This window comes from Ensifer sp. Root558, assembly GCF_001427045.1.
GTDB lineage: Bacteria > Pseudomonadota > Alphaproteobacteria > Rhizobiales > Rhizobiaceae > Ensifer > Ensifer adhaerens.
The window spans coordinates 1-52,246 of the sequence record NZ_LMGC01000035.1; the positions used below are offsets into that span (position 1 = coordinate 1).

The window sequence follows — 52,246 nt, forward strand, 5'->3', positions numbered from 1 at the left end:
GTTCCGATCGCGATGGAAGAAAAGCTGCGCTTCGCAATCCGCGAAGGCGGCCGTACCGTCGGCGCAGGCATCGTTGCCTCGATCGTCGAGTAATCGACGAGACTGAGGGCGGGAAGACACAAGGCGCATGTGCTATGCGCCTTGGACATACCCGCCCCGAAAGATTTAGTTGGTCGCACGGCTTGCCGAAGACGACGAAATAGTGCAAATGGCGCCCACGCGTGATTTGCACGGTGCTTCGACGTTGTGCGCTCACAGAAAGACAGGCCGGCCACGGCCGCTCAAATAGGAAGGGGCAGGGGAAACCCTGTCCCTCCGATCTTTGAAAAGTTAGCGGACTGGCCGAAATTAAACGAAGTTCACTGCGTGTTTTTCCACGGAAACCGCAAGTAACCTGAACAAGGATAAGTCGTATGAACGGCCAGAACATCCGCATCCGCCTCAAGGCGTTTGATCACCGGATCCTCGACGCCTCGACGCGCGAAATCGTGTCGACTGCAAAGCGTACCGGTGCAAGCGTGCGCGGTCCCGTACCGCTGCCGACGCGCATTGAAAAGTTTACGGTCAACCGCTCGCCGCACGTCGACAAGAAGAGCCGTGAACAGTTCGAAATGCGCACCCACAAGCGCCTTCTCGATATCGTAGACCCGACCCCGCAGACCGTTGACGCGCTGATGAAGCTCGACCTGGCTGCCGGCGTCGACGTGGAAATCAAGCTTTAATAAACAAGGAAGGTACGTGGACCTCGGTCCAACGGCTTCCAAAAACGGGCGACCTCAAGATCGGATGATCTCAAGGAAACCTTAAACCAGAGATGTGAAGGGGCTCGCTCCGTCACTAACTCTCAAGAGGAATGAACCAATGCGTTCAGGTGTGATTGCACAGAAAGTGGGAATGACCCGCGTCTATAACGACGCCGGTGAGCATATCCCGGTTACAGTTTTGAAGCTGGAAAGCTGCCAGGTGGTAGCCCAGCGTACGGAAGAAAAGAACGGCTACGTTGCTGTCCAGCTCGGTGCTGGCCGCTCCAAGGTCAAGAACACGCCGAAGGCGATGCGCGGCCACTTTGCTGCTGCCAACGTCGAGCCGAAGGCGAAGCTCGTCGAGTTCCGCGTTTCCGCGGACAACCTGATCGACATCGGTGCAGAACTGACGGCGAACCATTTCGTCGCCGGTCAGCTCGTCGACGTCACCGGTACCACGATCGGTAAGGGCTTTGCCGGCGCCATCAAGCGCCACAACTTCGGCGGTCTGCGTGCAACGCACGGCGTTTCCGTATCGCACCGTTCGCATGGTTCTACCGGTTCCAACCAGGACCCGGGCCGCGTTTGGAAGGGCAAGCGCATGGCTGGTCACATGGGCCAGACGCGCGTCACCACTCAGAACCTCGAAGTCGTATCGACCGATGAAGACCGCGGTCTGATCCTGGTCAAGGGCGCTGTCCCCGGCTCCAAGGGTGCCTGGATCGTCGTTCGTGACGCCATCAAGTCGGGCACCCCGGAAGGCGCTCCGCGTCCGGCCGCTGTGCGCGCCGAAGCATCGAAGTAAGGGAGCCGAATAATGGATCTCAACGTCAAAACCCTCGAGGGCAAGGACGCAGGAAAGGTTTCTCTTTCTGACGCCATTTTCGGCCTCGAACCCCGTGAAGACATCATTGCCCGCGTCGTTCGCTGGCAGCTCGCCAAGAAGCAGCAGGGCACGCACAAGGCCAAGGGCCGCGCTGAAGTGTCCCGCACCGGCGCCAAGATGTACAAGCAGAAGGGTACGGGCCGCGCCCGCCACCACTCCGCTCGTGCTCCGCAGTTCCGGGGCGGTGGCAAGGCTCATGGCCCGGTTGTTCGCAGCCACGCCCATGACCTGCCGAAGAAGGTTCGCGCCCTCGGCCTGCGCCATGCACTCTCGGCCAAGCTGAAGGCTGAAGAGATCATCGTCATCGACGATCTCGTTGCCAAGGAAGCCAAGACGAAGGCTCTCGCCGGCGTATTCGCGTCGCTCGGTCTCACCAACGCTCTCATCATCGGCGGCGCCGAGATCGAGAACAACTTCAAGCTCGCAGCCCAGAACATCCCGAACGTGGACGTTCTGCCGGTTCAGGGCATCAACGTTTACGACATTCTGCGCCGTGGCAAGCTCGTGCTTTCCAAGGCTGCCGTGGAAGCTCTGGAGGAGCGGTTCAAATGACGGATCTTCGCCACTACGACGTGATCGTGTCCCCCTCGATCACTGAAAAGTCGACGCTGGTTTCCGAACAGAACCAGGTCGTCTTCAACGTCGCCAAGGACGCTTCGAAGCCTGAAATCAAGGCTGCAGTCGAAGCTCTGTTCGGCGTCAAGGTTACGGCCGTGAACACGCTGGTCCGCAAGGGCAAGACGAAGCGTTTCCGCGGCTTTGCCGGAAAGCAGAAGGACGTGAAGAAGGCGGTCATTACGCTCGCCGACGGTCAGTCCATCGACGTCTCCACCGGTCTCTAACGGATAGGCCCATTAGGGTAAAAACCCAAAAGGGAACAAGAAAATGGCATTGAAAAGTTTCAATCCGACGACCCCGAGCCAGCGCCAGCTGGTCATCGTTGACCGGTCCGGCCTCTACAAGGGCAAGCCGGTAAAGGCGCTGACCGAGGGCCTGTCCTCCAAGGGCGGTCGCAACAACCTCGGTCGCATCACCGTTCGCTTCCAGGGCGGCGGTCACAAGCGCACCTATCGTCTGGTGGACTTCAAGCGTCGCAAGTTCGACGTTGAAGGCACGGTCGAGCGTCTGGAATACGACCCGAACCGCACCGCGTTCATCGCGCTCGTCAACTACGCCGACGGCGAAAAGGCCTACATCCTCGCTCCGCAGCGCCTTGCTGCTGGCGACAAGGTCATCGCTTCGGAAAAGGCCGTTGACGTGAAGCCCGGCAACACGATGCCGCTGCAGTACATCCCGGTCGGCTCCATCATCCACAACGTGGAAATGAAGCCGGGCAAGGGCGGCCAGATGGCCCGCTCCGCCGGTACCTACGCACAGCTCGTTGGCCGCGACCAGGGCATGGCGATCCTTCGCCTGAACTCTGGTGAACAGCGCCTGGTGCATGGTTCCTGCCTCGCCTCGATCGGCGCCGTGTCGAACCCCGACCACGGCAACATCAATGACGGTAAGGCTGGTCGTTCGCGTTGGCGTGGCAAGAAGCCGCACGTTCGCGGTGTCGTCATGAACCCGGTTGACCACCCGCACGGCGGTGGTGAAGGCCGTACCTCGGGTGGTCGTCACCCGGTTACCCCGTGGGGCAAGCCCACGAAGGGTAAGCGTACGCGCTCGAACAAGTCGACCGACAAGTTCATCATGCGCTCGCGCCACCAGAAGAAGAAGTAAGAGAGGAAGTCTCGAATGACTCGTTCAGTATGGAAAGGTCCGTTCGTTGACGGTTATCTTCTCAAGAAGGCTGAGAAGGTCCGCGAAGGCGGTCGCAACGAAGTGATCAAGATCTGGAGCCGTCGCTCCACGATCCTTCCGCAGTTTGTCGGTCTCACCTTCGGCGTCTACAACGGCAGCAAGCACGTCCCGGTCAGCGTCAACGAAGACATGGTCGGCCACAAGTTTGGTGAATTCTCTCCGACCCGGACCTACTACGGTCACGGTGCGGACAAGAAGGCAAAGAGGAAGTAACAATGGGCAAGGCAAAAGCCGAACGCCGGCTGAAGGATAATGAGGCGCAGGCAGTTGCGCGCACGATCCGCGTCAGCCCCCAGAAGCTCAACCTGGTTGCCGCGATGATCCGCGGCAAGAAGGTCGATCGCGCTCTGGCCGAACTGGAATTCTCCCGCAAGCGCATTGCAGAGACGGTCAAGAAGACCCTTGAATCTGCCATCGCAAACGCGGAGAACAACCACGATCTCGACGTCGATTCGCTCGTCGTTGCAGAAGCTTACGTTGGCAAGTCGATTGTCATGAAGCGCTTCCACGCTCGTGGTCGCGGCCGTGCATCGCGTGTCGAAAAGCCGTTCTCGCACTTGACGATCGTCGTCCGTGAAGTGGAAGCCAAAGGGGAGGCCGCATAATGGGTCAGAAGATTAATCCGATCGGCTTCCGTCTCGGTATCAACCGGACCTGGGACAGCCGCTGGTTCGCGGACAACGCCGAGTACGGCCAGCTTCTTCACGAAGACCTGAAGATCCGCGCTTACCTGATGGAAGAACTGAAGGCTGCCGGCATCGCCAAGGTGGTAATCGAGCGTCCGCACAAGAAGTGCCGCGTCACGATCCACTCCGCTCGTCCGGGCCTGATCATCGGCAAGAAGGGCGCTGACATCGAGAAGCTCCGCAAGAAGCTTTCCGAGATGACCAGCTCCGAAACGCACCTCAACATCGTTGAAGTGCGCAAGCCGGAAGTCGACGCGACCCTCGTCGCTCAGTCGATTGCCCAGCAGCTCGAGCGCCGCGTGGCTTTCCGCCGTGCGATGAAGCGCGCTGTTCAGTCGGCCATGCGTCTTGGCGCCGAAGGCATCAAGATCACCTGCGCCGGCCGCCTCGGTGGCGCCGAAATCGCTCGTACCGAATGGTACCGCGAAGGTCGCGTTCCGCTGCACACGCTGCGTGCGGACATCGACTACGGCACGGCTGAAGCGGAAACCGCTTTCGGTATCTGCGGCATCAAGGTCTGGATCTTCAAGGGCGAAATCCTTGAGCATGATCCGATGGCTTCGGAGCGTCGCGCGATCGAAAGTGACAACCAGGGCCCGGCAGGCCGTGATCGCGACCGTGGCGATCGTGACCGCCGTCGTGAAAACGCGTAACATTCGCGTTTGGCAGCCAATATCGGAGAAGTAAAAAAATGTTGCAGCCAAAGCGTACGAAGTATCGCAAGCAGTTCAAGGGCCGCATCAAGGGCGTAGCCAAGGGCGGATCTGATCTCGCTTTCGGCGAATTCGGCCTTAAGGCTCAGGAACCCAACCGCGTGAATGCACGCGAGATCGAAGCGGCCCGCCGCGCGATCACGCGTCACATGAAGCGCGCCGGCCGCGTCTGGATCCGTGTGTTCCCTGACGTTCCGGTCACCGCCAAGCCGACGGAAGTCCGCATGGGTAAGGGTAAGGGTTCGGTCGAATACTGGGCATGCAAGGTCAAGCCCGGCCGAATGATGTTTGAGATCGATGGTGTCAGCGAAGAACTTGCCCGTGAGGCACTTCGTCTTGGCGCTGCCAAGCTCTCTGTCAAGACGCGCTTCGTGCAGCGTATCGCAGAGTAAGGAGTGAACTCATGAAAGCCGTAGATGTTCGCGCCCTGAGCGCCGATCAACTCAACGAAGAGCTCGCCAAGCTGAAGAAGGAGCAGTTCAACCTGCGCTTCCAGAAGGCAACCGGCCAGCTCGAGAAGTCTTCGCGTATCAACGAAGTCCGCAAGGACATCGCACGCGTCAAAACCATTGCCCGCCAGAAGGCGGCAGAAGCCAAGGCCTAAGGACCAGAAAATATGCCGAAACGCATTCTGCAGGGCACTGTTGTCAGCGACAAGAACGACAAGACCGTCGTCGTACGGGTCGAGCGCCGCTTTGCGCATCCGATCCTCCAGAAGACCGTCCGTCGCTCCAAGAAGTACAAGGCGCATGACGAAAACAACCAGTACAAGGTTGGTGACGTCGTTTCCATCGAGGAATGTGCGCCGATCTCGAAGGATAAGCGCTGGACGGTAGTCGCCGCCCACGCTTGATTTCAGCAGGTTTTGACGCCAAGACCCTTGCGTCTTGGGAAAATACCTGTATGAAGCACGCAATTGAAGCAGGGGAACGCTCGATTCCGGGCGTTCTTTTGCTTTGAGATGAGCACTATAAGCCGGGCGAGGGGGTTTCGACCCAACCGGCCTGGTAACAACAAGAAGGCGACCTGACATGATTCAGATGCAAACAAACCTCGACGTGGCGGATAATTCCGGCGCACGTCGTGTCATGTGCATCAAGGTGCTGGGCGGCTCCAAGCGCAAGTATGCGTCGGTCGGCGACATCATTGTCGTTTCGATCAAGGAAGCCATTCCGCGCGGCCGCGTAAAGAAGGGTGATGTCATGAAGGCTGTTGTCGTTCGCACTGCGAAGGACATCCGCCGTCCGGATGGCTCTGTCATCCGCTTTGACACCAACGCAGCCGTTCTTATCGATAACAAGAAAGAGCCGATCGGCACTCGTATCTTCGGACCGGTTCCGCGCGAACTTCGCGCCAAGAACCACATGAAGATCATCTCGCTGGCTCCAGAAGTACTCTAAGGGAGCGTTGAGAGATGCAAAAGATTCGCAAAGGCGACAAAGTCGTCGTTCTCACCGGTAAGGACAAGGGTCGTACCGGCGAAGTCGTACAGGTAATGCCGAAGGAAGACCGGGCTGTCGTGCGTGGCGTAAACATGGTGAAGCGTCACCAGCGCCAGACCCAGAGCCAGGAAGCCGGCATCATCAACAAGGAAGCCTCGATCCATCTTTCGAACATCGCGATTGCCGATCCGAAGGACGGCAAGCCGACCCGCGTCGGTTTCAAGATCGATGGCGACAAGAAGGTCCGCGTGGCCAAGCGTTCGGGAGTAGTGATCGATGGCTAAGTCCGCTTACGAGCCGCGGCTCAAGAAGGAATATGTCGAGCGTATTCGTGCGGCTATGCAGGAGAAGTTCTCCTACGCCAACGAAATGCAGATCCCGCGCCTCGACAAGATCGTCATCAACATGGGCGTTGGCGAATCGACGGGCGACTCCAAGAAGCCGACCGTTGCTGCAGCCGACCTCGCAGCGATTGCTGGTCAGAAGCCGGTCATCACCCGCGCTCGCAACTCCATCGCAGGCTTCAAGCTTCGCGAAGGTATGCCGATCGGTGCCAAGGTTACCCTGCGCGGCGTTCGGATGTTTGAGTTCCTGGATCGCCTCGTGAACATTGCGCTTCCGCGCGTTCGCGACTTCCGTGGCCTCAATCCGAAGTCCTTTGACGGACGTGGCAACTTCGCCATGGGCGTCAAGGAACACATTGTGTTCCCTGAGATCAACTACGACAAGGTTGATCAGATGTGGGGCATGGACATCATCGTTTGCACGACGGCTACTAACGACGACGAAGCTCGCGCTCTGCTCACAGAGTTCAACTTCCCGTTCCGTCAGTAATCCGTAACGACAAGCGTAAAGAAGGATAACTGTAATGGCGAAAACGAGCGCAGTTGAAAAGAACAAGCGCCGCCGCAAACTGGTTGCCTCGCAGGCTGCAAAGCGTGCCGCTCTGAAGGCGACCATCATGAACCAGTCTCTGCCGATTGAAGAGCGGTTCAAGGCAACCATCAAGCTGGCAGGCCTGCCGCGCGATGGATCCAAGACCCGCATCCGCAACCGTTGCGAAGTTACCGGCCGTCCGCGCGCCTTCTATCGTAAACTTCGTATGTCGCGTATTGCGCTTCGCGAACTGGGCAACCTCGGCAAGGTGCCGGGTATTGTCAAGTCGAGCTGGTAAGGAGACGGGCACATGGCAATGACTGATCCGCTGGGCGATATGCTCACCCGTATCCGTAACGGCGCGGCTCGCCGCAAGTCGAGCGTTTCCACGCCGGCTTCGAAGCTCCGTGCACGTGTTCTGGATGTTCTTCAGGCTGAAGGCTACATCCGTGGTTACTCCGAAGTCGTATTCGGCAACGGCAAGGCCGAGCTGAACATCGAACTGAAGTACTACGAAGGCGCTTCCGTGATCCGTGAGATCGGACGCGTCTCCAAGCCGGGCCGCCGAGTTTATGTCTCGGTTAAGTCCATTCCGCAGGTCGCGAACGGCCTCGGCATCACCATCCTTTCGACCCCGAAGGGCGTGATGGCCGATCATCAGGCACGCGAACAGAATGTTGGTGGCGAGATCCTTTGCTCCGTCTTCTAATCGAAGACGGTAGCAAGTTCTCCATAGCGAACAGACAGGTATAAAAATGTCTCGTATCGGTAAGAAGCCCGTTCAGGTTCCGGCAGGCGTCACGGCAAGCGTTGATGGCCAGAAGGTAACGGCGAAGGGCCCGAAGGGCGAACTGTTCTTTGTTGCAAACGACGAAGTATCGGTAAAGCTCGAAGAAAATGCGGTTGTTGTACAGCCGCTCAGCCAGAGCAAGGATGCTCGTTCGAAGTGGGGCATGTCCCGCACGATGATCGAGAACATCTTCAAGGGCGTCAAGGACGGTTACGAGCGCAAGCTCGAAATCAACGGCGTTGGTTATCGTGCGTCGCTGCAGGGCAAGAACCTGCAGCTGGCGCTCGGCTTCAGCCACGACGTCGTCTACCAGACCCCGGAAGGCATCACGATTGCTGTTCCGAAGCCGACCGAAATCATCGTGTCCGGCATCAACAAGCAGCAGGTCGGCCAGGTTGCCGCGGAAATCCGCGAATACCGCGGCCCCGAGCCCTACAAGGGCAAGGGCGTCAAGTATGCCGAAGAGCGGATTGTCCGCAAAGAAGGCAAGAAGAAGTAAGGATCACGCGAAATGGCTAGCAGGAAAGATACTCTTGTGCGTCGCGCCAACCGCGTGCGCCGTCAAATCAAGGCGGTCGCCAATGGCCGTCCGCGCCTGTCGGTTCATCGCTCGTCGAAGAACATCTACGTACAGGTTATCGACGACGTGGCCGGTAAGACGCTTGCGTCTGCCTCCACGCTCGATACCGATCTGCGTTCGTCGTTGAAGACGGGCGCTGACACGGCAGCTGCTGCTGCCGTCGGCAAGCTCATCGCTGAGCGTGCCGCCAAGGCTGGCGTCAAGGACGTTGTCTTTGATCGTGGCGCCTTCATCTATCACGGCCGCATCAAGGCTTTGGCCGATGCTGCCCGTGAAGGTGGTCTGAACTTCTGATCGGTCGCCAGGCGGGCGTTGCGCCTGCCTGGCACTCTCATAGGTTTCCGGTCGCATCCGATCCATCGGACGGGGGCGACTTTTGTCAATCTGCCGATTGCACCCGGAAAAGAAAAAGGAAAAGGACAATGGCACAGGAAAGAAAGGGTTCTCGCGAAGATCGCCAGAACCGCGAAGAGCGCGACAGCGAATTTGTCGATAAGCTCGTAGCAATTAACCGCGTCGCCAAGGTGGTGAAGGGCGGTCGTCGTTTCGGTTTCGCCGCTCTCGTCGTCGTTGGCGACCAGAAGGGCCGCGTTGGCTTCGGTCATGGCAAGGCACGCGAAGTGCCGGAAGCCATCCGCAAGGCAACCGAAGCCGCAAAGCGCGACCTGATTTTCGTCCCGCTGCGTGGTGGTCGTACCCTGCATCACGACGTTCACGGCCGTCATGGCGCCGGCAAGGTGCTGCTGCGTTCGGCCAAGGCCGGTACCGGTATCATCGCTGGTGGCCCGATGCGCGCCGTCTTCGAAACGCTCGGCGTTCATGACGTCGTTGCCAAGTCGACCGGTTCGTCGAACCCCTACAACATGGTTCGCGCAACGTTCGACGCCCTCAAGAACCAGATGCACCCGAAGGACATCGCAGCTCAGCGCGGCATGAAGTACGCCACGCTCCAGGCTCGTCGTGTTTCCTCCGGCGCTGCTTCCGAAGAATAAGGGAGCTGACAGATGGCTAAGAAAGAAGTCGCAGCGAAGACCGTTACCGTCGAGCAGGTCGGTAGCCCCATTCGCCGTCCGGCCGTACAGCGTCAGACGCTGATCGGTCTGGGCCTCAACAAGATGCACCGGGTTCGCACGCTGGAAGACACTCCGTCTGTCCGCGGCATGATCCGGACTGTCCAGCACCTCGTTCGCGTCGTCGACGAGAAGTGAGGGGGATAAGCTCATGAAACTGAATGAAATCAAGGACAACGAAGGCTCGACCCACAGCCGTAAGCGTCTTGGCCGTGGTATCGGCTCGGGCTCCGGCAAGACCGCCGGTCGCGGTGTGAAGGGTCAGAAGGCTCGTTCGGGCGTCGCCATCAACGGCTTCGAAGGCGGCCAGATGCCGATCTACCGTCGTCTGCCGAAGCGCGGCTTCAACAACATCTTCGCTTCGGAGTTTGTTGTCGTGTCGCTCGGCCGTATCCAGACGGCAATCGACGCCAAGAAGCTCGACGCTTCCAAGACCGTTGACGCAGCTGCCCTCAAGGCTGCCGGCGTCATCCGTCGCGAAAAGGACGGCGTCCGCGTTCTGGCCGACGGCGAACTGAAGGCGAAGGTTTCGCTCGAAGTTGCCGGTGCTTCCAAGTCGGCGATCGAGAAGATCGAAAAGGCTGGCGGCTCGATCAAGCTGCTCGCTGCGGCTGCTGAATAATATTATTGATGAACCGCCCGGGGTGCTTCACTCCGGGCGGTTTTGCTCCCATATGTGAGCCTCACGTCCGCAAGCGCGAATCGCTCGCCGCGGCGGACATAGCGGAAACCACGGTGAGGCATCCGATTGCAGACACAATCGCCTCGCGTCCGGTTTTCAAGACGAAAAGTTAGTCCTTCCGGAACGGACCGGGTGTTCCCGCTGATTCCGAGATTTGGTACGCGGAGAATTGCATGGCTTCTGCAGCGGAACAGCTCGCCTCGAACCTGAATTTCTCGACTTTCGCCAAGGCGGAAGATCTGAAGAAACGGCTCTGGTTCACGCTTGGTGCGCTTCTGGTTTACCGTCTTGGCACCTATATCCCGCTGCCCGGTCTTAACCCGGAAGCGTTTGCCCAGGCATTCCGCGGCCAGAGCGGCGGTATCCTCGGCCTCTTCAACATGTTTTCGGGCGGTGCAGTTGAGCGCATGGCGATCTTCGCGCTCGGCATCATGCCCTATATCTCTGCTTCGATTATCGTTCAGCTGATGACCTCTGTCGTTCCGGCACTGGAACAGCTGAAGAAGGAAGGCGAGCAGGGCCGCAAGATCATCAACCAGTACACCCGTTACGGCACGGTGCTTCTTGGCACGGCGCAGGCTTACGCCATCGCCGTCGGCCTCGAGAGCGGCAACGGCCTCGTCAACGATCCGGGTTGGTTCTTCCGTGTTTCGACCGTCATTTCTCTGCTTGGCGGCACCATGTTCCTGATGTGGCTCGGTGAACAGATCACCTCGCGCGGCATCGGCAACGGCATCTCGCTGATCATTTTCGCCGGTATCGTCGCACATCTGCCGACGGCGCTCGCCGGCACGCTCGAACTCGGCCGCACCGGCGCTCTGTCCACCCCGCTGATCCTCGCGATCATCGTCATGGTCGTCGGCGTCATCGCGCTCATCGTGTTCGTCGAACGTGCGCAGCGGCGGCTTCTGATCCAGTATCCGAAGCGCCAGGTCGGCAACCGCATGTTCCAGGGCGACACCTCGCACCTGCCGCTGAAGCTCAACACCGCGGGCGTCATCCCGGCGATCTTCGCCTCGTCGCTGCTGCTTCTGCCGGCAACGCTCGCAGGCTTTGCCAACACGGCGACGCTGCCGGGTTGGGCGACCACCGTGGTTGGTGCACTTGCGCACGGCAAGCCGCTCTACATGGTGCTTTACGGTGCGATGATCGCGTTCTTCGCCTTCTTCTACACCGCGATCGTGTTCAATCCGAAGGACACGGCCGACAATCTGAAGAAGCACGGCGGCTTCATTCCGGGCATTCGTCCGGGCGAGCGTACCGCGGAATATATCGATTATGTCCTGACGCGCATCACCGTGATCGGTGCGGCCTATCTGATCTTCGTCTGCATTCTGCCGGAAGTTCTGATCGCTCAGACCGGCGTGCCGTTCTACCTTGGTGGTACGTCGCTTTTGATTGTTGTCAGCGTCACCCTTGATACGGTAGCACAGATCCAGGGCCACCTCATCGCACAGCAATATGAGGGGCTGATCAAGAAGTCGAAGCTGCGCGGAGGAAAGAGGGGACGATGAGACTGATTTTTTTGGGACCGCCGGGCGCTGGCAAGGGGACACAGGCCAAGCTTCTGACGGAGAGATACGGCATTCCGCAGCTTTCCACAGGAGATATGCTGCGGGCGGCCGTCGCCCAGGCGACCGAGGTCGGCAAGCGTGCGAAGGCGGTCATGGATGCCGGTCAGCTGGTATCCGATGAGATCGTCAACGAAATCGTGTCGGATCGCATCGACCAGCCGGACTGCGCGAAGGGGTTCATCCTCGACGGTTACCCGCGCACGGTTCCGCAGGCGATTGCGCTCGGCAAGATGCTCGAGGGCAAGGGTCTGAAGCTCGATGCCGTAATCGAGCTCAAGGTCGACGAGGCAGCCCTTGTAAAGCGGATGGAGAATCGCGTAGCGGAAACCATCGCAGCCGGCGGCACTGTACGTTCGGACGACAATCCGGAAGCCTTCAAGCGCCGGCTGACCGAGTACCGTGAAAAGACGGCGCCGCTCTCCGAGCACTACGCCGGAACGGGGCAGCTCAGAACGGTTGATGGCATGGCGGAAGTGAACACCGTCACCGCCGAGATCGAGAAGATTCTGGCTTAGACACTGGTCTTTGCCGAAAAGGAACTGCCGGGGAGTTGACTTTTCCGGCCGATTCCGCCAAAGACAGCGCCAACTCGCGACATGAGAGCGGTCGGCGCGGTCTTCAAAGAAAATGAAGTCCGGGTACGGTCGTTTTTGACGTGTCTCGAACCTCAATCAACGTGCGGCTCTTCGAGGTCGCGTAACGAAGCACCTATTGCCGGATGGCAACTGGAACGCAAGGAGAATAGACGTGGCACGTATCGCTGGCGTCAACATCCCGACGGCAAAGCGCGTAGTTATTGCGCTGACCTACATTCACGGGATCGGCCCGAAATTCGCACAGGAAATCATCGAGAAGGTCGGTATTCCGGCTGATCGTCGCGTGCATCAGCTGACGGACGCTGAAGTCCTGCAGATCCGCGAAACGATCGACCGCGACTACCAGGTCGAAGGTGACCTGCGTCGCGAGACCTCGATGAACATCAAGCGCCTGATGGACCTCGGCTGCTACCGCGGCCTGCGTCACCGTCGTGGCCTGCCGGTTCGCGGTCAGCGCACCCACACCAACGCTCGCACCCGCAAGGGTCCGGCGAAGGCGATTGCCGGTAAGAAGAAGTAATTTCCCGAAAAGGGAGATTGGGAGGCTGGTGTCAAACGCCGGCCTCCTTTTGCAGTTTGGAAGGGCGTTTGCCTGACCTTTGTTCGGCCGATCCGGCCGGGCGATATGTTCGCCGGACGATATCTCGTCCTGCGGGAAATGAAGATGCAGGGCAGGGGACGTCAAATCCTTTTCCCGGTGGAGCCGCTGGAATTACGGCGGTGCAGAGATCTAAGAAAGGGATCCTATGGCCAAGGAAGCCACCCGCGTTCGCCGTCGCGAACGCAAGAACATCACGTCTGGCGTCGCGCACGTCAATTCGTCGTTCAACAACACCATGATCACCATCACCGACGCACAGGGCAACGCGATTGCCTGGTCGTCTGCCGGTGCCAAGGGGTTCAAGGGTTCGCGTAAGTCGACCCCGTTTGCCGCACAGATCGCCGCTGAAGACTGCGCCAAGAAGGCTCAGGAACACGGCATGAAGTCGCTGGAAGTCGAAGTTTGCGGTCCGGGTTCCGGCCGTGAATCCGCTCTTCGCGCGCTGCAGGCTGCGGGCTTCATGATCACCTCGATCCGCGATGTGACCCCGATCCCGCACAACGGCTGCCGCCCGCGCAAGAAGCGCCGCGTCTGATCATATGCATTCAATATGCCGGTGAGGGCGCAGATGCGCGCTCCCGGTCTTCGGGGCTCGGTTGCCACGATTGGATGGTGGCAACGAACGGAAGGCAGAAAACATGATCCAGAAGAATTGGCAGGAACTGATCAAGCCGAACAAGGTGGAGTTCGTCTCCTCCGGCCGCACCAAGGCAACGTTGGTTGCGGAACCGCTTGAACGCGGCTTCGGTCTGACGCTCGGCAACGCGCTTCGCCGCGTGCTGCTGTCGTCGCTGCGCGGTGCTGCTGTCACCGCAGTGCAGATCGACGGCGTCCTGCACGAGTTCTCCTCTATCCCGGGCGTCCGGGAAGATGTGACGGACATCGTGCTCAACATCAAGGAAATCGCCATCAAGATGGATGGCGACGACGCAAAGCGCATGGTCGTGCGCAAGCAGGGTCCGGGCGTTGTAACCGCCGGTGACATCCAGACGGTTGGCGATATCGAAATCCTCAACCCGAACCATGTGATCTGCACCCTCGACGAGGGCGCTGAGATCCGCATGGAGTTCACCGTCAACAACGGCAAGGGTTACGTGCCGGCTGATCGCAACCGTTCGGAAGATGCTCCGATCGGCCTGATCCCGGTCGACAGCCTGTACTCGCCGGTCAAGAAGGTGTCCTACAAGGTGGAAAACACCCGCGAAGGCCAGGTTCTTGACTATGACAAGCTGACGATGTCCATCGAGACGGACGGTTCCGTCACCGGTGAAGATGCGATCGCATTTGCGGCCCGCATCCTTCAGGACCAGCTGTCGGTCTTCGTCAACTTCGACGAGCCGCAGAAGGAAGCAGAGGAAGAGGCAGTTACCGAACTCGCCTTCAACCCGGCGCTTCTCAAGAAGGTCGACGAACTGGAACTTTCGGTCCGTTCGGCCAACTGCCTGAAGAACGACAACATCGTCTACATCGGCGACCTCATTCAGAAGACCGAAGCAGAAATGCTCCGCACGCCGAATTTTGGTCGCAAGTCGCTGAACGAAATCAAGGAAGTTCTCGCTTCCATGGGCCTGCACCTCGGCATGGAAGTGCCGTCCTGGCCGCCCGAGAACATCGAAGATCTCGCCAAGCGTTACGAAGACCAATACTAACCATTAGACTGCGGGCGAATGCCTGCAAGTGAAGGAGAATAGCCATGCGCCACGGTAAAGCCGGCCGCAAGCTGAATAGAACCGCCAGCCACCGCAAGGCGATGTTTGCCAACATGGCAGCTTCGCTGATCGAACACGAGCAGATCGTTACGACCCTGCCGAAGGCCAAGGAAATCCGCCCGATCGTCGAGAAGCTCGTCACGCTCGGCAAGCGCGGTGACCTGCACGCTCGCCGCCAGGCGATCTCGCAGATCCGCGACGCCGCTGTCGTTGCCAAGCTGTTCGACACGATCGCATCGCGCTACGCCACCCGCAACGGCGGCTACCTGCGCATCATGAAGGCTGGCTTCCGGCACGGCGACAACGCCGCGCTCGCCGTCATCGAATTCGTTGACCGCGACGTCTCGGCAAAGGGCGCGAAGGATCTCGCCCGCGTTGCTGCAGAAGCCGAAGCTGCTGAAGCAGCCTAAGCCGATCGAAGGCAGAAGATTGAAGCGGCCGGGTGTTCGTCACCCGGCCGCTTTTTCTTTTGGGGCTGTTGCTTAGCGTGCGTTTGACGGTGTGCTCGTTCTGTCACCGTTTCGTCGAAATGCGATCGAGGGTCGATGTCCTGGCGAGGCGAAGATGGCCTCAGGCGCTTCCGGCGGCGGTTCTGACCGACGCATTGGCCGCCTGTCGCTTGCGCCGCAGATACGGCTTGCGCACCAGCCGCCAGACAAGCAGTACGGCGACGAGCCCGAGATAAAGCAGCTGTTCGGCGCCGATGACCTTCACCGACATCGAAAAATGCACGGCGCCGGCGGTGGCGATCACATAGGCCAGGCGGTGAAGCGTGTTCCACCGCGTACCGAGCCTGCGGATCGACCAGTTGTTGGAGGTGAGCGCCAGCGGGATCAGCATGACGAGTGCGGCCATGCCGATGGTGATGAAGGGGCGGCGGGCGATGTCGGCCAGTATGCTCGGAAAGTTTAGCCGCTGATCGAGCAGCATGTAGGCGAGGAAATGCATCAGCACATAGTAGAACGCCAGCAAACCTAAGGCCCGCCGATAGCGCAGCCAGTTGATGCCGAATAGGTCGCGAATCGGCGAGATCGCCAATGTCGCGACGAGGAAACGCAGCGCCCAGAGGCCGAGCAGGTGTTCGAATTCCTTGACCGGGTTTCCGGGCAGTTGGCCCGTAGCGCCGAGATAGAATGCATAGGCGGCGGGCAGCAGACCAAAGCCGTAGAGCCCCCAGACCGAGGCCGAATGGTAGCGTTTCGGGAGCGAGGGCAGGCGGGCCATGATCAATAGTTCGCTCTGAGATCCATGCCGGCATAAAGTCCGGCCACCTCGTCGGCATAGCCATTGAAGGGCAGGGTATCGCGCCGGTTGGAGCCGAAGAAGCCGCCACCGCCGATGCGGTTTTCCGTTGCCTGGCTCCAGCGTGGATGATCGACCGCCGGATTGACGTTGGCAAAGAAGCCGTACTCGTTCGGCGCCGAGAGGTTCCAGGTGGACGGTGGCTGGGTTTCCGTGAGCGAAATACGCACGATCGACTTGATCCCCTTGAATCCGTATTTCCAAGGGGTAACCAGCCGGATCGGCGCGCCGTTCTGGTTGGGAAGCGTCTTGCCGTAGACGCCGACGGACAGCAGCGTCAGCGGGTGACGGGCCTCGTCGAGTCTCAGCCCTTCGCGATAGGGCCAGGCAAGCGGCTGGAAGAACCCGGATTGTCCCGGCATTTCGGACGGGCGCACGACGGTTTCGAACGAGACATATTTCGCGCTGCCAAGCGGCTCTACCTTGTCGAGCAGGGCCGAGAGCTGAAACCCGGTCCAGGGGATCACCATCGACCAGGCCTCGACACAGCGCATGCGGTAGACGCGTTCCTCGATCGGGAGCGCTAGCAGTTCCTCGAGCCCGAATTCCTTCGGCTTGCCGACGAGGCCATCGACTTTCACGGTCCAGGGCGTTGGCTTGAAGCTGTTCGAATTGGCAGCAGGGTCGCCCTTGCCGGTCCCGAACTCGTAGAAATTGTTGTAGCTGGTGACGTCGGCCTCCGGCGTCAGGTCTTCGTCGACAGTGTATTTGCTCTTGGGCGCGCCGAGTGCGGCCGCCAGCCCCGTGCCGCTGCCCGCAAGCAGCATGCCGCCGCCGGCAGCAGCCCCTAGGAAGGTGCGGCGGTTGAAAAAGAGGGCCTCCGGGGTGATCTCGGAGGAAACGATTCGCGGCGGGCGGTAAGATGGCATGGTCTTTTCCGAAGTGATTTATGAGCCTTGTCTTCTATGAACTCACCAGACTTTCGATCACCGTGAAAGGGGTTGCGAACCACGTTTTCGTGCGTAGCGCGTGAAGCTGGCAACTTTGCATATCCTGCGCCAACATTTGCCTTTTTTCCCGCGAAATCCTATCTGAACGTAGCCGCGACGAATAGGAGAATGCTTTACATGATCGTAGGTCGAAGAGCGCTTGTTTCGCTCGTCATCGCTGTTTCTCTCGCCTGTCCGGCATTGGCCCAGGAGGCCAAGAGCGTTCCGCAATCGCGGACCGAAATGCAGCTTTCCTTTGCGCCTCTCGTCAAGCAGACGGCAAATGCCGTCGTCAACGTCTATGCCGAGCGGGTGGTCGAGCGCCGTTCGATTTTCTCCGGTGACCCCTTCTTCGAGGAGTTCTTCGGCCAACGCATGCCGAACCGCTCGGAGAAGCAGTCTTCGCTCGGTTCCGGGGTGATCGTCGGCAAGAACGGCATCGTCGTGACCAATAACCACGTCATCGAGGGCGCCGACGATATAAAGGTGGCGCTGGCCGATGGCCGCGAGTTTCCCTGCAAGATCGTGCTCAAGGACGACCGGCTCGACCTCGCTGTTTTGAAGATCCAGTCGGACGGTCCCTTCGACATCGTGCCGCTTGGTGATTCCGATGCAGTCGAGGTCGGCGACCTCGTGCTCGCGATCGGCAACCCCTTCGGCGTCGGCCAGACGGTGACGAGTGGCATCGTCTCGGCGCTCGCGCGCAATCAGGTCTCCTCGGGTGATTTCGGCTTCTTTATCCAGACGGATGCGGCGATCAACCCGGGTAATTCCGGCGGTGGCCTTATCGACATGAACGGCCAGCTCATTGGCATCAACACGGCCATCTTCTCCAAGGGCGGCGGTTCTAACGGCGTTGGCTTTGCCATCCCCGCCAATCTGGTGAAGGTCTTCGTTGCGTCGGCCGAAGGTGGCAACGGCGCCTTCGTGCGTCCTTTCATCGGCGCCAGCTTCGAGCCGGTCACTTCGGAAGTGGCCGAAGCCCTTGGCCTCAGCCGCGCCCGTGGTGCGCTGGTGACCGCCGTCGTGGCCGGTGGCCCGGCCGAACAGGCCGGTATCAAGCCCGGCCAGGTGATCACCGCCGTCAACGGCATCGAGGTCGAACATCCCGACGCACTCGGTTATCGCCTGACGACGGTCGGCATCGGTCATGAGGCGCGCGTCACCGTATCGGAAAACGGCAAGCCGCGGGAAGTGACGATCAAGCTCGACCGGGCGCCCGAGACCTCGCCACGCGATGAACGGCTGATCGAAGGTCGTAACCCCTTCGCCGGTGCAGTCGTTGCCAACCTGTCGCCGCGCCTTGCCGACGAGCTGCGCATGTCGACCTCGCTGCAGGGCGTCGTCGTCATGCAGGTCAACCGCGGTTCGCCCGCCGCCCGCATCGGCCTCGAGCCGAAGGACATCGTGCGGTCGGTCAACGGCACGGCGATCGACACGTCGAAGACGCTGGAACAGGTAATGGCCGACGATGCCTCCTTCTGGCGTGTCGAGATCGAGCGCGACGGCCAGCTCATCCGTCAGTTCTTCCGATGAGCGACCTGTTCACCGCCCACGAACCACCGGAAATGGCGTCGGCAAGACCGCTTGCCGACCGGCTTCGCCCGCGAACGCTTGCCGAAGTCACCGGTCAGGATCACCTGACCGGTGAGGATGGCGTGCTGTCGCGCATGATTGCTTCGGGTTCGCTCGGGTCGATGATCTTCTGGGGGCCGCCCGGAACAGGCAAGACGACCGTGGCGCGGCTGCTTTCGGGGGAGGCGGGTCTCGCCTTCGAGCAGATCTCCGCGATCTTCTCCGGCGTCGCTGATCTCAAGAAGGTGTTCGAGGCGGCGCGGGCAAGGCGCATGTCCGGCCGTCAGACGCTGCTTTTCGTCGACGAGATTCATCGCTTCAACCGGGCACAGCAGGACAGTTTCCTGCCGGTGATGGAAGACGGCACCGTGATCCTTGTCGGCGCGACGACGGAAAACCCATCCTTCGAACTCAACGCCGCTCTCCTGTCCCGAGCCCGGGTGCTGACCTTCAAGCCGCATGGCGAAGACAGTATCGAGGAACTGCTGTCGCGCGCCGAAGAGTCCGAGGGCAAGAAACTGCCGCTCGATGCGGATGCGCGCGCCAGCCTCATCCGCATGGCCGACGGCGACGGTCGCGCTGCGCTGACGCTGGCGGAAGAAGTCTGGCGCGCGGCGCGGCGCGACGAGATCTTCGATGCGGCAGCACTCCAGAACATCGTCCAGCGCCGGGCGCCGGTCTATGACAAGGGCCAGGACGGCCACTACAATCTGATCTCGGCCCTGCACAAGTCGGTGCGTGGCTCTGATCCGGATGCCGCACTCTACTATCTCTGCCGCATGTTCGATGCCGGCGAGGATCCGCTTTATCTCGGGCGGCGCCTGGTGCGCATGGCGGTCGAGGATATCGGCCTTGCCGACCCGCAGGCCCTGGTGATCTGCAACGCCGCCAAGGACGCCTATGACTATCTCGGCTCGCCCGAGGGCGAACTGGCGCTTGCCGAAGCCTGCGTCTATCTCGCGACCGCGCCGAAATCGAACGGCGTCTATACCGCCTACAAGGCAGCGATGCGGGCGGCGAAGGAAAACGGCTCGCTGCTGCCGCCGAAACATATCCTCAACGCCCCGACGAAACTGATGAAGGGTGAGGGCTACGGCGACGGCTACCGCTACGACCATGACGAGCCGGATGCTTTTTCCGGCCAGGACTATTTCCCCGAGAAGATGGGGCGCAGAAACTTCTATGATCCGCCGGAGCGCGGTTTCGAGCGCGAGATCCGCAAGCGGCTGGAATGGTGGGCGAAACTCCGTCGGGAGCGCAACGCACCGTAGGGGCAGACTTGCAGACCCCTCACGTTTCCATGGTTTCAACGACAGCGTGAAATGGTTTAGCTTTGCCGCGGACGCAGGGCTGATTTGCCCTTGACCGCCTTGCCGGCGAAACTGGAGTGTGAGATAGAACCCGCGTTGCAGACGGCTGCACGGTTCGCAAAGGCGATACCGAACATCCGCGGGGACGGCCTCGCTCCAAACTTTGGGAGTTTGACATGGCCTGGTTCCTTCTTCTGCTTGCCGGTATTCTTGAAATCGGCTGGGCAATTGGTCTCAAATACACGGATGGTTTTACGCGGGTGACACCGACGATCCTGACCGTCGGTTCGATGATCCTCAGCATCGCGTTGCTCGGTCTCGCCGTGCGGACCCTGCCGCTCGGTACGGCTTACGCTGTCTGGACCGGCATCGGCACCGTCGGCACCGTGATCCTCGGCATTTTCCTGTTCGCAGAGCCGGCAACCTTCGTTCGCCTTGGCTGCATCGCGCTCATCGTCAGCGGTATCGCCGGCCTGAAGCTGGCCGCTTAACGCTGCGGCTATTGGCTTCCGTTACGTTAGCGCGAACAGAGCCGCTCTGACGCCGACATATTGAACAAAAAAGAAAGCGGGCTGCGCGTCGGAAGACACGCAGCCCGCTTCGCATTCCGTGGTATCCGGTGTCGTCAGCGCAGGGCGTCAAGAACCGTGGCGACCGCCTGCATTTCCTGCCAGCGGTTCTCGCGGCGGCGGAAGGCCTCCTCGTCGGTTCCCCAATGTTCGATCTGCCAGTCCTCGTCGACATGGGCGGCCGTCCAGGCTTCTTCGGCGGATATCCGGCCGGAAGCGAAGGCGAGCGCCAGCAACGCAGAGCCGGTGAGGCTCGTCACCGTGTGGACGCAGGTGAGGCCGAGCGGGGTTGCGAAGGCGCGCAGGCCTTCGGCATAGGCGGAAAGTGCTTCCTCCGGCTGCTCCTGGTGGATCACGCCTTCGGCGAGGATGAAACGGGCGCCGAGTGCCTGCTGGGCCCACTCGATCACCGGGTTCCAGATTTCGTTCTGGCGGGCGACAAGGCCTTCCGGGCTATCGGCGCGATAGCAGAGCATGTCCGTTCCGGCGAAACGCAGGATATCGTCGAAGACCGAGCGCTGGTCCTTGGCGACGCCGTCAAGTGCGGTATTGACGATACGCGTGATCGGCATCTTGCCGGGATCGATGACCTCTGCCTGCGCATCCCATTCGGCGGCGAGCATGTCGGCGAGCTTGCGCGTCGGCACGGCAAGCGGCTGCTTGGCCGGCGTGCGCACGGTGCGGCCGTCGAGCAGCACCGCGTGCGTATCGCCATCGGCCGCGGCCACGCTGACGTCCTTGTAGAAGCGCTTCGGTAGTGGCTTCAGCATCTGGATTTGCGCGCGGCGGACCGGATCCTCGTGGCTCATCGCACCGCTGAGTTCGTCGCGAATATCAGACATGATTGTGTTCCATCCATTCAATGATGTCGGCCGGCGTCCGGGCAACGAAATCCGCGCCCGCCTCGATGAGGTCGGGAACGGAAGCATAGCCCCAGGCGACGCCGATGGCGGATGCTCCAGCGGCCTTGGCCATCTGCATGTCGTAGATCGCGTCGCCGATGACGACCGTATCCTTCGCATCGATGCCGGCTTCAAAGCAGCATTCCGTCACCATGGCCGGATGCGGCTTGGAGGGGCAGTCGTCGGCGGTGCGGGACACGAAGAAGATCCGGTCGAAGCCGTGAGTCTCGGAAATATGCGTCAGGCCGCGACGCGACTTGCCGGTTACGGCGCCGATCAACAGTGCGTCGCGTGACGACAGCGTCTGCATCATGTCGGCGATACCCGGAAACAGAAGCTCCTGGAAGCCTGCCTCTGCGCGAACGCCGGCGAAGATCGACTTGTAGTGCGCCGTCATCGCCAGCGCCTGATCGTCGACATGTTCGCGGCCGAGCAGGCGCGCGATGGCAATGTCGAGGGTCAAGCCGATAATGCTCTTGGTTGCCGAGAGGGGCGGGCGCTCGAGATCGAAGGCCTCGAAGGTGCGCGCCATCACTTCATGGATCAGGCCTCCGCTATCGACCAGCGTACCGTCACAATCAAAAAGCGCCAGTTTCATCAGTCGTCCTCGCCAGGCTCGTTCTCTTCGAAGCCCAGCAGGTTCCAGCTCTGGACCATGTGCGGTGGCAGCGGTGCGGTCACGCGCAGGCGGCCACCGTCCGGGTGAGGAATATCGATATGGCGCGCGTGCAGATGCAGACGGTTCTGCATGCCGCCGGGCAGGCTCCAGTTGATATCGGCGTCGAAATATTTGGGGTCGCCGAGGATCGGGTGTCCAATGTGCAGTGCATGGACGCGAAGCTGATGGGTGCGGCCGGTATAGGGCTCCATCTCCAGCCAGGCGAGGTTCTGTGCGGCCTGTTCGCGAATACGGTAGTAGGAGATGGCGTGGTCGGCACCGTCTTCGCCGTGTTTGGCGATGCGCATACGGTCGCCATCCGGCGTCTGCTCCTTGACGAGCCAGGTGGAGATGCGGTCTTCGCGCTTGCGCGGCACGCCCTTGACCAGCGCCCAGTAGGTCTTTTTGGTGTCGCGCTCGCGGAAGGCGGCGGTCAGCTTCTGCGCTGCACCCCGGGTGCGGGCGATCACCAAGACGCCTGACGTGTCGCGGTCGAGCCGGTGGACGAGACGCGGCTTTTCGCCCTTCTGGTTGGTCCAGGCTTCAAGCATCTTGTCGATATGTCGGTTGACGCCCGAGCCGCCCTGAACGGCAAGGCCGGCAGGCTTGTTGAGCACGATAACCTTGGCGTCCTCGTGCAGCACCATGCGCGACAGCAGTTCGCCGTCGGGTGAGTTCCTGAGGTCGCGTCCGGCGATCGGCCCGGTCTTGGTTTCCTTGGGATCCACTCCGAGCGGCGGAATGCGGATCGTCTGGCCGGGCTGGATCCGCGTGTCGGATTTGGCGCGGGCACCGTCGACGCGGATCTGGCCGGAGCGCAAAAGCTTCTGCAGCGGGCCGAAGCCCAGTCCCGGAAAATGCACCTTGAACCAGCGATCCAGGCGCATGCCCGCCTCGTCACCGTCCACCTGCCTGTGTTCTATGCCTGCCATTTGAGCGAACCTGCCTTCTGTTTGGTCGCAGCGTCGCGCGTCGGTCCGAAGCCCCTGCGTTGGGATGACGCAAAGAGGAGGCTTCAGGCGCGCAAAGGCTGCCGCAATATTTTCGTTGCTGCATGACAATGCCCTCGAAGCGACAACGGTTGAAGGACAATGCAGCAATGCGCCGCGTGTCCCCTGGATACGCAGCGCCTGTAAGACGAGCCTTTAGACTATTGCGCGCATCAGAGCCAGCCCGCTGAAGACCGCGAGGATCGAAAGCGCGACACTGGCGATGACATAGACGGCCGATAGCATGACATCGCCGCGCTCGAAGAGCGTGATTGCGTCCAGCGAGAAGGTGGAAAAGGTGGTGTAACCGCCCAGAATGCCGGTGATGAGGAAGACACGCATGTCCGGCGAGGCGCCGAACTTGCGCATGATCACTTCGGCGAGCACGCCGATCAGGAACGACCCCGTTATGTTGACGCCAAACGTGCCCCAGGGAAAGCCGGACCCGAAGCGGTGAACGGCCCAGAGACCGACGAGATAACGCAGCATCGAGCCGATCGCGCCGCCGGCGCCAACAAGGAGAAGGTGGGTCATCAGTCGCTCCGGGTAGATTGACGGCGCAATTCCGCGAAAGCGGCTTTCATACGAAATTGCGCCATTCGGTGGCTAGATCAGCCGCTCGGCATGCCAGCGCAGATGATCGTCCATGAAAGTCGAGATGAAGTAGTAGGAATGGTCGTAGCGTTCATGCATGCGCAGCGTCAAATCGATGCCGGTGCCCTTGACCGCTTCCTCGAACAGCCAGGGACGCAGGCCGTTTTCAAGGAAGCTGTCCGCCTTGCCCTGATCGATCAGGAACCCGGGGAAGCGCGCACCATCCTTGACGAGCGCGCAGGCATCATATTGGCGCCAGGCGGCGCGGTCCGCGCCCAGATATTTCTCGAAGGCGCCGATCGACCAGTCGGCGGTCGAAGGCTCGACGATCGGGGCGAAGGCCGAGCAGCTCTTGAAGCGGCCCGGGTTCTTGAGCGCGATGGTCATGGCGCCGTGACCGCCCATCGAATGGCCGAAGATGCCCTGGCGGCTCATGTCCATGCGGAAGTGCTGGCTGACGAAGGCGGGCAGCTCCTCGGTGATGTAGCTATACATCTGGTAGTGCTCGGCCCAGGGCGTTTCGGTGGCATCGAGATAGAAGCCTGCACCCTTGCCCATCTGCCAGTTCGTCAGTTCGTCGGGAACATCAGTGCCGCGCGGGCTCGTATCCGGGCAGACGACGATCAAGCCAAGCTCGGCGGCCATGCGCCGGTACTCGCCTTTCTCCATGACGTTCGCATGCGTGCAGGTGAGGCCGGAGAGATACCAGAGCACCGGCCGCGGCTCGTTGATTGCCTGCGGCGGTACAAAGACGGCGAAGGTCATCTCGCCCTTGCATGCCTCGGACTCGTGCGAAAAGACGCCCTGCATGCCGCCGAAGGTGGTGTTTTGCGAAAGGACTTTCATGGGATGCTCCTTGGATAAAGATGCTCAACCGGCAAGCTGCACGGCCGCATTGACGGCGGCGGCGACGAGCACGGTGTTGAAGAAAAACGATACGATGGCGTGTATCAGGTTGATGCGCCGCATGGCCGTCTTGGTGATGGCGACATCGGAGGTTTGCGCCGTCATGCCGATGACGAAGGAAAAATAGAGGAAGTCAAAGCCGCCGGGCTCGGGCGTTTCGGGAAAATCGAGTCCGCGTGCCGGTTCGGTGGTCGGACCATCGGGTGCTGGGACCCAATAGACATGGGCGTAGTGCATGGCCGCCATCATGTGGATCGTTGCCCAGCCGAGCACAACGGAGGCAAAGGCGAGGCCGAGCGCCAGCGCCGAGCCGGACTTCTCGCCGTTGAGCGCGAAAAACAAGGATACGAGCGAACTCGCGGCTGCCCCGAACGTCACGAGCAGGATCACGACCTCGGGCTCGTCGGTGTTCCTGGCATGGGTCTTCAGATGCCGACCGGTCATCATCCGCAAGCGCCGCCAGCATAGGACGAGATAGACGCAGAAGAAGGTGATCGCTGCCCCTTCAAGGGCGAAACGCTGCGCCACGAACCAGAGGACAGGCACGCTTGCGAGCGCGCACAGAATGGCGGTGTAAAACGGCCAGTGCCTGAGCTTCGTCGTCGCTGCCATGCTAGTGCCCCTGCGATTGCGGGCCCCATGGTCCCGCCCGTTGCGCGATCATTTTTTCGACTGACGCGCGAGTCGGTCAAGGGTTTCGAGGAAGGTGGATCGATCGCGCGGTGTGAAGGCGGCGTTGTAGCCCTTGCTCTCGCCGGTCTCGCGCAGGTGCTGTCCGAGATCGCGCATCGCAGACGCCATGCCGATATTGCCCTTGTCGAAGACCCGGCCGGAGGGGCCGGTGACAAGTGCGCCGGCGGCAACGCAGCGAACGGCAAGCGGCACGTCGGCGGTAACGACGATATCGCCCTCGTGCGCCCGTTCGGCGATCCAGTTGTCGGCCGCGTCGAAGCCTGCCGAGACGATGACATTGTGCACCATCGGGTCGCGCGAAGGGCGCAGGCCCGAATTAGCGACCAAGGTCACCTCGATCCCGTGGCGATCGGCCACTTTCAGGATTTCGGCTTTCACCGGGCAGGCGTCTGCGTCGACATAGATCATCTTGAATCAACTTCTCAACGGGACTGAAAAAGGCGCCGGAAATCAATCGTCTCCGGCGCCTCCTTGAATCAAAATAGCAGCTTAGTAGAGAACGACCGAGCGGATGCTCTCGCCAGAATGCATCAGTTCGAAGCCCTTGTTGATGTCTTCGAGCGGCATCGTGTGGGTGATCATCGGGTCGATCTCGATCTTGCCTTCCATGTACCAGTCGACGATCTTCGGCACGTCGGTGCGGCCGCGCGCRCCGCCAAAGGCGGTGCCCATCCAGGTGCGACCGGTGACGAGCTGGAACGGCCGGGTGGAGATYTCCTGGCCGGCGCCGGCAACGCCGATGACGACCGACTTGCCCCAGCCGCGATGCGAGGCCTCGAGCGCCTGGCGCATSACCTTGGTGTTGCCGGTGCAGTCGAAGGTGTAGTCGGCGCCGCCGATCTGGTCGGCTCCGCGCTTGGTCATGTTGACGAGGTACGGCACGATGTCGTCGCCGACCTCCTTCGGGTTGACGAAGTGGGTCATGCCGAAGCGTTCGCCCCAGGCCTTCTTGTCGTTGTTGAGGTCGACACCGATGATCATGTCGGCACCGGCAAGGCGCAGGCCCTGAATGACGTTGAGGCCGATGCCGCCGAGACCGAAGACGATCGCAGTCGCACCCATTTCCACCNCCGATGATCATGTCGGCACCGGCAAGGCGCAGGCCCTGAATGACGTTGAGGCCGATGCCGCCGAGACCGAAGACGATCGCAGTCGCACCCATTTCCACCTGTGCCGTGTTGATGACGGCGCCGATGCCGGTCGTCACGCCGCAGCCGATGTAGCAGATCTTGTCGAACGGCGCGTCCGGGTTGACCTTGGCAACCGCGATCTCCGGCAGCACCGTGTAGTTGGCGAAGGTCGAGCAGCCCATGTAGTGGTGGATCKTGTCCTTGCCGATCGAGAAGCGCGAGGTGCCGTCRGGCATCAGGCCTTGGCCTTGYGTCGAGCGGATCGCGGTGCACAGRTTGGTCTTGCGCGACAGACACGAYGGGCAGGAGCGGCACTCGGGCGTGTAGAGCGGGATGACGTGGTCGCCCTTCTTCACCGAGGTCACGCCCGGGCCGACGTCGACGACGATGCCGGCGCCTTCATGGCCGAGGATCGCCGGGAACAGGCCTTCCGGATCGGCGCCGGACAGGGTGAAATCGTCGGTGTGGCAGATGCCTGTGGCCTTGACCTCGATCAGCACTTCGCCGGCCCNTCGCCGGGAACAGGCCTTCCGGATCGGCGCCGGACAGGGTGAAATCGTCGGTGTGGCAGATGCCTGTGGCCTTGACCTCGATCARCACTTCGCCGGCCCGCGGGCCTTCGAGCTGAACCGTCATGACCTCGAGCGGCTTGCCTGCCTGAACGGCAACGGCGGCGCGTACATCCATCTATTTTCTCCTTGGACTGAAATGACGTCGGGCCGCCAGAACGGCGGCCCTAAGTGGAATCGCAATAGGTTATCGAATGTTCTGTTGAACGCGATTGAGTTCCATCTCAAGAGCGGCAATCGCCTTGCCGGTCTGTTCGTGCAGCTTCTTGACGAGGGCGAGCTGCTCGCGCAGGCCGTCCTTCTCGTCGATTGCGTCGGCATCCGGCGCGCGGCCGAGCCCGGCGATCAGCCAGGCCGGGGTGACGCCGAGTACGCCTGCAAGCATGAACAGCCGGTTTGTGCGGGGTTCGGCCCGATCCCGTTCCCAGGCCGCGATCGTCTCCGTGCGCACGCCGAGTTGATCGGCCAGTTCCTTGGCGCTGAGATTTGCGGCGTCGCGCGCCCTCCAGATGCGTCCTCCCAGCGTATCACCGTCGCTGGTGTCGCGCAGGCGGGCAATCATCGTTTCGGTGGACAAGCGCATGGACATCTCCTTTGCCACGGTCACGTTCAAAGGTCCCGAACCATGGGGGCCGACGGCCGACCTTTGGATCCGGGGCGGAAGATTGTCCTGAGCTTATAGGCATTTGGGCGGCGAGGGACCACCCCGAAGCGCCAAAAACACCGTCAATTGCGGCTAGGGCGCGGATAGTTCTTTCTCCGTCGCATCCTCGGCCGTTGAAAACCAACGCGTAGGCTCTAATGTGCGGCGGCCACAGGAGCTTGCCCCATGACAGACGCCCGAACTGCGACCACCGAACCCGCCGACACGGTGATGCAGGGCGTCGCCATCATGCTCTTTGCCATGGTCATCCTGCCGGGTATGGACGTGATTGCGAAATACATGGCCGTCTATGAGGGCATGTCGCCGGGGCAGGTGACCTTTTACCGCTTCTTCTTCCAACTGGTAGCGACGCTACCGATGCTGCTTGGCGCCGGTGGCCTGCGGGCGCTGAGGCCAAAGCGGCCCTGGGCCAATCTGCTGCGCGGTGTACTGCTGGCGACCGCGGCCTTGTTCTTCTTCATATCGGTGAAGTACATGCCGCTTGCCGACACCTTCGCCATCTATTTCGTCGAGCCCTTCATCCTGACCTGTCTTTCGGCGGTGTTCCTCAAGGAAAGAGTGGGCTGGCGGCGCTGGCTCGCCATTGTCGTCGGTTTCGGTGGAGCGATGATCGTCATCCAGCCGAGCTTTGCCGCTTTCGGCCTGACCGCGCTGTTGCCGGTTGCCTGCGCCTTCGTCTTTGCCTGCTACCTGCTCCTCAACCGTGCTGTCGGTACCGGCGACTCGCCGCTGACGATGCAGACAATAGCCGGCATCGGCGGCACATTGACGATGGCGCTGGTGATCCTGATCGGCAACGGCATGGGCAGCGCCGATTTCGTGCCGTCGCTGCCGAAGTCGCCGCTTGGCTGGATGCTCGTGATCGTGCTTGGCGCGCTGTCCGGCTACGGCCATCTGCTGGTGGTCAAGGCGTTCCGGGCGGCACCCGTCTCGCTGCTCGCGCCGTTTCATTATTTCGAGATCGTCACGGCGACGGCGCTCGGTTATCTCATCTTCGGAGACTTTCCGTCGCTCTCCAAATGGCTTGGTATCGCCATCATCGTTGGCTCGGGCCTCTTCATCATCTGGCGTGAGCGGCAGGCTGGACGTCGAACGGCAAGTTGAACGGGCTTACGGCGCGTCGTTCCGCGTCGGACCGAACACGGTCTCGAAGGCCTCGCGCAAGCGGATGTCCACGTCCGGCATCATTACGGGCAGGCCGAGATCGACGAGGCTGGTGACGCCATAACCGCGAATGCCGCAGGGCACGATGCCGCCGAAATGGTCGAGATCCGGGTCGACGTTGAGCGCAAAGCCATGGAAACTCACCCATTTGCGCAGGCGGATGCCGATCGCGGCGACCTTGTCTTCCGACATGGAGCCGTCGGGCAGGGCAGGCTTTTCCGGGCGCCGCACCCAGACACCGACCCGGTCTTCACGCCGCTCGCCCCGAACGTTCATCGAATCGAGCGTGGAGATGACGACGCTTTCGAGTGCCGCGACGAAAGCGCGTACGTCCTGCTTCCTGCGCTTGAGGTCGAGCATGACGTAAACGACGCGCTGGCCCGGGCCGTGATAGGTGTATTCGCCGCCGCGGCCGGTGGCAAAGACCGGAAAACGGTCGGGCATGACGAGATCGGCGGCGTCGGCACTGGTGCCGGCCGTATAGAGCGGCGGATGCTCGACGAGCCAGACCAGTTCATCTGCGGTGCCGGCGGCAATCGCCGCGGCTTCCTGCTCCATCAGCTCGACGGCCTGCGGATAATCGACCAGTTCGGAGGCAATCCGCCAGCGAACCGGGGGTGATTCCGGAGGGGCAAACATGTCCTGGCTCAGATTTTCACGCTGCATTCGCTCGGCATTCCTGTTTTTTAGAGCCTGTACATGGGATGGCGCGAGGCAAGAGTCCAGCGTTTCCGGGGCTCCTTGGGCGGGCTGTTGAAATAGTTTCATTTCCCGTCAAAATTCTGTCGTGATCCCCTTGTGCCCCCCAGGGGCTTTTGCTACATGCCCTACCACGATGCGGTCGTGGCGGAATTGGTAGACGCGCAGCGTTGAGGTCGCTGTGGGGCAACCCGTGGAAGTTCGAGTCTTCTCGACCGCACCAAAAAAACCCGGCTTCGGCCGGGTTTTTTGTTTTTAATCCTGGTGTTATCCAATTAGGCCTTCTGCCCGGGCGCAACCGGCGCATCCCTTTGTCTTCCAGTCCATATCATGCGTTCGAATAGGGGTGGCGGCCGTCGCTGATCTTGCGCGCGAATGCCGAACGAATTGCCGACGATCCCGTCGTGGCGAGAGCGAGCCTCGAAAGGCGTCGGGAAGGTTCGTTCGCTGGTCTGAAATGCGCGCGCTGAACGCCGTCTTTTCGCGCCGCACTGTGAATGCCCTCCCGTCCGTCGCCATCGTTTAATTTGTCCACAGCCATCCCTTGTGCACTCAAGGGGCTTTTGCTACATGCAGCCGCGCCGACGCCCTACCACGATGCGGTCGTGGCGGAATTGGTAGACGCGCAGCGTTGAGGTCGCTGTGGGGCAACCCGTGGAAGTTCGAGTCTTCTCGACCGCACCAAATACCCGGCTTCGGCCGGGTTTTTTGTTTCAAATCCATGTTTAGCTTCCCCGTTCTGGCGCGCCCTGATCGGCGGCATCGTGATGCCTTCTGGCAATCCGAGTCTCGCTCGTTTCGCGCTGAGTTGGCCGGTAGAAAATGGCTTGGGTCGCCCTTTGATGTTAAGATTTGTGCGGCGGTTCAACGTGAAGGGTGGCACGACCGCCACGCGTGTCGAAGCCTTGGCTGTGCGGGAGGTTCCTTTGTCCGGCGATCTCAAGACTGCTGCCGATGCAATCCTAAACGCCGCGGTCGCTTCCGCCGATGGCGTGCCAGGCGTTGTCGCAATCGCCACGGATCGCCACGGCAATTTTTACGCGGGCGCCACCGGAAAGCGCTCTTTGGCTGGCGCGACGGATATGACCATCGCCAGCGTCTTTGCGATCTTCTCGATGACGAAGGCGATCACGGCGACGGCCTGCCTGCAATTGGTCGAGGAGGGCAAGCTCGATCTCGACGCTCCCGCCAGGCAGTACGCGCCCGAAATCGGCACGCTGCAGGTGATCGAAGGTTTTGACCTCGCCGGGAATCCGAAACTCCGCCCGCCCAAACGAGACATCACCACGCGCATGCTGCTCCTGCACACGGCCGGTTTTGGCTACGATTTTTTCAACGAGACCTATGCCCGGTTGGCGCGGCAACATGGACAGCCGAGCGTGATCACCGCCTCCCATGCATCCATCCGGACGCCTTTGCTCTTCGATCCGGGCGACGACTGGGAATATGGGAGCAGCCTGGACTGGGCCGGGCAGGTCGTGGAGGGCATCACCGGCAAGCGGCTTGGCGCTGTGATGGCGGAACGCATCCTCCAGCCGCTTGGCATGGAAGACACCGGCTTTGCAATGACCGCATCCATGACATCCCGCGTGGTTACCTTGCACCAAAGGGACGATGCCGGACGTTTGTCGCCGTTGCCTGATTTCAGGCTCCCGCAGGACCCGGAGGTCCAGATGGGCGGGCACGGTCTCTATTCGACGGCCGTCGACTACGCCAAATTTATCCGCATGTGGCTCAACGACGGGATGTCACCCGGCGGTCGGGTGCTGAAGACGGAAACGGTCGAAATGGCGGCAAGGAACGGCCTCGGAGAAAGGAAGATCAAGAGGCTCCCGGGGGTAATAAGAAGCCTGTCGCACGACGCCGAATTTTTCCCCGGCATGCCGAAGTCCTGGGGGATAAGCTTCATGATCAACGATGAAGCAGCACCGACGGGACGGCCAGCCGGTGCGTTAGCCTGGGCGGGGCTTGCGAACCTCTACTACTGGATAGATCGCCAAAACGGTCTCGGTGGCCTGTGGGCGACACAGATACTGCCCTTTGCCGATCCCGCTTCGTTCGGGAGCTATCTCGATTTCGAAACGGCGGTGTACGCGGCTCGAAATACATAGCGGCGACGGGCGACAGAGGTCGCTGCGCCCGTCCGCCCTGATCCGTGTCAGTTGTTGCCGGCAGGTCCGCTCTGGTCCATGCGGCGGCGGACGAGCTTGTAGGTGCGGTCGGGCTGAACCTCGTAGGTCTCGTAGACCATCTGGCCTTCATACATGAAGCGGTTCTGGATCATGGCGCCCGGTGCGGCCTGTGTCTTCCTGCTGGCCGCGTTCTCGCCATAGGTCAGGCTCTGGGGCAGGGGCTCGAGATCTTGCTGGGCGCTGTTGCAGCCGGCGAGCGCGAGGAGGCCGATGAGGGCGAGATAGGTCGGTTTCATGGTTCGGTCCTTGGTGACTATGACGTGATGTTGCGAGCAGGGAATCGGTGCGCTAGCCGCGCGCCTGCTCCCTGGTCAGCTTTTCGAACTTCTTGATGGCGCGATCGCGCTTCAGGCGCGAGAGCCGTTGTGTCCAGAAGATGCCGTCGAGCTGGTCGATTTCGTGCTGCAGGCAGGTGGCCATGAAGCCGTCGGCTTCCTCGTCGATCGTCTCGCCGCCAAGCGTCTGGTAGCGGACGCGAACGGCGCGGGGGCGTTCGACCTCTTCAAGGATGCCCGGCATCGAGACGCTGCCTTCCGTATGGGTCGCCTTCTCGTCGCTACACCAGATGACCTCCGGATTGACGAAGGTCCTGGCGCCGCTTTCGCGATCGAACTCGATCACCGTCACGCGCTCCAGGATGCCGATATGCGGCGCGGTGATGCCGACGCCGGGGGCGTCCCGCATCGTGTCGAGAAGGTCCGCGGCCAGCGCCTCTAATGCCGCGTCGAAGCGGGTGATCGTCTCCGCCTTCCGCGTCAGCAGCGGGTTGGGAAAGCGGACAATGGGGCGAATGGCCATCAGATCTTCCTTGGCGGCGCCAAATGGGTGTTGCGCCTCCGATATCTCGACTGAAGTGCTAGCCGATCGCGCGGTCGATGTCGACTGTGTCGAGAAGCAGCCGGTTTTTCATGTATTTGCAACAGCTTGAATAAATCTGTTGTTGCGGCGCGCCCGGTGGTATCTGTGCTGTGGACCTCGGCAGGGCTTTGCGCTAGCAGGCTGTAAGGCCAGAATTCCCGCCCATGGCGGCGGATGAGGGCGAGGCAAACGTCAGTGGACGCATTCTTTCCGGCTCGCGAGGCGGACGGCCGGGAAGCAGCAAATCGTTTCGAGGGCGCGCATGAGCAATACTGGCGACGAAGACCGCGGCTCAGAAGACGTCAAGGCCTTTGACGGCTCGGACATTTATGCCGACGACGGTTCTATCCGCTCTGATTTTCTCATGCATGTCGGCGCGGCAATCGCCGACCGCGATACGATCTATCTGCGCCAGCACGTTGCCCACCTGCACTCGTCGGAAATGGGTGACCTGCTCGAGGCGATCCAGCCCGATCAGCGCCTGGCGCTGGTTTCGCTGCTCGGCAAGGAATTCGACCTTTCGGCACTGACGGAGGTCGACGAAGCGATCCGTCTCGATATCGTCGAGCACATGCCGAACGAACAGATCGCCGAGGCCATCGGCGAGATGGATTCGGACGATGCGGTCTACATTCTGGAAGACCTGGACCAGGAAGACCAGGACGAGATCCTGGCGAAGCTGCCGTTTACCGAACGGGTTCGCCTGCGACGCTCGCTGGATTACCCCGAAAGCACGGCCGGCCGGCGCATGCAGACCGAGTTCGTGGCGGTGCCGCCATTCTGGACTGTCGGCCAGACGATCGACTACATGCGCGAAGACGAGGACCTGCCGGAGAGTTTCACGCAGATCTTCGTGATCGACCCGACCTTCAAGCTGCTCGGCGCCATTGACCTCGACCGCATCCTCCGAACCAAGCGTTCGGTCAAGGTCGATGCGATCATGCACGACACCAGCCATGCCATTCCGGCCGAGATGGACCAGGAAGAGGCGGCCCAGCTATTCGAGCAATACGACCTTCTTTCTGCGGCCGTCGTCGATGACAATGGCAGGCTTGTTGGCGTGCTCACCATCGATGACGTCGTCGACGTCATTCAGGAAGAGGCCGAGGAAGACTTGCTGCGCCTGAGCGGCGTCGGCGACGAAGAGCTTTCGGACTCCGTCGGGGAGGCATCGCGCTCGCGCGTGCCCTGGCTGTTCATCAATTCGATGACCGCCTGCATCTCCGCTTCGGTCATCGGCCTCTTCGACGCGACGATCCAGCAGATCGTGGCTCTCGCCATCCTGATGCCGATCGTTGCGGGCATGGGCGGCAATGCCGGTTCGCAGACGATGACCGTTACCGTGCGCGCGCTCGCAACACGGGGTCTCGACATTCACAACGCGCCGCGCATCATCCGGCGTGAAGCCGGCGTTGGGCTGCTCAACGGCATGATCTTCGGCACGCTGATCGGGCTTCTTGCCGGTCTCTGGTTTCAGGACCTGAACATCGGCGGCATCATCGCAACTGCGATGCTGATCAACATGATGGCTGCGGCCCTTGGCGGCATCCTCGTGCCGCTCTGCCTCGATCGCTTCGGCGCCGACCCGGCGGTCTCTTCCGCCGTCTTCGTGACGGCCATTACCGATATCACCGGCTTCTTCAGCTTTCTCGGCATCGCCACCTGGTGGTTCCACGTCACGTAACGTGGCGCGTTGTTTGACTTTTACGTCAAGGTCAACGATAGTGCATGCTCAGGAACACATGGAATGGCAGCGTGGATAAATACTATAGCATCACCGAATTGACGCGGGAATTCGGCATTTCCACGCGAACGCTGCGTTTCTATGAGGACGAGGGCCTCATCCATCCGGAGCGCCGTGGTCGCACGCGCCTGTTCCGGCCGGCCGACCGGCGGCTCATTCAGGAGATTCTGCGAGGGCGCCGCATCGGCTTCACCATCGCCGAGATCCGTGAAATCATTCAGGTCTACAAGGACCCTCCCGGCGAGCTCGGCCAGCTTCAGCTGCTGATGTCGCGCGTCGAGGAAAAGCGCGAAGAGCTGCGCCAGAAGCGCAAGGACATCGACGATACGCTGGCGGAACTCGACAATGTCGAGGAAGCGTGCCTGACGCGTTTGGCCGAAATCGGCGTCGGCACCTGAAGGGTCGCTGGTTTATGTCTGGAATTTTCGAAGGGTAGCGTTCGCGCTGCCCTTTTTGCTGCGTGTATCCCTGCCGGCGCTCAGATCCAACGGCTGGTATGCCGGCAGTAGCGCTCGAATTCGAAACCGAAGCGCGACAGCAGGTGCCGCTCTTCATTGCGGATGGCAAAGAGTGTGGTCAGCATCACGGCTGCAATCGCCATGATGAAGAACCACGGATTGAGCGTCGCCAGCCCAAAGCCGATCATCATCAAGGTGTAGCCGAGATAGATCGGATTGCGCGTGAAGCGGAACGGACCGTAGGTGACCAGGCATGTGGCTGATCGGTAGGGCATGACCGCCGTATGCCGATCGAGCAGCGTTTTGACGGCCCACAGGGCCAGCCAGATCGCGACGATAATCAGGGCGCCGCCGCTGATCCAGGGAAACCAGCCGTGGCCATGTGCCACCGGAATGGGAAAATGTCGCGCCAGTAGAAGCGCCGCAAGAGTGGCGACCCCGTAGAGAAGGGCCGGCCATGGGAAGTTCAGCGGCTTGGCACGATAGGCATTCATGTCCTAGTCCCCTGATTGCACGTTGATTGTGCATTGCTGCGCGATTCGCGCAATGCGTTCATCGCTGCTGACGTTGATCTCTCCCCTGTTCAGGCTGTCGAACAGGTTCTGTTCCACCAGACGGTCGAGGGTACAGCCGCAGAAGCTGTCGCACGGCACGGCAGGATTTCCCTGGTTGCAGGCCGCAACGCAATTGCTGCGGTAGGCTTCCTTGGGATCCGGCAGTGTCGGCGGAGAGATCAGCGAGAAGAGATAGACCAGTCCGATGAGCACGGGCTGGTGAATGAGGTATATGGCCAGACTGTGACGGCTGCCGAAGACGAGGGGCGTCATCCACAGCCGCCCCTTGCCATCTGTGGAGGGCCGGCTTGCAAGCGCGGATACCAGCCGCGCGTGGAAGAGCTTGGCGGCACCAAGGCCGAGCAGAAACGGCCCGAGCCACGGCAACAGCGGCACGTAGTCGTTGGACCGTGGCAGCGTCTCGGACAGACCGACCCACCAGAGCCAGGGCGCATCGAAGATCGGCGAGCGCAGATAGAAGGGTGCCGCGATGGCCGCGGCGGCTGCGGCGAAGGAAACGACGGCAGGAAGCCTGAGGAATATCAGGCCGATCAGGCTTGCCGCGGCGATCGCATGCAGGATGCCGAAGAAGATGAAGGTGTCCGGGAAGGCAAAATAGGTGGCAATCGTGATCAGCGCTGCGGCGCCGGCGATCTTGGCGAAACGGCGCAGGAACGCGTTGATGCGGATCGTCGGCCATTGTCCGAGCACGAGGCTGTAGCCGGCAAGAAACAGGAAGCTGCTGGCAATCAGCCGCGCAAAAATCTTCCAGCCGCCGGTGCCGGCCGTGCCTGCTGCGACATAGCCGAAGAACTCGAGGTCCCAGACGAAGTGATAGGTCGCCATGGCAAGCAGCGCCACGCCGCGCGCGACATCGATGAAGGCGAGCCGCCTGCCTGTCGGTTTCGCTGGGGTCTCTGCTGCCGGTGCGGTCACATGGATATCGGACATGGGCATTCGCCATCCTGTTGGCGTGAGGAAGAGTGGCAGGCCTGGCTTGCGCCAGGCACGCGTCCTTGATTGCTGATGGAACGCCGCGGCTGCGATCCGCAGCCGTCCGGCGCGCCGGTTGCGCGGATTGTCAGGGTGTTGCGTCCTTGAGGAGCGCGGAACGCGCCTCCGAGAAGAACTGTCTGCGGGTCAAGACGAAGATGACGAAGACGGTGAGCGCCACGAACACATAGGGGCTGATGAACCAGCCGAGATAGCCGATCGAAAGAAAGATCGCCCGGAGACCGGCGTTGAAGTGCTTGGCGGCAAGCACGTTCATGCGGATCGCCCGTTCGGCCGCCTTCTCCGCCGCATGTCGATCCCGCTGCATGTCGGCGGTCATCGGGATGCCACCCATCAGGATCGAGCAATAGTTGAACAGCCGGTAGGACCAGCCGAACTTGAAGAAGGAGTAGCCGAAGAGGCAGGTGAGGCCGCCGACCTTCAGCTCGAACGCCGTGCGCCCGCCATGGAAGACATAGGGCATGTCGGCAAAGATCATCTGCGCCTGTTCGGTAGCGCCGAGCAGTGCGAAGCAGCCGCCGAGCGCGAAGATGGTCGTTGAAGCGAAGAAAGCGGTGCCGGCCTGGAGCCCCGCGATGATCTGCGTATCGATCATCTTCAGGTCGCGGTTGAGCGAATTGCGGATCCAGCGGCCGCGATGCTCGTTCATGAGGCGCGTAAGACTCACGCGTTTGAAGCCGCGCGTGCCATCGGTCGCCCAGCTGAAACCCGCCCAAAGCAGGATAAACACGACAAGCGCTATGTAATCTTCGAAGGTCATACACGTGTTTTTGGCATGGCTTTTGGAAATTGCAAGGTGGCCGGGGCGGTGTCGGAATCCGCGACGCGTCAACTACTGTGATGAAATTGCGGCGGAATTTCTTCCCGGCCGTACCGACCATTTGTGCGGTTTTCACCAGGATCCTGTGTTCGGTCGCACGGGCTTGACACCTTTCCGCCACATTCCCCCATTGCGCATTTACGCTTTCTTCAATATGCATGGCCCCAGACGCGGGCGCCTACGGTGCTGCCCGCGGCCGTTGAGAGTGTTTTCGGAGACATCATGGACAATACAATTCAGAAGTCTTGCTGGGGCGTAACTGCACGCGCCGTGGCTGGTTTCGCTGGCGTTCTTGTTCTTGCTTATCTTTTCGGCGGCCTTTGATATCTAGTATCTAGAAAAGTCCACTGATTGACGGCGCGGCTTCCCAAAAGCCGCGCCGTTTTTGATTCCAGGCAACCAGTGGCGCTACCCGGAGCCCTTGCGGGAGGTCAATGTCGCACGGACGGGATCGAATGTCGGTTGACCGCCTGACGGCCTGCTATGGGATCGCTTAGGCTTCGTTCCTATATCTGCTTGCGGATCTCCTTAAATCGGCACCGATCAAGGCGTAAAATCCACCAGCAAATAAGACGGTATCACGCCGGTTCGCATAGACTTCGAAGCGTGGTATCGAGGCAATCGTTAATGCGGTGCCGGGCGATCATGCCCGTGCGTCGCGGGTCAGTCTCCGGGGCAGGCAGCTTATGTTTCTTTCCGTCTTCGACGTGTTCAAGATTGGTATCGGGCCTTCGAGCTCGCATACGATGGGGCCGATGTCGGCCGCCAATCGCTTTCTCGATCTCATCCTTTCCGACGACTGGCCACGTCCGTCCCATGCCTCCGTTGCGGCAATCAAGGTGAGCCTGCACGGTTCGCTCGCCCACACCGGCATCGGCCACGGAACGGGCAGGGCGGTGATCCTCGGACTCGTTGGCGAACGCCCGGATCTCGTCGATCCGGATCGCATGGATGCCCTCATCGATGAGGTCGAACGCACGGGCCGCATTACACCGCCGGGCCATCCGTCCTACGAATTCCAGCCGAAGACCGATCTGGTCTTCGACAAGAAGGTGCCGTTGCCCGGCCATGCCAACGGCATGTCGTTTTCTGCCTTCGACCGCGACGGCCGCCTGCTGTTGAAGCGCATCTACTATTCGATCGGCGGTGGCTTCGTCGTGACCGACACGGAACTTGAGGCCATGCGCGCCTCGAAGAACAAGGCGACGGGCGTCAAGGTGCCGTTCCCGTTCTCCTCGGCCCAGGAAATGCTGGACATGTCGGCGCGCTCCGGCTTGACGATTGCGCAGATGAAGCGGGCGAACGAAGAGGCGACGATGTCGCCGGACGAACTGAACGCCGGGCTCGACCGCATCTGGGGCGCCATGAGCAATTGCATCGACCGGGGCTTGAGCCAGGACGGCATCATGCCCGGCGGCTTGAAGGTTCGCCGCCGCGCCCGCTCGATCCACGACAAGCTGCAGGAAGAGTGGCGTTCCAACAAGGCCAATCCGCTGCTCGCCAACGATTGGCTGAGCGTCTACGCAATGGCGGTCAACGAGGAAAATGCCGCCGGCGGCCGCGTCGTCACTTCGCCCACCAACGGTGCCGCAGGCGTGGTGCCGGCGACGATCCGCTATTACATGCATTTCCATGACGACGCCGACCAGGAAGGCATTCGCGACTATCTGCTGACGGCTGCCGCGATCGGCGGCATCATCAAGCACAACGCCTCGATTTCCGGCGCTGAGGTCGGCTGTCAGGGCGAAGTCGGCTCGGCGTCCGCGATGGCGGCGGCGGGCCTTGCTGCCGTTATGGGCGGTACCCCCGAGCAGATCGAAAATGCGGCCGAGATTGCACTCGAACATCACCTCGGTATGACCTGCGATCCTGTGGCCGGCCTCGTGCAGGTGCCCTGCATCGAGCGCAATGCGCTTGGAGCGGTCAAGGCGGTGACGGCCGCTTCTCTGGCGCTCAAAGGTGACGGCAAGCATTTCGTGCCGCTCGACGCCTGCATCGAGACGATGCGGCAGACGGGCGTCGACATGAACGAGAAGTACAAGGAAACATCGACCGGCGGTCTTGCGGTCAACGTTGTCGAATGTTGAGGCTTGCAAGCCTCTCGAAGCCCAGACGCCGGTGTATCGACCGGACGTATTGCGGTGATTGTGGATGAACGACGTCTGGCCGCTTGACCGCAACGGCCGGACGGGTGTTCAAAAAAAGCCATGTCTCTACATCTCATAAAGCTTTGCGTCGGAGCGGAATCGATCGAGGACCTGCGCGAATGGGTCTCGCGCAAGGCGATGGCGGCCATGGCCGCCGGCCTCGAGCCGCACTCGTTCCACACGACGCGCATGGTGCCCAAGCGCGTGGAGGAACTGCTGGAAGGCGGCTCGCTCTACTGGGTGATCAAGGGCAGCGTGCAGGCGCGCCAGCCGCTCATCGGCATCGAGACCTTTACCGACGGCGAAGGTATCGGCCGTTGTAATCTGCTGCTGGGTCCGGAAGTGATCGAAACCGAACTGCAGCCGCGTCGCGCGTTTCAGGGATGGCGTTACCTGACCGACAAGGACGCCCCGCGCGACCTGGCGTCGCTATCGGGCGGCGGCTCCGAGATGCCGCTCGAACTGCGGCGCGAACTGGCCGAACTCGGGCTTCTCTAGAAGTCCTATGCCGCGGGCATTTTGCTGAGCTCTTGGCAATCGAGCGGCAACCAACGCGTCCTTGAAGGTGTCGCCTGCTTTCGCACTCTTCTGCGCGCGCGAAACGGCCCTGCCGAGGCCGCACCATCATCCAGCCAGAAAGCAAAAAGGCGGCCGTGGCCGCCTTCCGGACTGTGAATGTTCAGGTGATCCGCATCTTCAGCGGATGGCGCCGGTTTGGCGCCGTCACGTGAAGGTGGATGCCGGCGCGCGGCTGGGTCGAGCGCCAGGCTCGAGCTCCGTGCGTCAAAAGCATGCCGACGAGATCGCGTGTCTTGGCCTTCGATCCATTGAGGCCGAGATCGGCGATGCGCATGGCCGCCTCGTGCAGGGGGTGCAGATTGATGCGCGACGGTTTAGCCCGTCGCCCCGGCAGCGGGGTGACACCCGGAACGTTCTCGTTCATTGCCATGTTTAACCTCGTTACGCTGTACAAATCCGAGGAAGGCGGCCGGAAAACAAACACATCCGGCCGCCAAATTTCGTCGTTACTGCTGGCTGGCCCAGCAGGAGATGCCTTTCTTCTTCAAGGCCTTGCAGGCGTTGACTGCCGAATTCTGGTCATCGAAGCCGCCGAAGCGGGCGCGGTAGACCTGGCCGAAGGCGACGGTGAACGGCTGCGCGTTGCGCAGTGCCTTGCCGCCCTTGTCCTTGGCGTTGCCGAGCAGCGTCATGGCCTGATCCTTGTCCGGAGTGGCACCGATCTGGATCACCCAGCCCTGCGGCTGCGCCGGCATCGGCTCGGCCTTTGCGACTTCAGCAGGCTCTGCCTTGGCAACAGCCTCTGCCTTCTTCGGCACGGAATTGGTGATCTGGGTGTCGACCATCGCTGCGGTCACAGGCTGGCGAAGCTTCAGGCTCTGCGCGTCGAGCGTGTTGGGAACGATCTTCGGAGAAAGGACAGGGTTGTCCGATGCACGCTTGTTGCCGGCATAGGCCATCTGCACGCTGCTGGCGCTTTCGCCGTTGTAGCGGAAATCCGGAACGGGACCGGTGTTGGGCAGGTCATGGCCAGCGGCGACGGCTGCGACGACCGGCGTCTCGGCAACGGGCGCTGCGGCTGCAACCTGGGTCTCTTCGGCCGGAACGGGGGTCGGCTTGGTCTCGGCAATCAGGTTGCCGTTGCCGCGACGCGATGCGTCCGGCATGTACTTCGCGACCAGGCGGCGCATCTGTGCATCGCGGCTGGCGCCCGAGGTGCCGCCCATGACGACGGCGACGATGCTGCGGCCGTCGAGCTGGGCCGAGGTCACGAGGTTGAAGCCGGAAGCGCGCGTGTAGCCGGTCTTGATGCCGTCGACGCCGCGCACATTGCCGAGCAGGCGGTTGTGGTTGCCGATGGTCTGCTTGCCGAAGCGAAAGCTGCGCGTGGAGAAGTAGTCGTAATACTGCGGGAAATGCTGGCGAAGCGCGAGGCCGAGGCGGGCCTGGTCGCGTGCGGTCGTGCGCTGTTCCGGATTGGGCAGGCCGTTGGCGTTGCGGTACGTCGTGCGCGTCATGCCGAGCGCGCGCGCCTTGTTCGTCATCATGCGGGCGAAGCGTTGCTCGGAGCCGCCGAGATACTCGCCAAGTGCCGTGGAGGCATCGTTGGCCGACCGTGTAACGAGCGAAAGGATCGCCTGTTCGACGGTGATCGACTGGCCGGCGCGCACGCCGAGCTTAGACGGAGGTTCCGCGGACGCATTTTTCGAGAAGGGAATCTGCGTGGACTTGCTGATCCGACCGGCTTCGAGCGCCTCGAAGGTGAGGTAGAGCGTCATCATCTTGGTGAGAGACGCCGGATAGCGCAGTTCGTCGGCATCCTCGCCATAGAGGATCTTGCCGGTCTTGGCATCGACGACGATGCCCGAATATTTGGGATTGGCGTAGGTCGACGCCGCAAAGCCGGGCAACACAAAGGCGACCGAGGCAATGGTGCCTGCCAGGACGACCCGCTTTACCATCTTTGAAAGAGCGCCGAACGGGCGCTTCGCGAGATCAAAAAAACCGGTTTGGGACACTACGCTGCTCTTTATTCTCATGTCATGGGGTTGTCCGGACGCCGCCTCCGGGAACGACCGTTCTCGAGACAGTATCGGCATAGCGTTACCAATCGGTTTATGATGAATGATTGGTTTCCGGAATCGGACGCATTCGTACAAAGACAATTCCGGTGTAGCGCAATGATGCGGTGCCTGCCTGCACCACATCAGTTGGACGAAATCAGGGCACGATTCGGCTTTTGATGAAAGCTGTAATCGCGTTGTCGATTTCCTTCCATTGCGGCAACAGTTTATTGGCGAAGCGGTAGAGGACGACGAGGTCCTTGCCGGCATGAATGTCGCGCTGGCAGTCGGCGCTGGTCGATATGGTTTGCGCGTCGGATTTCAGGCAGCGCACCACGTAGGGCGCCTGGCCTGTCCGCTCCGCAGTATAAAAGACTTCGCCTGCATAGCTGGAGGCAGCTTTGGTCGCATGTAAAAGCAGTCCGTTCGGCCCGCGGGATGGAGGGCCGTCGAAAACCTGCTTGTAGATCGGCTCCACCCGACCCGACATGTCGCGGGACATCGTGCTTTGCGAAATCTGCAGGAAGATCAGATTTTCAGGCGCGTCGACGTCGTTGAAGAGGTCGCGATTTTCGTCGCTGTAACCTTCAAGGCTGGGCCATGTCAGATAGACATCGACACGCCCGACGATCGAGGTGGCGCGTTGGGCCTCGAAGCGGATCATGTTCGCCGGCAGCCGCAGATGATCCTGTCCGATGAAGATATCGTAGGGCTCTCTGCTGGCGGTGTGACCGGCCAGCGCCAGGTTTTCGCCGAACCATCTTCCCGCGAACGCGATTGCCGCCGTCAGGGCTGCGAGCACAACAACGACCGCCGTCACCCGGTAGATGAAGCGGGCCGACAGCAGCGGCCGGAGTTCCGGTTCGTCTATCCCGTTTGGAGCGTTGCTCATGGTGGCCGTCCCGTCGCGTTGGCCGCGCCCAAGTCGAGTGTCGAGCCCCTGGTTGGCGGCGGACCGAAGTGTGGCGGACGCCGCTTGCCCGACGCTGGTCGAAGACGGTTAACTTTCGATGAATGCCCTATGCCCGCGTGCGTCCGGGGAGACAAGGCCGCATAAAAAAATGGCCGGTTCCGAGGGACACGGAACCGGCCGAGGCTCGGTCTGGACGGGGAAAATGGACTGACCGAGGCCCGTTGGGAGACGTCCGCCGGGTGGCGGCTCGCCTGTATTTCAGATCTTACTGCGTGCGAACGCTACCGACGGCAACGGTGCGGCCGTCCTGAAGCTTGACCCAGCGGCCGGAATGCTCGGTCGATTGGCGCTTGAGGTAGGTGTATTCGGTATCCGACCACAGCAGCACCTTGTTGCGCATGTTGTCGAGGATGAAGTCGCCGCGGTCGGTACGAACGGTGAGGACGGCATGGCCGTCGCCATTCGGCTGCAGCACGACGGTGATCAGCAGGTCGGATGCGGAGAAGCCGTTTTCGATCAGCTTGCGGCGCTTCAGGAGAACGTAGTCTTCACAATCGCCGACGGTTTCCGGATAGGACCACTTCTCTTCGACGCCATGGATTTCCATGTCGGTCATCGGAGTGATCGCCTGGTTCACGTCGTAGTTGATCTCGAGAATTTTCTGCCAGCCTTCGCGGGTCAGCACCATCGGGCCGCCGTCCTTGCCGTTGGAGGTGCACTCCGACGCATAGATCTTGCAGAACTCGTAGTGGCCGATCGGCGGGTTGGTGGAGCCGGTCACGACCATGTTGGCCGGAAGCGCCTGAGCCGTGCCGAAAAGGCCGCCGGTGAAAAGGACCGCAACCGCGATCAGCTTGGTGATTGTCTTGAGCATGATTGTCTCCCCGTTATGGTTCGACAATGGCACAGACGTTTTTATCGCTCGCGAACTTGCGAGCTAAAAACAAGTACAAATGAAAGTCGTATAAGAATAAAACAAGAATAGAATTTTATTTGTATTTGAATCGAATTTGAATCAAATTTTATCGATTTTAGCTCCGCCCGCTCGTGGAGGTGTAATTTGTTAAGCATTTAACCCGCTGTATTTGTTTGGGTATGCGCGAAACGAGCGACTGGGCGGTGCAAAAACTGCGGCGCGGCCACGGCAGGAGATGCATCTTTGCAGCGTCTGTACTTGCCACTTCGGGAGAGTTTTGACTTGAAATATGCGTTTTCGCTTGAATTCCACCGGAAAAATATTTGCGGACGACGAGAGCATTTTGATCGCGGCGCCGGACTTGTCTCGAAATGATCCAGGCGCGGATGCGGCGCGCTTCTTACTCGCGAAAACCGCTCCGGTTGCCACCGATCATCGTGTGTCTTCGGGCTCGGGGACGTAGGGCCTAAGCGAGCACGCCTTTAGCGCGTTCTCTCGGGCGTAGCCGAGCGGAGCGATGTGGGAGCGGGGGTTCTTTGCCGCACAAAAGAAGCACGAAGACGGTTTTATGTCTGAAGGACAGTTCGGGAGATGGGGGCTAGGAGCGTTGCTCAATGCAAGGCGGGTAGCCGAAGGACGGCGCAGGCGCGCCGTTAGAGGAATTCGGTCAGTGCCTCACGGGACTGGATGCCCAAGAACTCGATGGCGCAGCCTTCCTGGAAGTGACGGACGATCCGGCCCTTCATATTTCCCAGGAGGATGGCGGTTCCGATCGGCGGGCGGTTCTCGATGTCGACGGCAGCACCGGACAGCGAAAGGTCGATGATGCGGCACGGGAACTTCTCGCCGGTGTCGAGCGTCAATTCGGTTACCGTTTTGCGCGGCGCAAGGCGATCGTGGCGGCGGTCTTCGGGCAGGCCGAGCTCATGCTTGTTGGCGATCCAGGTGAGCTGGGCCGCGAGCTTCTCGCGCTTGCGCTCGGTCGCGTTGAGCTGGATGACGAAAGCGCCATCGGCGATGCGAGACACCGTGCCTTCGAGGCGACCGACGTGATCGACATAGGCGATGATGCGTTCGCCCGCGCGCGGCTGGGCCGGCGAGGAAAGCAGGACGTCGCCGGGCGACATGTCGATGGCGGTGCACTCGAACTCGTCACGATTGGCAAGCATCAGCCGCCCCGCCAGATTCACGGAAACGCGCTGGAACGCACCTTCGTGGTGCGGTTTCGGAGCGGTATTCTGTGCGTGCTGAAACGAGAACATGTTGACTCTGTGGCGACATAGCTTGGCTGGCGGAGCTTAGCCTTTTCAAGTTAATAGAAGGTTCGTCCTCCGGTTGGTCCCTGACATCATCTCGGGACAGTCGGCGCGATCAATCGCGGCGCCCGCCCTCGAGGATGCGGAGATGCCCGAACTGGCGGAATTCGCGCGAAAATGCGCCGGCGGCAGGCGATTTCGCAAAGGCATCGCTCTGTCGTTCGGTTTCCTCGTCGCGAAAAACAGCGGTCCGATCAGGGTCAAGAACCTTCATGCCCGTCGCATCGAGACATTCGATTGAGGTTGCATGCAACCAATACGGGCGGGAAAGAGGTGAGAGGGCGCCAAGGACCCGGTCACTTTCGCCTTCGCTGGAGGCAAGCGGCAAAAGCAGGGTTTCGATATCGACTTCCCGCGCGTCGGCGGTACGGCCCTTGGCCGAAAGCACGAGCGGCACACGGTGCGTCATGACCTGGCCGGTGATGCGCTGCGTTTTCGCCGCCTGGCTGCCGAGCCAGAGCATGCCGAATTGCCGCCCGCGCAGCTCCTGCCCGAAGAGGGCGCACACCTGGGTTCCCGCTAGGCGAAACGAGATGCCGGCATTGCGGTCGCGCTCGAGAATGAACAGGTTCGGCAGCAGCGTTCTGATGTCGGAAGGTTCAAGCTCGTCGCGGCGCGGAAGCTCGCGCTTCCCGCGAATGGTGTTCCAGTATCGGAAAAGCTCCGTCGTCGTATTGCTGCGCATCGCTTCTTTCATTCCATTCCTGCGGCCCGTTGTGTCCCGGTTCGAGACATCTTCGGCCATGCATTTCGGTTCTGAGGATTAAGGAGCGAAAACCGTGCCAGCCGGAAATTAAGGTTAACAAACGGTTTCCGTTGCAGTGCGCCGCCGCAACTGGCAGGGGAGGACATCACTTTACGAAGCGTTGTCTTCGGCACTTGAACTGGAGCTCGGATCTGAGCTTGGCGACCGTTCAGTTTTTGCTGGACGGTCTTTTTTTGTTTGCTTATGGCTGGTCGCCCCAACTCCAGTCCTAATTCCGGTGATGCCATGCCATTGCCGCGATCGCACAGGAATGTGTGGGCCGCATTGAGAGGAGAACACAGCAACCATGGAACGAGATCAGACGGCGACGCCACCGGAAGCAGAGCGCGACAGCGCCGCGAACCCGGCGCGCGAGCCGGCCTTCAATCTGCCGGCGGGGCTGACCTTCATCCTGCTGTTTCTGATCGCAATCCATGTTCTGCGAACCTACGTGCTGCCGCCGGCGATCGATCAGGAGATCATCTTCAACTTCGCCTTTCTCCCGGCCCGCTACGATCACCCATTGGCCGAGCAGGGGCTTGCCTGGCTGTGGAGCCCCGTCACCTATTCCTTCCTGCATGGAAGCTGGGAGCATCTGATCTTCAACATCTTCTGGATGGTGGCCTTCGGTGCGCCGGTCGTGCGGCGGATCGGCATGGGGCGTCTCGCCGTGTTCTGGTGCCTGTCGGCGGCGGCCGCAGTCGCGCTGCATACGGCGTTTCACTGGGGGGAAATGATCGTCGTCGTCGGCGCTTCCGGCGTGGTGTCCGGATTCATGGGGGCTGCCGCGCGCTTCGTCTTTTCGCCGAGCGGACGCATCAGCCGGCAGTTTGCCCATCTCAATCGCCGGCTCGACGTCGGTGAGGCTCTGGCCAACCGCTCGGTTGTGGTCTTCGCCGCTATCTGGTTCCTGACCAATTTCCTAATCGGCCTTGGCATGTTTACCCCCGGCGGAGCGGGCAGCGTCGCCTGGGAAGCGCATATCGGCGGCTTCCTCTTCGGCTTTCTGCTCTTCAGCCTTTTCGATCCGCGTGACTGACGGAGCGAAAGATCGGCGGACGGCGCTTGTGAGCGCTTGATTTCCCCAAGGCGCTGGCGCACCATTTGTTACGGTCGCCCGTGATCGAAAGACTGGGCGACCCGTGTAGGCCGGGTATCGAATGCCATCCGCGTCTGAGGAGCACGCGAGACGGCTTTCGCAAGCGGCCAGGGTACAGGTTCCATCGCCCGACCGTACCGCACGTGAGATGGCTGGACCTATCCCTGCCGACCCGGTGTTGTCGCAACGGGAGATGTGCGCATGTCAGTAAAAGCCATACTCGATGAAAAGGGCCGGAATGTCGTAACGGTCGGCCCTCAGATGACAGTCCAACAGGCTGCCATCCTCTTGCGTGACAATCATATCGGTGCGGTCGTCATCCTCGACGCGGACGATCAGATCGCAGGCATCCTCACCGAGCGCGACATCGTCGCAGCGATTGCCAAGCAGGGTTCGACCTGTCTCGAAAGGCCGGTGGCAGCGGTCATGTGGCAGAATGTCTATTGCTGCACCGAGGACATGTCGGTTCAGACCCTGATGGAAATGATGAGCAAGCTCAGGGCCCGTCACCTGCCGGTCGAAAGGAACGGCCAGCTTGCCGGCATCGTCTCGATCGGTGACGTGATCAAGCATCACATCCGCGCCATCGAGCACGAGACCGAACAGATCAAGGCCTATATCGCCGGCTGAGAGAAAAGGGCGGCATTGCGCCGCCCTCTTAATCCCCCTGGGAGCCGCGAAGCACCCGTGTGTTCAGGATGCACCCTGGGCGACCGGTAAGTGCGCCGCCGCGTATCGCGGCTTTCATGCCGGGCACGCTCCGTCAGCGAACGAGCACTTCCTGCATGCGGCGAATTTCAACCAGCCTCGCTTTTGCCTCGTGGTAGCCGCGATCGATTGCTTCGCCCGCGCGATGGAATTCCGAAAGACCGATGTCGTTGAGTTTCGGGTGCAGCGCCAGGTCCGGCGGGTCGCCGGCAAGCCGGGCGCGGGAAATCCGGTCCTGGATGATGTTGAAGGCCTGGACCATGACGCTGGTCATGCCGAGGCGCGACTGGTGCGGCGCTTCCTTGGCGGGCGCATCCAGGGATTCAGCGCCGGCGCTGTGTTTGACGACGGCCGAGCGGCCATAGAGATCGTAGTTGAGGTTCACCGCGACGACGAGTTGCTGCTCATGGGCGCGGCACACCGAAACCGGAACCGGATTGACGAGCGCGCCATCGATCAGCAAGCGTCCATTCGCCTTGATCGGCTCGAAGATGCCGGGCAGGGCGTAGGAGGCCCGGATCGCGGTGATCAGCGATCCCTTTTCAAGCCACACCTCGTGGCCGCTGTGAACTTCCGTTGCAACGGCAATGAACGGCCTGTCGAGGCCTTCGATGCTGAGGCCTTCCAGATGCTCCTGCATGCGCTTGGTGAGCCGCAGGCCGCCGAAAAGGCCGCCGCCGCCGATGGCGAAATCGAGCAGGCCGGCGATCCGGCGTACGGTGAGGGAGCGGGCGAAGGCTTCGAGTTCGTCGAGCTTGCCGGCAAGATAGCAGCCACCGACGAGCGCGCCGATCGAGGTGCCGGCGATCATGCCGACTTCGATGCCTTCTTCGTCGAGCGCGCGCAGCACGCCGATATGGGCCCAGCCGCGCGCGGCACCGCCGCCAAGCGCGATTGCGATCTTCGGTTTTTGCGGAGGTGGCGCCGGTTCAGGTGGCGTTGTCGAAATCGATGTTCCGTCCGGTCCGGACAGATCCGTAATCTGATTGTTACGCGTAAACGTCCAATTCAACATCCGGCACCTCCAACACCGCCGAATACTCCGCAGCGCGACACGTCGATGAGAATGCGCGAAGGTCGCTGTGGCAATTCATCGCTGACTAAACTTCCAGGGGTCGGGATTGATCCTGGAGAGAGGCAATTTCATGCGCGCGTCCTGGGGAGGCTCCGCCAAGCCGGCGCCGGTGCTGGCCTTGTCCGCTTCATTGCTGAAAGACTGGCACCTTTGTCTAAGGTATATCACCGATCCCACCGACGATTGCGGCACGACCGATAAACATTGGATACAGTTTGCAATACAGTTTGGAACGAGATCGTTCCGATTGCGCCGCATCCCTGCTTAAGGATTAGGCGCCCGGTTGGTTTCCAAAATATAAATATAGCATGCACCCGCGCCAAAAAGATGCGCGATGCTTAATTTTTATCATAGATCTCGGCGGGGTCGAAATGCCTGTGGTCGTCGGTGATTTTGACCGAGGCCTTGCCGTCTTCGGTGCCGACGGTGCGGTAGAAACAGGAGCGGCGGCCGGTATGGCAGGTCGCGTCGTGGCCGGCGACGGAAACCTTCAGCCAGATCGCATCCTGGTCGCAATCGGTGCGGATTTCCTTGACCGCCTGCAGGTTCCCGGAGCTTTCGCCCTTCTTCCAGAGGCTCTTGCGCGAGCGGCTGTAGTAGTGGGCCACGCCGGTCTCGATCGTCAGGGCCAGGGCCTCCGCGTTCATGTGGGCGACCATCAGCAACTCGCCGTCCCTGACGTCGGTGACGACGGCGGTGATCAGCCCCTTTTCATCAAAACGGGGAGTGAAGGCCGGACCGGTTTCCAGTTCGGCCTTGTCTGAGGAGGGAGCGTCGAAGGTGAGCGTCATGGAAAGGCTCCGTCTGTCGGAGCCTTACTTGAAGCCCCTGATCATCGTCATGAACCGCGCCTGCTCGGCCGGTTCCGTCTGGAAGGTACCCGTAAATGTGGTCGTCAGCGTTGTCGAGCCTTGCTTCTGCACGCCGCGCATCGCCATGCACATATGCTCGGCTTCGATCATCACGGCAACGCCGCGCGGGGCGAGCGATTCGTCGATCGCCCTGGCGATCTGCGCCGTCATCGATTCCTGCGTCTGCAGTCGGCGGCCGTAGATATCGACCACGCGGGCGATCTTCGACAGGCCGAGCACGCGCCCGTTCGGCAGGTATGCGACATGCGCCTTGCCGATGATAGGCACCATGTGGTGCTCGCAATGCGAATAGAACGGGATGTCCTTGACGAGCACCATATCGTCGTAGCCGGCAACCTCCTCGAAGGTGCGGCCAAGCACGTCTTCGGCAGCCAGATCATAACCGCTGAAAAGCTCGCGGTAGGACTTGGCCACGCGCGCGGGCGTATCCAAAAGCCCCTCGCGCTGCGGGTCTTCGCCAGCCCAGCGCAAAAGAACGCGCACCGCTTCCTCGGCCTCCTTCTGGGTGGGGCGGCCGCTCGCATCGTCGAGCACAGGAAAATTCTTCACTATGGCATCCATAATGGCCTCTTTTAGCAATACGGGATTGCTTGACGTTTTATCTTTCGGACAACTCGCCACTGGCCATTCGCCTAACCCTGCAGGCTTGGGTTCCGTTGGCGGGCTCCGGGGCTTTCCGGTCCTGGCTTAGCAGTGCACTGGACCTTCCGGCACGGTTTCCCAAACAACAGGCGACATTGTTCCTCTTGCGGAACTGTCGCCCCAACACGACATAGCATATAGTATGGTGCCATAGAGATGAAAGAGGCGGAGCGTGTCGCGTCGTGCTTTTTTCCCGTCTACCGGAGAAAATCATGCGTCGATCACTCAAAACCGCGAAAAATCAGTCGGATCGCGTCAAATGATGGATGACATCTACAACAGCCGAATTCTCGAATTCGCCGGCAACATTCCCCGTATCGGGACGCTCGGCGATGCCGATGCGGACGCGACGGCGCATTCCAAGCTGTGCGGCTCCAAGGTGCATATCTGGCTGAAGATGGATGGCGACGTCGTCACCGATTTTGCCCATGACGTCAAAGCCTGCGCGCTCGGCCAGGCGTCGTCCTCGATCATGGCGCGCCATGTCGTCGGCGCCGGGGCTGAGGAGATCCGCCAGGCGCGCGAAGACATGCTGGCTATGTTGAAGGCGGACGGTGAGGGGCCTTCGGGCCGTTTCGAGGATATGCGCTTCCTGCGTCCGGTGAAGGACTACAAGGCGCGCCACGCATCGACCATGCTAACCTTCGATGCGGTCGTCGATGCCATCGAGCAGATCGAGGCCAGGCGACTGCTCGCGGCCGTCTGAGATGTGCGGCGAACCGAATTGCCGACACGCTGCACATGAAAAGGCAGCGCCAGCGGTCCGTGGCCGAAACTGGTCGGGCCCCTTTCGCAAGACCCCCGGGCGGCTCGCCGGCATGGCGCTGATCCGCGCCTATCAGCTCACGCTTTCGAGCTTTATCGGCAATTCGTGCCGACACCTGCCGACCTGTTCGGAATATGGCTATGAGGCGATTGCCCGCCACGGCTTCTGGGCCGGAGGCTGGATGACGCTGTTTCGCGTGGCGCGCTGCGGGCCGGGCGGAACGCATGGTTTCGATCCTGTGCCGGAGCGGCTTGAACCGCGCCTCGTATGGTACGCGCCGTGGCGCTTTTGGCGGCCGCGGCCGAAGATTGGATGACCGCCATGCCCATGCCGATGGAGTATCGTCAGGCTTCCTTAGACTTCGAGCGCTTCCTTCTCGATGCCCGCGACTTGGCCGGGCTGCAGACGACGAACCAGGCCTATACGATGGTCCAGGCGGTACTGCAGACGTTTCGGCGCCGGCTCGAGATCGAGGATGCCATTCTGTTTGCCGACATCCTGCCGCCTGTCATCCGGGCGATCTTCGTTGCCGAGTGGGACCTTGAAGAGCCGCGGCTCCCGTTTTCGGGTCGCATCGCCATGACCCGCGAGGTACAGGCGCTGCGCCCGGATCACAATATTTCCCCGGACGGCGCCATTGCAGACGTCGCTGGCGCCTTGCGTCGCAACATCGACGAGGCGAAACTCGACCGGGTGCTCGCGCGGCTGCCGGCGGGCGCTGCGGATTTCTGGCGCGCCTGACAAGGGGAATGATGAACAGCTACGTCGCCTTGCTTTACAGCATCGTTCTCGGGCCCGGCCGCCGGGTCGTCATGGCTGACCTCAAGAAGATGGCTGAAGGGCTCGGCTATCAAGCGCCGCGGACGTTGGTCGCAACGGGCAATCTGGTGTTTCAGACCGGACAAACGTCCACTCGGGACCTCGAAATGCCGCTTGAGAAGGCCTTTGCCGAGACGTTTGGCCGGCACGTCGACATTCTTGTCCGGTCGGGCGCCGATTGGCAGACGCTTGCCGCAGCCAATCCCTTCCATGAGGAGGGCGAGGCGGACGCGACGCAGGTTCATGTCCGGGTGATGCGCGAACCTTTGACGGAAGCGGCGCTCCAAGGGCTTCGGCGCTACTGCACCGCCGGCGAGCGACTGGCGATCGTCGATGGCGATCTCTGGGTGCATTTCCCGGGCAAGGCGAGCGAATCGAAGCTGCTCGGCGCCATGACCACCAAGCGGCTGGGCATCGGGACGTTCCGCAACTGGAACACCGTGAAGGGGCTTTGCGAGATGCTGCGCAGCTAGCGTCCGCCGCAGCCTTTGCCTTTACTCACTTTCGAAAACCCTTTATCAGGCTACGGCGTATTTCCGCGGGTCGTCCTTCGGCTCGGGGAAAAACACGCAGCAAAAGCACTACAGCGATCTCTGCGCGTC

68 protein-coding genes, 2 tRNA genes and 3 pseudogenes are annotated in these 52,246 nt (G+C 61.2%); 45 read left to right on the forward strand and 28 right to left on the reverse strand.

Features of this window, described 5'->3' with window-relative positions; genetic code table 11:
• The 28 genes and pseudogenes from ASD63_RS34555 to rplQ form a co-directional block, all read left to right on the forward strand.
• Nucleotides 1-93 (forward strand): annotated as a pseudogene (locus ASD63_RS34555) (elongation factor Tu); the annotation flags it as partial.
• Nucleotides 94-413: 320 nt separating this feature from the next.
• A complete protein-coding gene (gene rpsJ, locus ASD63_RS26250; protein ID WP_003507767.1) occupies nt 414-722 on the forward strand; it encodes a 30S ribosomal protein S10 in 309 nt (102 codons plus the stop codon).
• Between the two features lie 139 nt (nt 723-861).
• Entirely contained in the window at nt 862-1,548 is a 687-nt protein-coding gene (rplC, locus tag ASD63_RS26255) for a 50S ribosomal protein L3 (protein ID WP_034795518.1), read from the forward strand.
• Nucleotides 1,549-1,560: 12 nt separating this feature from the next.
• Nucleotides 1,561-2,181, forward strand: a complete 621-nt coding sequence (rplD, locus tag ASD63_RS26260) for a 50S ribosomal protein L4 (RefSeq protein ID WP_034795521.1) — start codon at nt 1,561-1,563, stop codon at nt 2,179-2,181.
• Complete coding sequence (locus ASD63_RS26265; protein WP_034795524.1) at nt 2,178-2,471, forward strand: 50S ribosomal protein L23; 294 nt, start codon at nt 2,178-2,180, stop codon at nt 2,469-2,471. The genes rplD and ASD63_RS26265 overlap by 4 nt, the downstream gene beginning before the upstream one ends.
• A gap of 43 nt (nt 2,472-2,514) precedes the next feature.
• Nucleotides 2,515-3,351, forward strand: a complete 837-nt coding sequence (rplB, locus tag ASD63_RS26270) for a 50S ribosomal protein L2 (RefSeq protein WP_034795526.1) — start codon at nt 2,515-2,517, stop codon at nt 3,349-3,351.
• Between the two features lie 15 nt (nt 3,352-3,366).
• Nucleotides 3,367-3,645, forward strand: a complete 279-nt coding sequence (gene rpsS / locus ASD63_RS26275) for a 30S ribosomal protein S19 (RefSeq protein ID WP_018239488.1) — start codon at nt 3,367-3,369, stop codon at nt 3,643-3,645.
• A 2-nt stretch (nt 3,646-3,647) separates the two neighbouring features.
• The gene (rplV, locus tag ASD63_RS26280) at nt 3,648-4,037 is read left to right on the forward strand and encodes a 50S ribosomal protein L22 (protein ID WP_034795534.1); all 390 of its coding nucleotides are present in this window, start codon (nt 3,648-3,650) and stop codon (nt 4,035-4,037) included.
• Complete coding sequence (rpsC, locus tag ASD63_RS26285) at nt 4,037-4,771, forward strand: 30S ribosomal protein S3 (RefSeq protein ID WP_034795537.1); 735 nt, start codon at nt 4,037-4,039, stop codon at nt 4,769-4,771. Before rplV ends, rpsC begins: the two co-directional genes overlap by 1 nt.
• 38 nt (nt 4,772-4,809) lie before the next feature.
• Nucleotides 4,810-5,223: a 50S ribosomal protein L16 gene (gene rplP, locus ASD63_RS26290; protein WP_011975175.1), complete on the forward strand. Its 414-nt coding sequence runs from the start codon at nt 4,810-4,812 to the stop codon at nt 5,221-5,223.
• 11 nt (nt 5,224-5,234) lie between these two features.
• Nucleotides 5,235-5,435, forward strand: coding sequence for a 50S ribosomal protein L29 (rpmC, locus tag ASD63_RS26295; RefSeq protein WP_034795543.1), 201 nt, complete (start codon nt 5,235-5,237; stop codon nt 5,433-5,435).
• A 12-nt stretch (nt 5,436-5,447) separates the two neighbouring features.
• The gene (gene rpsQ / locus ASD63_RS26300; RefSeq protein ID WP_034795546.1) at nt 5,448-5,684 is read left to right on the forward strand and encodes a 30S ribosomal protein S17; all 237 of its coding nucleotides are present in this window, start codon (nt 5,448-5,450) and stop codon (nt 5,682-5,684) included.
• 178 nt (nt 5,685-5,862) lie between these two features.
• A complete protein-coding gene (gene rplN, locus ASD63_RS26305) occupies nt 5,863-6,231 on the forward strand; it encodes a 50S ribosomal protein L14 (RefSeq protein ID WP_034795548.1) in 369 nt (122 codons plus the stop codon).
• A 14-nt stretch (nt 6,232-6,245) separates the two neighbouring features.
• Nucleotides 6,246-6,557, forward strand: a complete 312-nt coding sequence (gene rplX, locus ASD63_RS26310) for a 50S ribosomal protein L24 (RefSeq protein ID WP_025426674.1) — start codon at nt 6,246-6,248, stop codon at nt 6,555-6,557.
• Nucleotides 6,550-7,107 carry a 50S ribosomal protein L5 gene (gene rplE, locus ASD63_RS26315; protein ID WP_034795552.1) on the forward strand — a complete coding sequence of 186 codons (558 nt, stop codon included), beginning with the start codon at nt 6,550-6,552 and terminating at the stop codon, nt 7,105-7,107. The genes rplX and rplE overlap by 8 nt, the downstream gene beginning before the upstream one ends.
• A gap of 34 nt (nt 7,108-7,141) precedes the next feature.
• Nucleotides 7,142-7,447, forward strand: a complete 306-nt coding sequence (gene rpsN / locus ASD63_RS26320) for a 30S ribosomal protein S14 (protein WP_034795562.1) — start codon at nt 7,142-7,144, stop codon at nt 7,445-7,447.
• Nucleotides 7,448-7,459: 12 nt separating this feature from the next.
• Entirely contained in the window at nt 7,460-7,858 is a 399-nt protein-coding gene (rpsH, locus tag ASD63_RS26325) for a 30S ribosomal protein S8 (protein WP_025426677.1), read from the forward strand.
• Nucleotides 7,859-7,904: 46 nt separating this feature from the next.
• Complete coding sequence (gene rplF / locus ASD63_RS26330; RefSeq protein ID WP_034795564.1) at nt 7,905-8,438, forward strand: 50S ribosomal protein L6; 534 nt, start codon at nt 7,905-7,907, stop codon at nt 8,436-8,438.
• A gap of 12 nt (nt 8,439-8,450) precedes the next feature.
• The gene (rplR, locus tag ASD63_RS26335) at nt 8,451-8,813 is read left to right on the forward strand and encodes a 50S ribosomal protein L18 (RefSeq protein ID WP_034795567.1); all 363 of its coding nucleotides are present in this window, start codon (nt 8,451-8,453) and stop codon (nt 8,811-8,813) included.
• 128 nt (nt 8,814-8,941) lie between these two features.
• Nucleotides 8,942-9,511, forward strand: coding sequence for a 30S ribosomal protein S5 (rpsE, locus tag ASD63_RS26340; RefSeq protein ID WP_034795569.1), 570 nt, complete (start codon nt 8,942-8,944; stop codon nt 9,509-9,511).
• A 12-nt stretch (nt 9,512-9,523) separates the two neighbouring features.
• Complete coding sequence (gene rpmD, locus ASD63_RS26345) at nt 9,524-9,727, forward strand: 50S ribosomal protein L30 (RefSeq protein ID WP_034795572.1); 204 nt, start codon at nt 9,524-9,526, stop codon at nt 9,725-9,727.
• A 13-nt stretch (nt 9,728-9,740) separates the two neighbouring features.
• On the forward strand, nt 9,741-10,211 hold the full coding sequence (gene rplO, locus ASD63_RS26350; RefSeq protein ID WP_034795576.1) for a 50S ribosomal protein L15: 471 nt from the start codon (nt 9,741-9,743) through the stop codon (nt 10,209-10,211).
• Nucleotides 10,212-10,444: 233 nt separating this feature from the next.
• A complete protein-coding gene (secY, locus tag ASD63_RS26355; RefSeq protein WP_034795578.1) occupies nt 10,445-11,785 on the forward strand; it encodes a preprotein translocase subunit SecY in 1,341 nt (446 codons plus the stop codon).
• Nucleotides 11,782-12,360, forward strand: coding sequence for an adenylate kinase (locus tag ASD63_RS26360; protein ID WP_034795582.1), 579 nt, complete (start codon nt 11,782-11,784; stop codon nt 12,358-12,360). Before secY ends, ASD63_RS26360 begins: the two co-directional genes overlap by 4 nt.
• 232 nt (nt 12,361-12,592) lie before the next feature.
• On the forward strand, nt 12,593-12,961 hold the full coding sequence (gene rpsM / locus ASD63_RS26365) for a 30S ribosomal protein S13 (protein WP_034795586.1): 369 nt from the start codon (nt 12,593-12,595) through the stop codon (nt 12,959-12,961).
• Nucleotides 12,962-13,187: 226 nt separating this feature from the next.
• Nucleotides 13,188-13,577, forward strand: a complete 390-nt coding sequence (rpsK, locus tag ASD63_RS26370; protein ID WP_003536496.1) for a 30S ribosomal protein S11 — start codon at nt 13,188-13,190, stop codon at nt 13,575-13,577.
• A 103-nt stretch (nt 13,578-13,680) separates the two neighbouring features.
• Nucleotides 13,681-14,691, forward strand: a complete 1,011-nt coding sequence (locus ASD63_RS26375) for a DNA-directed RNA polymerase subunit alpha (protein WP_034795592.1) — start codon at nt 13,681-13,683, stop codon at nt 14,689-14,691.
• 44 nt (nt 14,692-14,735) lie between these two features.
• On the forward strand, nt 14,736-15,161 hold the full coding sequence (gene rplQ / locus ASD63_RS26380; protein WP_034795595.1) for a 50S ribosomal protein L17: 426 nt from the start codon (nt 14,736-14,738) through the stop codon (nt 15,159-15,161).
• A 160-nt stretch (nt 15,162-15,321) separates the two neighbouring features.
• On the opposite strand, the gene msrQ is transcribed toward rplQ, so the two are convergent.
• Both msrQ and msrP read right to left on the reverse strand, forming a co-directional pair.
• Entirely contained in the window at nt 15,322-15,975 is a 654-nt protein-coding gene (gene msrQ / locus ASD63_RS26385) for a protein-methionine-sulfoxide reductase heme-binding subunit MsrQ (protein WP_034795611.1), read from the reverse strand.
• Between the two features lie 2 nt (nt 15,976-15,977).
• A complete protein-coding gene (gene msrP / locus ASD63_RS26390) occupies nt 15,978-16,922 on the reverse strand; it encodes a protein-methionine-sulfoxide reductase catalytic subunit MsrP (RefSeq protein ID WP_034795613.1) in 945 nt (314 codons plus the stop codon).
• A gap of 198 nt (nt 16,923-17,120) precedes the next feature.
• Between msrP and ASD63_RS26395 the strand changes: the two genes are divergently transcribed.
• The 3 genes from ASD63_RS26395 to sugE all read left to right on the forward strand — a co-directional run bounded on the left by ASD63_RS26395 (nt 17,121) and on the right by sugE (nt 20,358).
• Complete coding sequence (locus ASD63_RS26395) at nt 17,121-18,518, forward strand: DegQ family serine endoprotease (protein WP_034795616.1); 1,398 nt, start codon at nt 17,121-17,123, stop codon at nt 18,516-18,518.
• The gene (locus ASD63_RS26400) at nt 18,515-19,828 is read left to right on the forward strand and encodes a replication-associated recombination protein A (protein ID WP_034795619.1); all 1,314 of its coding nucleotides are present in this window, start codon (nt 18,515-18,517) and stop codon (nt 19,826-19,828) included. The genes ASD63_RS26395 and ASD63_RS26400 overlap by 4 nt, the downstream gene beginning before the upstream one ends.
• A gap of 215 nt (nt 19,829-20,043) precedes the next feature.
• Nucleotides 20,044-20,358, forward strand: a complete 315-nt coding sequence (sugE, locus tag ASD63_RS26405; RefSeq protein ID WP_034795623.1) for a quaternary ammonium compound efflux SMR transporter SugE — start codon at nt 20,044-20,046, stop codon at nt 20,356-20,358.
• 134 nt (nt 20,359-20,492) lie between these two features.
• On the opposite strand, the gene ASD63_RS26410 is transcribed toward sugE, so the two are convergent.
• From ASD63_RS26410 to ASD63_RS26450, 11 genes and pseudogenes are all read right to left on the reverse strand, one after another.
• Nucleotides 20,493-21,278, reverse strand: a complete 786-nt coding sequence (locus tag ASD63_RS26410; protein ID WP_034795626.1) for an ATP12 family chaperone protein — start codon at nt 21,276-21,278, stop codon at nt 20,493-20,495.
• Nucleotides 21,271-21,936, reverse strand: a complete 666-nt coding sequence (locus ASD63_RS26415) for an HAD-IA family hydrolase (RefSeq protein WP_034795628.1) — start codon at nt 21,934-21,936, stop codon at nt 21,271-21,273. Before ASD63_RS26415 ends, ASD63_RS26410 begins: the two co-directional genes overlap by 8 nt.
• Nucleotides 21,936-22,928, reverse strand: a complete 993-nt coding sequence (locus ASD63_RS26420; protein WP_034795631.1) for an RluA family pseudouridine synthase — start codon at nt 22,926-22,928, stop codon at nt 21,936-21,938. Before ASD63_RS26420 ends, ASD63_RS26415 begins: the two co-directional genes overlap by 1 nt.
• A gap of 213 nt (nt 22,929-23,141) precedes the next feature.
• Nucleotides 23,142-23,519, reverse strand: coding sequence for a fluoride efflux transporter CrcB (gene crcB, locus ASD63_RS26425; RefSeq protein ID WP_034795634.1), 378 nt, complete (start codon nt 23,517-23,519; stop codon nt 23,142-23,144).
• Nucleotides 23,520-23,591: 72 nt separating this feature from the next.
• Nucleotides 23,592-24,425 carry an S-formylglutathione hydrolase gene (fghA, locus tag ASD63_RS26430; protein ID WP_034795636.1) on the reverse strand — a complete coding sequence of 278 codons (834 nt, stop codon included), beginning with the start codon at nt 24,423-24,425 and terminating at the stop codon, nt 23,592-23,594.
• 24 nt (nt 24,426-24,449) lie between these two features.
• Complete coding sequence (locus ASD63_RS26435) at nt 24,450-25,097, reverse strand: DUF1345 domain-containing protein (RefSeq protein WP_034795640.1); 648 nt, start codon at nt 25,095-25,097, stop codon at nt 24,450-24,452.
• A gap of 48 nt (nt 25,098-25,145) precedes the next feature.
• Nucleotides 25,146-25,586, reverse strand: a complete 441-nt coding sequence (locus ASD63_RS26440; protein ID WP_060530017.1) for a YaiI/YqxD family protein — start codon at nt 25,584-25,586, stop codon at nt 25,146-25,148.
• Between the two features lie 81 nt (nt 25,587-25,667).
• Nucleotides 25,668-26,247: zinc-binding dehydrogenase (locus ASD63_RS36350; protein ID WP_244497280.1), on the reverse strand; the 580-nt coding region annotated here is incomplete at its 5' end.
• A 99-nt stretch (nt 26,248-26,346) separates the two neighbouring features.
• Nucleotides 26,347-26,819, reverse strand: a pseudogene (locus tag ASD63_RS36355) (alcohol dehydrogenase catalytic domain-containing protein); the annotation flags it as partial.
• A 98-nt stretch (nt 26,820-26,917) separates the two neighbouring features.
• A pseudogene (locus tag ASD63_RS36360) lies at nt 26,918-26,995 on the reverse strand (GNAT family N-acetyltransferase); the annotation flags it as partial.
• A gap of 69 nt (nt 26,996-27,064) precedes the next feature.
• Nucleotides 27,065-27,460, reverse strand: coding sequence for a helix-turn-helix transcriptional regulator (locus tag ASD63_RS26450; RefSeq protein WP_034804375.1), 396 nt, complete (start codon nt 27,458-27,460; stop codon nt 27,065-27,067).
• 246 nt (nt 27,461-27,706) lie between these two features.
• Between ASD63_RS26450 and ASD63_RS26455 the strand changes: the two genes are divergently transcribed.
• The gene (locus ASD63_RS26455) at nt 27,707-28,645 is read left to right on the forward strand and encodes a DMT family transporter (RefSeq protein WP_234798737.1); all 939 of its coding nucleotides are present in this window, start codon (nt 27,707-27,709) and stop codon (nt 28,643-28,645) included.
• Between the two features lie 6 nt (nt 28,646-28,651).
• On the opposite strand, the gene lipB is transcribed toward ASD63_RS26455, so the two are convergent.
• Nucleotides 28,652-29,371, reverse strand: coding sequence for a lipoyl(octanoyl) transferase LipB (gene lipB, locus ASD63_RS26460; RefSeq protein ID WP_034804378.1), 720 nt, complete (start codon nt 29,369-29,371; stop codon nt 28,652-28,654).
• A gap of 171 nt (nt 29,372-29,542) precedes the next feature.
• Here lipB and ASD63_RS26465 point away from each other — a divergent pair.
• The 3 genes from ASD63_RS26465 (at nt 29,543) to ASD63_RS26475 (ending at nt 31,515) form a co-directional block, all read left to right on the forward strand.
• A tRNA-Leu gene (locus ASD63_RS26465) sits at nt 29,543-29,627 on the forward strand.
• Nucleotides 29,628-30,003: 376 nt separating this feature from the next.
• A tRNA-Leu gene (locus ASD63_RS26470) sits at nt 30,004-30,088 on the forward strand.
• Nucleotides 30,089-30,330: 242 nt separating this feature from the next.
• Complete coding sequence (locus ASD63_RS26475) at nt 30,331-31,515, forward strand: serine hydrolase domain-containing protein (protein ID WP_034796015.1); 1,185 nt, start codon at nt 30,331-30,333, stop codon at nt 31,513-31,515.
• 47 nt (nt 31,516-31,562) lie between these two features.
• Here ASD63_RS26475 and ASD63_RS26480 read toward each other — a convergent pair whose 3' ends face one another.
• Together ASD63_RS26480 and ASD63_RS26485 are read right to left on the reverse strand one after the other, a co-directional pair.
• The gene (locus ASD63_RS26480) at nt 31,563-31,832 is read right to left on the reverse strand and encodes a hypothetical protein (RefSeq protein ID WP_034796014.1); all 270 of its coding nucleotides are present in this window, start codon (nt 31,830-31,832) and stop codon (nt 31,563-31,565) included.
• A 52-nt stretch (nt 31,833-31,884) separates the two neighbouring features.
• Nucleotides 31,885-32,394 (reverse strand): peptide deformylase, encoded by a 510-nt coding sequence (locus tag ASD63_RS26485; RefSeq protein WP_034796011.1) that lies wholly within the window; start codon nt 32,392-32,394, stop codon nt 31,885-31,887.
• A gap of 322 nt (nt 32,395-32,716) precedes the next feature.
• On the opposite strand from ASD63_RS26485, the gene mgtE reads away from it, so the two are divergent.
• Both mgtE and ASD63_RS26495 read left to right on the forward strand, forming a co-directional pair.
• On the forward strand, nt 32,717-34,138 hold the full coding sequence (gene mgtE, locus ASD63_RS26490; RefSeq protein WP_034796009.1) for a magnesium transporter: 1,422 nt from the start codon (nt 32,717-32,719) through the stop codon (nt 34,136-34,138).
• Nucleotides 34,139-34,182: 44 nt separating this feature from the next.
• Entirely contained in the window at nt 34,183-34,596 is a 414-nt protein-coding gene (locus ASD63_RS26495; protein WP_034796007.1) for a MerR family DNA-binding transcriptional regulator, read from the forward strand.
• An 80-nt stretch (nt 34,597-34,676) separates the two neighbouring features.
• On the opposite strand, the gene ASD63_RS26500 is transcribed toward ASD63_RS26495, so the two are convergent.
• The 3 genes from ASD63_RS26500 to ASD63_RS26510 all read right to left on the reverse strand — a co-directional run bounded on the left by ASD63_RS26500 (nt 34,677) and on the right by ASD63_RS26510 (nt 36,984).
• The gene (locus ASD63_RS26500) at nt 34,677-35,150 is read right to left on the reverse strand and encodes an isoprenylcysteine carboxylmethyltransferase family protein (protein ID WP_034796004.1); all 474 of its coding nucleotides are present in this window, start codon (nt 35,148-35,150) and stop codon (nt 34,677-34,679) included.
• A gap of 3 nt (nt 35,151-35,153) precedes the next feature.
• Entirely contained in the window at nt 35,154-36,056 is a 903-nt protein-coding gene (locus ASD63_RS26505; RefSeq protein WP_234798753.1) for a DUF1624 domain-containing protein, read from the reverse strand.
• A gap of 235 nt (nt 36,057-36,291) precedes the next feature.
• Nucleotides 36,292-36,984, reverse strand: a complete 693-nt coding sequence (locus ASD63_RS26510; protein ID WP_034795992.1) for a DUF599 domain-containing protein — start codon at nt 36,982-36,984, stop codon at nt 36,292-36,294.
• 746 nt (nt 36,985-37,730) lie between these two features.
• On the opposite strand from ASD63_RS26510, the gene ASD63_RS26515 reads away from it, so the two are divergent.
• Both ASD63_RS26515 and ASD63_RS26520 read left to right on the forward strand, forming a co-directional pair.
• Nucleotides 37,731-39,131, forward strand: coding sequence for an L-serine ammonia-lyase (locus tag ASD63_RS26515; RefSeq protein ID WP_034795990.1), 1,401 nt, complete (start codon nt 37,731-37,733; stop codon nt 39,129-39,131).
• Between the two features lie 120 nt (nt 39,132-39,251).
• Complete coding sequence (locus ASD63_RS26520; RefSeq protein ID WP_034795986.1) at nt 39,252-39,689, forward strand: DUF1489 family protein; 438 nt, start codon at nt 39,252-39,254, stop codon at nt 39,687-39,689.
• 181 nt (nt 39,690-39,870) lie between these two features.
• Here ASD63_RS26520 and ASD63_RS26525 read toward each other — a convergent pair whose 3' ends face one another.
• The 6 genes from ASD63_RS26525 to ASD63_RS26550 all read right to left on the reverse strand — a co-directional run bounded on the left by ASD63_RS26525 (nt 39,871) and on the right by ASD63_RS26550 (nt 45,615).
• Complete coding sequence (locus ASD63_RS26525) at nt 39,871-40,140, reverse strand: hypothetical protein (protein WP_060530018.1); 270 nt, start codon at nt 40,138-40,140, stop codon at nt 39,871-39,873.
• Nucleotides 40,141-40,216: 76 nt separating this feature from the next.
• Nucleotides 40,217-41,749: an SPOR domain-containing protein gene (locus ASD63_RS26530; RefSeq protein WP_034795980.1), complete on the reverse strand. Its 1,533-nt coding sequence runs from the start codon at nt 41,747-41,749 to the stop codon at nt 40,217-40,219.
• Between the two features lie 181 nt (nt 41,750-41,930).
• The gene (locus ASD63_RS26535) at nt 41,931-42,665 is read right to left on the reverse strand and encodes a hypothetical protein (protein ID WP_034795976.1); all 735 of its coding nucleotides are present in this window, start codon (nt 42,663-42,665) and stop codon (nt 41,931-41,933) included.
• Nucleotides 42,666-42,951: 286 nt separating this feature from the next.
• Complete coding sequence (locus ASD63_RS26540) at nt 42,952-43,560, reverse strand: transglutaminase-like cysteine peptidase (RefSeq protein WP_034795974.1); 609 nt, start codon at nt 43,558-43,560, stop codon at nt 42,952-42,954.
• A 695-nt stretch (nt 43,561-44,255) separates the two neighbouring features.
• Nucleotides 44,256-44,864 carry a PilZ domain-containing protein gene (locus ASD63_RS26545; RefSeq protein ID WP_034795971.1) on the reverse strand — a complete coding sequence of 203 codons (609 nt, stop codon included), beginning with the start codon at nt 44,862-44,864 and terminating at the stop codon, nt 44,256-44,258.
• Nucleotides 44,865-44,973: 109 nt separating this feature from the next.
• A complete protein-coding gene (locus ASD63_RS26550; RefSeq protein ID WP_234798738.1) occupies nt 44,974-45,615 on the reverse strand; it encodes a PAS domain-containing protein in 642 nt (213 codons plus the stop codon).
• A gap of 355 nt (nt 45,616-45,970) precedes the next feature.
• Here ASD63_RS26550 and ASD63_RS26555 point away from each other — a divergent pair, with 355 nt between their 5' ends.
• Nucleotides 45,971-46,702 carry a rhomboid family intramembrane serine protease gene (locus ASD63_RS26555; RefSeq protein ID WP_060530019.1) on the forward strand — a complete coding sequence of 244 codons (732 nt, stop codon included), beginning with the start codon at nt 45,971-45,973 and terminating at the stop codon, nt 46,700-46,702.
• A gap of 261 nt (nt 46,703-46,963) precedes the next feature.
• A complete protein-coding gene (locus ASD63_RS26560) occupies nt 46,964-47,392 on the forward strand; it encodes a CBS domain-containing protein (RefSeq protein WP_034795965.1) in 429 nt (142 codons plus the stop codon).
• Nucleotides 47,393-47,525: 133 nt separating this feature from the next.
• Here ASD63_RS26560 and ASD63_RS26565 read toward each other — a convergent pair whose 3' ends face one another.
• The 3 genes from ASD63_RS26565 to folE form a co-directional block, all read right to left on the reverse strand.
• Nucleotides 47,526-48,485, reverse strand: coding sequence for a patatin-like phospholipase family protein (locus ASD63_RS26565; protein ID WP_034795962.1), 960 nt, complete (start codon nt 48,483-48,485; stop codon nt 47,526-47,528).
• 398 nt (nt 48,486-48,883) lie between these two features.
• Entirely contained in the window at nt 48,884-49,336 is a 453-nt protein-coding gene (gene hisI / locus ASD63_RS26570; protein ID WP_034795960.1) for a phosphoribosyl-AMP cyclohydrolase, read from the reverse strand.
• Nucleotides 49,337-49,360: 24 nt separating this feature from the next.
• A complete protein-coding gene (gene folE / locus ASD63_RS26575) occupies nt 49,361-49,978 on the reverse strand; it encodes a GTP cyclohydrolase I FolE (RefSeq protein ID WP_034795957.1) in 618 nt (205 codons plus the stop codon).
• A 340-nt stretch (nt 49,979-50,318) separates the two neighbouring features.
• Here folE and ASD63_RS26580 point away from each other — a divergent pair, with 340 nt between their 5' ends.
• The 4 genes from ASD63_RS26580 to ASD63_RS26595 are packed head-to-tail and all read left to right on the forward strand — an operon-like array spanning nt 50,319 to nt 52,117.
• The gene (locus ASD63_RS26580; protein ID WP_034795955.1) at nt 50,319-50,765 is read left to right on the forward strand and encodes an iron-sulfur cluster assembly scaffold protein; all 447 of its coding nucleotides are present in this window, start codon (nt 50,319-50,321) and stop codon (nt 50,763-50,765) included.
• 1 nt (nt 50,766) lies between these two features.
• Nucleotides 50,767-51,141 carry a membrane protein insertion efficiency factor YidD gene (gene yidD, locus ASD63_RS26585; RefSeq protein ID WP_034795951.1) on the forward strand — a complete coding sequence of 125 codons (375 nt, stop codon included), beginning with the start codon at nt 50,767-50,769 and terminating at the stop codon, nt 51,139-51,141.
• Complete coding sequence (locus ASD63_RS26590; protein WP_034795948.1) at nt 51,138-51,566, forward strand: DUF2267 domain-containing protein; 429 nt, start codon at nt 51,138-51,140, stop codon at nt 51,564-51,566. The genes yidD and ASD63_RS26590 overlap by 4 nt, the downstream gene beginning before the upstream one ends.
• A gap of 11 nt (nt 51,567-51,577) precedes the next feature.
• Nucleotides 51,578-52,117 (forward strand): DUF1697 domain-containing protein, encoded by a 540-nt coding sequence (locus ASD63_RS26595; RefSeq protein WP_034796039.1) that lies wholly within the window; start codon nt 51,578-51,580, stop codon nt 52,115-52,117.
• Nucleotides 52,118-52,246: the final 129 nt, after the last annotated feature.

Coding starts and splice junctions, on each gene's coding strand:
- rpsJ (WP_003507767.1), top strand. CDS start 414: ATGAACGGCCAGAACATCCGCATCCGCCTCAAGGCGTTTGATCACCGG.
- rplC (WP_034795518.1), top strand. CDS start 862: ATGCGTTCAGGTGTGATTGCACAGAAAGTGGGAATGACCCGCGTCTAT.
- rplD (WP_034795521.1), top strand. CDS start 1,561: ATGGATCTCAACGTCAAAACCCTCGAGGGCAAGGACGCAGGAAAGGTT.
- ASD63_RS26265 (WP_034795524.1), top strand. CDS start 2,178: ATGACGGATCTTCGCCACTACGACGTGATCGTGTCCCCCTCGATCACT.
- rplB (WP_034795526.1), top strand. CDS start 2,515: ATGGCATTGAAAAGTTTCAATCCGACGACCCCGAGCCAGCGCCAGCTG.
- rpsS (WP_018239488.1), top strand. CDS start 3,367: ATGACTCGTTCAGTATGGAAAGGTCCGTTCGTTGACGGTTATCTTCTC.
- rplV (WP_034795534.1), top strand. CDS start 3,648: ATGGGCAAGGCAAAAGCCGAACGCCGGCTGAAGGATAATGAGGCGCAG.
- rpsC (WP_034795537.1), top strand. CDS start 4,037: ATGGGTCAGAAGATTAATCCGATCGGCTTCCGTCTCGGTATCAACCGG.
- rplP (WP_011975175.1), top strand. CDS start 4,810: ATGTTGCAGCCAAAGCGTACGAAGTATCGCAAGCAGTTCAAGGGCCGC.
- rpmC (WP_034795543.1), top strand. CDS start 5,235: ATGAAAGCCGTAGATGTTCGCGCCCTGAGCGCCGATCAACTCAACGAA.
- rpsQ (WP_034795546.1), top strand. CDS start 5,448: ATGCCGAAACGCATTCTGCAGGGCACTGTTGTCAGCGACAAGAACGAC.
- rplN (WP_034795548.1), top strand. CDS start 5,863: ATGATTCAGATGCAAACAAACCTCGACGTGGCGGATAATTCCGGCGCA.
- rplX (WP_025426674.1), top strand. CDS start 6,246: ATGCAAAAGATTCGCAAAGGCGACAAAGTCGTCGTTCTCACCGGTAAG.
- rplE (WP_034795552.1), top strand. CDS start 6,550: ATGGCTAAGTCCGCTTACGAGCCGCGGCTCAAGAAGGAATATGTCGAG.
- rpsN (WP_034795562.1), top strand. CDS start 7,142: ATGGCGAAAACGAGCGCAGTTGAAAAGAACAAGCGCCGCCGCAAACTG.
- rpsH (WP_025426677.1), top strand. CDS start 7,460: ATGGCAATGACTGATCCGCTGGGCGATATGCTCACCCGTATCCGTAAC.
- rplF (WP_034795564.1), top strand. CDS start 7,905: ATGTCTCGTATCGGTAAGAAGCCCGTTCAGGTTCCGGCAGGCGTCACG.
- rplR (WP_034795567.1), top strand. CDS start 8,451: ATGGCTAGCAGGAAAGATACTCTTGTGCGTCGCGCCAACCGCGTGCGC.
- rpsE (WP_034795569.1), top strand. CDS start 8,942: ATGGCACAGGAAAGAAAGGGTTCTCGCGAAGATCGCCAGAACCGCGAA.
- rpmD (WP_034795572.1), top strand. CDS start 9,524: ATGGCTAAGAAAGAAGTCGCAGCGAAGACCGTTACCGTCGAGCAGGTC.
- rplO (WP_034795576.1), top strand. CDS start 9,741: ATGAAACTGAATGAAATCAAGGACAACGAAGGCTCGACCCACAGCCGT.
- secY (WP_034795578.1), top strand. CDS start 10,445: ATGGCTTCTGCAGCGGAACAGCTCGCCTCGAACCTGAATTTCTCGACT.
- ASD63_RS26360 (WP_034795582.1), top strand. CDS start 11,782: ATGAGACTGATTTTTTTGGGACCGCCGGGCGCTGGCAAGGGGACACAG.
- rpsK (WP_003536496.1), top strand. CDS start 13,188: ATGGCCAAGGAAGCCACCCGCGTTCGCCGTCGCGAACGCAAGAACATC.
- ASD63_RS26375 (WP_034795592.1), top strand. CDS start 13,681: ATGATCCAGAAGAATTGGCAGGAACTGATCAAGCCGAACAAGGTGGAG.
- rplQ (WP_034795595.1), top strand. CDS start 14,736: ATGCGCCACGGTAAAGCCGGCCGCAAGCTGAATAGAACCGCCAGCCAC.
- msrQ (WP_034795611.1), bottom strand. CDS start 15,975: ATGGCCCGCCTGCCCTCGCTCCCGAAACGCTACCATTCGGCCTCGGTC.
- msrP (WP_034795613.1), bottom strand. CDS start 16,922: ATGCCATCTTACCGCCCGCCGCGAATCGTTTCCTCCGAGATCACCCCG.
- ASD63_RS26395 (WP_034795616.1), top strand. CDS start 17,121: ATGATCGTAGGTCGAAGAGCGCTTGTTTCGCTCGTCATCGCTGTTTCT.
- ASD63_RS26400 (WP_034795619.1), top strand. CDS start 18,515: ATGAGCGACCTGTTCACCGCCCACGAACCACCGGAAATGGCGTCGGCA.
- sugE (WP_034795623.1), top strand. CDS start 20,044: ATGGCCTGGTTCCTTCTTCTGCTTGCCGGTATTCTTGAAATCGGCTGG.
- ASD63_RS26410 (WP_034795626.1), bottom strand. CDS start 21,278: ATGTCTGATATTCGCGACGAACTCAGCGGTGCGATGAGCCACGAGGAT.
- ASD63_RS26415 (WP_034795628.1), bottom strand. CDS start 21,936: ATGAAACTGGCGCTTTTTGATTGTGACGGTACGCTGGTCGATAGCGGA.
- ASD63_RS26420 (WP_034795631.1), bottom strand. CDS start 22,928: ATGGCAGGCATAGAACACAGGCAGGTGGACGGTGACGAGGCGGGCATG.
- crcB (WP_034795634.1), bottom strand. CDS start 23,519: ATGACCCACCTTCTCCTTGTTGGCGCCGGCGGCGCGATCGGCTCGATG.
- fghA (WP_034795636.1), bottom strand. CDS start 24,425: ATGAAAGTCCTTTCGCAAAACACCACCTTCGGCGGCATGCAGGGCGTC.
- ASD63_RS26435 (WP_034795640.1), bottom strand. CDS start 25,097: ATGGCAGCGACGACGAAGCTCAGGCACTGGCCGTTTTACACCGCCATT.
- ASD63_RS26440 (WP_060530017.1), bottom strand. CDS start 25,586: ATGATCTATGTCGACGCAGACGCCTGCCCGGTGAAAGCCGAAATCCTG.
- ASD63_RS26450 (WP_034804375.1), bottom strand. CDS start 27,460: ATGCGCTTGTCCACCGAAACGATGATTGCCCGCCTGCGCGACACCAGC.
- ASD63_RS26455 (WP_234798737.1), top strand. CDS start 27,707: ATGACAGACGCCCGAACTGCGACCACCGAACCCGCCGACACGGTGATG.
- lipB (WP_034804378.1), bottom strand. CDS start 29,371: ATGCAGCGTGAAAATCTGAGCCAGGACATGTTTGCCCCTCCGGAATCA.
- ASD63_RS26480 (WP_034796014.1), bottom strand. CDS start 31,832: ATGAAACCGACCTATCTCGCCCTCATCGGCCTCCTCGCGCTCGCCGGC.
- ASD63_RS26485 (WP_034796011.1), bottom strand. CDS start 32,394: ATGGCCATTCGCCCCATTGTCCGCTTTCCCAACCCGCTGCTGACGCGG.
- mgtE (WP_034796009.1), top strand. CDS start 32,717: ATGAGCAATACTGGCGACGAAGACCGCGGCTCAGAAGACGTCAAGGCC.
- ASD63_RS26495 (WP_034796007.1), top strand. CDS start 34,183: ATGCTCAGGAACACATGGAATGGCAGCGTGGATAAATACTATAGCATC.
- ASD63_RS26500 (WP_034796004.1), bottom strand. CDS start 35,150: ATGAATGCCTATCGTGCCAAGCCGCTGAACTTCCCATGGCCGGCCCTT.
- ASD63_RS26505 (WP_234798753.1), bottom strand. CDS start 36,056: ATGGCGACCTATCACTTCGTCTGGGACCTCGAGTTCTTCGGCTATGTC.
- ASD63_RS26510 (WP_034795992.1), bottom strand. CDS start 36,984: ATGACCTTCGAAGATTACATAGCGCTTGTCGTGTTTATCCTGCTTTGG.
- ASD63_RS26515 (WP_034795990.1), top strand. CDS start 37,731: ATGTTTCTTTCCGTCTTCGACGTGTTCAAGATTGGTATCGGGCCTTCG.
- ASD63_RS26520 (WP_034795986.1), top strand. CDS start 39,252: ATGTCTCTACATCTCATAAAGCTTTGCGTCGGAGCGGAATCGATCGAG.
- ASD63_RS26525 (WP_060530018.1), bottom strand. CDS start 40,140: ATGGCAATGAACGAGAACGTTCCGGGTGTCACCCCGCTGCCGGGGCGA.
- ASD63_RS26530 (WP_034795980.1), bottom strand. CDS start 41,749: ATGAGAATAAAGAGCAGCGTAGTGTCCCAAACCGGTTTTTTTGATCTC.
- ASD63_RS26535 (WP_034795976.1), bottom strand. CDS start 42,665: ATGAGCAACGCTCCAAACGGGATAGACGAACCGGAACTCCGGCCGCTG.
- ASD63_RS26540 (WP_034795974.1), bottom strand. CDS start 43,560: ATGCTCAAGACAATCACCAAGCTGATCGCGGTTGCGGTCCTTTTCACC.
- ASD63_RS26545 (WP_034795971.1), bottom strand. CDS start 44,864: ATGTTCTCGTTTCAGCACGCACAGAATACCGCTCCGAAACCGCACCAC.
- ASD63_RS26550 (WP_234798738.1), bottom strand. CDS start 45,615: ATGAAAGAAGCGATGCGCAGCAATACGACGACGGAGCTTTTCCGATAC.
- ASD63_RS26555 (WP_060530019.1), top strand. CDS start 45,971: ATGGAACGAGATCAGACGGCGACGCCACCGGAAGCAGAGCGCGACAGC.
- ASD63_RS26560 (WP_034795965.1), top strand. CDS start 46,964: ATGTCAGTAAAAGCCATACTCGATGAAAAGGGCCGGAATGTCGTAACG.
- ASD63_RS26565 (WP_034795962.1), bottom strand. CDS start 48,485: ATGTTGAATTGGACGTTTACGCGTAACAATCAGATTACGGATCTGTCC.
- hisI (WP_034795960.1), bottom strand. CDS start 49,336: ATGACGCTCACCTTCGACGCTCCCTCCTCAGACAAGGCCGAACTGGAA.
- folE (WP_034795957.1), bottom strand. CDS start 49,978: ATGGATGCCATAGTGAAGAATTTTCCTGTGCTCGACGATGCGAGCGGC.
- ASD63_RS26580 (WP_034795955.1), top strand. CDS start 50,319: ATGATGGATGACATCTACAACAGCCGAATTCTCGAATTCGCCGGCAAC.
- yidD (WP_034795951.1), top strand. CDS start 50,767: ATGTGCGGCGAACCGAATTGCCGACACGCTGCACATGAAAAGGCAGCG.
- ASD63_RS26590 (WP_034795948.1), top strand. CDS start 51,138: ATGACCGCCATGCCCATGCCGATGGAGTATCGTCAGGCTTCCTTAGAC.
- ASD63_RS26595 (WP_034796039.1), top strand. CDS start 51,578: ATGAACAGCTACGTCGCCTTGCTTTACAGCATCGTTCTCGGGCCCGGC.